Source organism: Clostridium sp. MCC353 (genome assembly GCF_018785315.1).
GTDB lineage: Bacteria > Bacillota > Clostridia > Lachnospirales > Lachnospiraceae > CHH4-2.
Genome location: NZ_WQPN01000031.1, coordinates 1 through 57,671 on the forward strand (window position 1 = coordinate 1; position 57,671 = coordinate 57,671).

At 47.7% G+C, this 57,671-nt stretch carries 50 protein-coding genes (1 of these 50 running past the window's edge); 40 read left to right on the plus strand and 10 right to left on the minus strand.

Translation table 11 applies throughout. The features are described from left to right. Positions 1–131: 131 nt before the first annotated feature. On the minus strand, positions 132–1,262 hold the full coding sequence (locus GPL15_RS07590) for an ROK family transcriptional regulator (protein ID WP_215697617.1): 1,131 nt from the start codon (positions 1,260–1,262) through the stop codon (positions 132–134). Positions 1,263–1,494: 232 nt separating this feature from the next. Here GPL15_RS07590 and GPL15_RS07595 point away from each other — a divergent pair, with 232 nt between their 5' ends. The 7 genes from GPL15_RS07595 (at position 1,495) to GPL15_RS07625 (ending at position 11,380) form a co-directional block, all read left to right on the plus strand. Next, positions 1,495–2,520: a zinc-dependent alcohol dehydrogenase family protein gene (locus tag GPL15_RS07595; protein WP_215697618.1), complete on the plus strand. Its 1,026-nt coding sequence runs from the start codon at positions 1,495–1,497 to the stop codon at positions 2,518–2,520. Between the two features lie 370 nt (positions 2,521–2,890). Beyond that, entirely contained in the window at positions 2,891–3,943 is a 1,053-nt protein-coding gene (locus tag GPL15_RS07600) for a winged helix-turn-helix domain-containing protein (RefSeq protein WP_215697619.1), read from the plus strand. A 96-nt stretch (positions 3,944–4,039) separates the two neighbouring features. Continuing rightward, a complete protein-coding gene (locus GPL15_RS07605; protein ID WP_215697620.1) occupies positions 4,040–5,347 on the plus strand; it encodes a C4-dicarboxylate ABC transporter in 1,308 nt (435 codons plus the stop codon). A gap of 149 nt (positions 5,348–5,496) precedes the next feature. Further along, entirely contained in the window at positions 5,497–7,644 is a 2,148-nt protein-coding gene (locus tag GPL15_RS07610; RefSeq protein ID WP_215697621.1) for a hydantoinase/oxoprolinase family protein, read from the plus strand. A gap of 108 nt (positions 7,645–7,752) precedes the next feature. Continuing rightward, positions 7,753–8,307: a hypothetical protein gene (locus GPL15_RS07615; RefSeq protein ID WP_215697623.1), complete on the plus strand. Its 555-nt coding sequence runs from the start codon at positions 7,753–7,755 to the stop codon at positions 8,305–8,307. A 165-nt stretch (positions 8,308–8,472) separates the two neighbouring features. Continuing rightward, a complete protein-coding gene (locus GPL15_RS07620) occupies positions 8,473–9,843 on the plus strand; it encodes an FAD-dependent oxidoreductase (protein WP_215697625.1) in 1,371 nt (456 codons plus the stop codon). 673 nt (positions 9,844–10,516) lie between these two features. Next, a complete protein-coding gene (locus tag GPL15_RS07625) occupies positions 10,517–11,380 on the plus strand; it encodes a 3-isopropylmalate dehydrogenase (RefSeq protein ID WP_215697627.1) in 864 nt (287 codons plus the stop codon). Between the two features lie 146 nt (positions 11,381–11,526). Here GPL15_RS07625 and GPL15_RS07630 read toward each other — a convergent pair whose 3' ends face one another. The 4 genes from GPL15_RS07630 to GPL15_RS07645 form a co-directional block, all read right to left on the minus strand. After that, the gene (locus GPL15_RS07630; protein ID WP_215697629.1) at positions 11,527–12,249 is read right to left on the minus strand and encodes a DUF5131 family protein; all 723 of its coding nucleotides are present in this window, start codon (positions 12,247–12,249) and stop codon (positions 11,527–11,529) included. Positions 12,250–12,302: 53 nt separating this feature from the next. Then, positions 12,303–12,938 carry a CatA-like O-acetyltransferase gene (locus GPL15_RS07635; RefSeq protein WP_215697631.1) on the minus strand — a complete coding sequence of 212 codons (636 nt, stop codon included), beginning with the start codon at positions 12,936–12,938 and terminating at the stop codon, positions 12,303–12,305. Between the two features lie 65 nt (positions 12,939–13,003). Continuing rightward, positions 13,004–13,534, minus strand: a complete 531-nt coding sequence (locus GPL15_RS07640) for a GNAT family N-acetyltransferase (RefSeq protein WP_215697633.1) — start codon at positions 13,532–13,534, stop codon at positions 13,004–13,006. 185 nt (positions 13,535–13,719) lie between these two features. Next, entirely contained in the window at positions 13,720–13,926 is a 207-nt protein-coding gene (locus tag GPL15_RS07645) for a DUF6199 family natural product biosynthesis protein (protein WP_215697635.1), read from the minus strand. A gap of 241 nt (positions 13,927–14,167) precedes the next feature. On the opposite strand from GPL15_RS07645, the gene GPL15_RS07650 reads away from it, so the two are divergent. The 6 genes from GPL15_RS07650 (at position 14,168) to GPL15_RS07675 (ending at position 20,732) form a co-directional block, all read left to right on the plus strand. Beyond that, positions 14,168–15,577 carry a hypothetical protein gene (locus GPL15_RS07650; protein WP_215697637.1) on the plus strand — a complete coding sequence of 470 codons (1,410 nt, stop codon included), beginning with the start codon at positions 14,168–14,170 and terminating at the stop codon, positions 15,575–15,577. Between the two features lie 38 nt (positions 15,578–15,615). Beyond that, complete coding sequence (gene rfbF / locus GPL15_RS07655) at positions 15,616–16,392, plus strand: glucose-1-phosphate cytidylyltransferase (RefSeq protein ID WP_215697639.1); 777 nt, start codon at positions 15,616–15,618, stop codon at positions 16,390–16,392. Next, positions 16,393–17,445, plus strand: coding sequence for a CDP-glucose 4,6-dehydratase (gene rfbG / locus GPL15_RS07660; protein WP_215697641.1), 1,053 nt, complete (start codon positions 16,393–16,395; stop codon positions 17,443–17,445). A gap of 143 nt (positions 17,446–17,588) precedes the next feature. After that, the gene (rfbH, locus tag GPL15_RS07665) at positions 17,589–18,926 is read left to right on the plus strand and encodes a lipopolysaccharide biosynthesis protein RfbH (RefSeq protein WP_215697643.1); all 1,338 of its coding nucleotides are present in this window, start codon (positions 17,589–17,591) and stop codon (positions 18,924–18,926) included. A gap of 29 nt (positions 18,927–18,955) precedes the next feature. Next, positions 18,956–19,807, plus strand: a complete 852-nt coding sequence (locus GPL15_RS07670) for a LicD family protein (RefSeq protein ID WP_215697645.1) — start codon at positions 18,956–18,958, stop codon at positions 19,805–19,807. After that, positions 19,800–20,732, plus strand: a complete 933-nt coding sequence (locus GPL15_RS07675) for a glycosyltransferase family 2 protein (protein ID WP_215697648.1) — start codon at positions 19,800–19,802, stop codon at positions 20,730–20,732. Before GPL15_RS07670 ends, GPL15_RS07675 begins: the two co-directional genes overlap by 8 nt. 48 nt (positions 20,733–20,780) lie before the next feature. Here GPL15_RS07675 and GPL15_RS07680 read toward each other — a convergent pair whose 3' ends face one another. Next, positions 20,781–21,140 carry a helix-turn-helix transcriptional regulator gene (locus GPL15_RS07680; protein ID WP_215697650.1) on the minus strand — a complete coding sequence of 120 codons (360 nt, stop codon included), beginning with the start codon at positions 21,138–21,140 and terminating at the stop codon, positions 20,781–20,783. Between the two features lie 220 nt (positions 21,141–21,360). Between GPL15_RS07680 and GPL15_RS07685 the strand changes: the two genes are divergently transcribed. From GPL15_RS07685 to clpX, 3 genes are all read left to right on the plus strand, one after another. After that, positions 21,361–21,594, plus strand: a complete 234-nt coding sequence (locus GPL15_RS07685) for a helix-turn-helix transcriptional regulator (protein WP_215697652.1) — start codon at positions 21,361–21,363, stop codon at positions 21,592–21,594. A gap of 134 nt (positions 21,595–21,728) precedes the next feature. Then, positions 21,729–23,639 (plus strand): trypsin-like peptidase domain-containing protein, encoded by a 1,911-nt coding sequence (locus tag GPL15_RS27935; RefSeq protein WP_215697653.1) that lies wholly within the window; start codon positions 21,729–21,731, stop codon positions 23,637–23,639. 222 nt (positions 23,640–23,861) lie between these two features. Further along, positions 23,862–25,262: an ATP-dependent Clp protease ATP-binding subunit ClpX gene (gene clpX, locus GPL15_RS07695; RefSeq protein ID WP_215697655.1), complete on the plus strand. Its 1,401-nt coding sequence runs from the start codon at positions 23,862–23,864 to the stop codon at positions 25,260–25,262. A gap of 2 nt (positions 25,263–25,264) precedes the next feature. Here clpX and GPL15_RS07700 read toward each other — a convergent pair whose 3' ends face one another. Next, positions 25,265–27,007 (minus strand): S8 family peptidase, encoded by a 1,743-nt coding sequence (locus GPL15_RS07700; RefSeq protein WP_215697657.1) that lies wholly within the window; start codon positions 27,005–27,007, stop codon positions 25,265–25,267. A 93-nt stretch (positions 27,008–27,100) separates the two neighbouring features. On the opposite strand from GPL15_RS07700, the gene lspA reads away from it, so the two are divergent. The 3 genes from lspA (at position 27,101) to GPL15_RS07715 (ending at position 29,674) form a co-directional block, all read left to right on the plus strand. After that, positions 27,101–27,580 carry a signal peptidase II gene (lspA, locus tag GPL15_RS07705; protein WP_215697659.1) on the plus strand — a complete coding sequence of 160 codons (480 nt, stop codon included), beginning with the start codon at positions 27,101–27,103 and terminating at the stop codon, positions 27,578–27,580. A 47-nt stretch (positions 27,581–27,627) separates the two neighbouring features. Then, positions 27,628–27,828, plus strand: coding sequence for a hypothetical protein (locus tag GPL15_RS07710; protein WP_215697660.1), 201 nt, complete (start codon positions 27,628–27,630; stop codon positions 27,826–27,828). A gap of 562 nt (positions 27,829–28,390) precedes the next feature. Next, entirely contained in the window at positions 28,391–29,674 is a 1,284-nt protein-coding gene (locus GPL15_RS07715; RefSeq protein WP_215697661.1) for a hemolysin family protein, read from the plus strand. Between the two features lie 101 nt (positions 29,675–29,775). Here GPL15_RS07715 and GPL15_RS07720 read toward each other — a convergent pair whose 3' ends face one another. Next, complete coding sequence (locus tag GPL15_RS07720) at positions 29,776–30,135, minus strand: TIGR04086 family membrane protein (RefSeq protein ID WP_215697662.1); 360 nt, start codon at positions 30,133–30,135, stop codon at positions 29,776–29,778. Positions 30,136–30,301: 166 nt separating this feature from the next. Here GPL15_RS07720 and scfA point away from each other — a divergent pair, with 166 nt between their 5' ends. From scfA to yajC, 5 genes are all read left to right on the plus strand, one after another. After that, positions 30,302–30,448, plus strand: a complete 147-nt coding sequence (scfA, locus tag GPL15_RS07725; protein WP_103229930.1) for a six-cysteine ranthipeptide SCIFF — start codon at positions 30,302–30,304, stop codon at positions 30,446–30,448. A gap of 163 nt (positions 30,449–30,611) precedes the next feature. Further along, positions 30,612–32,006, plus strand: coding sequence for a thioether cross-link-forming SCIFF peptide maturase (gene scfB, locus GPL15_RS07730; RefSeq protein WP_215697664.1), 1,395 nt, complete (start codon positions 30,612–30,614; stop codon positions 32,004–32,006). An 18-nt stretch (positions 32,007–32,024) separates the two neighbouring features. After that, positions 32,025–34,151, plus strand: a complete 2,127-nt coding sequence (secD, locus tag GPL15_RS07735) for a protein translocase subunit SecD (protein ID WP_215697666.1) — start codon at positions 32,025–32,027, stop codon at positions 34,149–34,151. Positions 34,152–34,166: 15 nt separating this feature from the next. Next, positions 34,167–35,309, plus strand: coding sequence for a tRNA guanosine(34) transglycosylase Tgt (tgt, locus tag GPL15_RS07740; RefSeq protein WP_215697669.1), 1,143 nt, complete (start codon positions 34,167–34,169; stop codon positions 35,307–35,309). 69 nt (positions 35,310–35,378) lie between these two features. Beyond that, positions 35,379–35,675 (plus strand): preprotein translocase subunit YajC, encoded by a 297-nt coding sequence (gene yajC / locus GPL15_RS07745; RefSeq protein WP_215697672.1) that lies wholly within the window; start codon positions 35,379–35,381, stop codon positions 35,673–35,675. Positions 35,676–35,728: 53 nt separating this feature from the next. Here yajC and GPL15_RS07750 read toward each other — a convergent pair whose 3' ends face one another. After that, complete coding sequence (locus tag GPL15_RS07750; protein WP_215697673.1) at positions 35,729–36,592, minus strand: AraC family transcriptional regulator; 864 nt, start codon at positions 36,590–36,592, stop codon at positions 35,729–35,731. Positions 36,593–36,736: 144 nt separating this feature from the next. Between GPL15_RS07750 and GPL15_RS07755 the strand changes: the two genes are divergently transcribed. The 16 genes from GPL15_RS07755 (at position 36,737) to tuf (ending at position 57,325) form a co-directional block, all read left to right on the plus strand. After that, positions 36,737–37,867, plus strand: a complete 1,131-nt coding sequence (locus GPL15_RS07755; protein ID WP_215697676.1) for a uroporphyrinogen decarboxylase family protein — start codon at positions 36,737–36,739, stop codon at positions 37,865–37,867. Positions 37,868–37,914: 47 nt separating this feature from the next. Continuing rightward, positions 37,915–38,520, plus strand: a complete 606-nt coding sequence (locus GPL15_RS07760) for an HAD family phosphatase (RefSeq protein WP_215697678.1) — start codon at positions 37,915–37,917, stop codon at positions 38,518–38,520. Then, positions 38,510–40,750, plus strand: coding sequence for a DMSO/selenate family reductase complex A subunit (locus GPL15_RS07765; RefSeq protein ID WP_215697680.1), 2,241 nt, complete (start codon positions 38,510–38,512; stop codon positions 40,748–40,750). Before GPL15_RS07760 ends, GPL15_RS07765 begins: the two co-directional genes overlap by 11 nt. 72 nt (positions 40,751–40,822) lie before the next feature. Beyond that, the gene (locus GPL15_RS07770; RefSeq protein ID WP_346344916.1) at positions 40,823–42,178 is read left to right on the plus strand and encodes an MATE family efflux transporter; all 1,356 of its coding nucleotides are present in this window, start codon (positions 40,823–40,825) and stop codon (positions 42,176–42,178) included. A gap of 211 nt (positions 42,179–42,389) precedes the next feature. Next, the gene (gene leuB / locus GPL15_RS07775; protein ID WP_215697683.1) at positions 42,390–43,475 is read left to right on the plus strand and encodes a 3-isopropylmalate dehydrogenase; all 1,086 of its coding nucleotides are present in this window, start codon (positions 42,390–42,392) and stop codon (positions 43,473–43,475) included. 153 nt (positions 43,476–43,628) lie between these two features. Continuing rightward, entirely contained in the window at positions 43,629–45,290 is a 1,662-nt protein-coding gene (ilvD, locus tag GPL15_RS07780; protein ID WP_215697746.1) for a dihydroxy-acid dehydratase, read from the plus strand. A 39-nt stretch (positions 45,291–45,329) separates the two neighbouring features. Next, positions 45,330–47,012 carry a biosynthetic-type acetolactate synthase large subunit gene (gene ilvB, locus GPL15_RS07785; RefSeq protein ID WP_215697685.1) on the plus strand — a complete coding sequence of 561 codons (1,683 nt, stop codon included), beginning with the start codon at positions 45,330–45,332 and terminating at the stop codon, positions 47,010–47,012. Between the two features lie 72 nt (positions 47,013–47,084). Then, positions 47,085–48,170 carry a 3-phosphoserine/phosphohydroxythreonine transaminase gene (gene serC, locus GPL15_RS07790; RefSeq protein ID WP_215697687.1) on the plus strand — a complete coding sequence of 362 codons (1,086 nt, stop codon included), beginning with the start codon at positions 47,085–47,087 and terminating at the stop codon, positions 48,168–48,170. A gap of 41 nt (positions 48,171–48,211) precedes the next feature. Then, a complete protein-coding gene (locus GPL15_RS07795; RefSeq protein WP_215697689.1) occupies positions 48,212–49,375 on the plus strand; it encodes a phosphoglycerate dehydrogenase in 1,164 nt (387 codons plus the stop codon). After that, the gene (locus GPL15_RS07800) at positions 49,375–50,610 is read left to right on the plus strand and encodes a DUF1015 family protein (protein ID WP_215697690.1); all 1,236 of its coding nucleotides are present in this window, start codon (positions 49,375–49,377) and stop codon (positions 50,608–50,610) included. Before GPL15_RS07795 ends, GPL15_RS07800 begins: the two co-directional genes overlap by 1 nt. A 326-nt stretch (positions 50,611–50,936) precedes the next feature. Further along, the gene (locus GPL15_RS07805) at positions 50,937–51,662 is read left to right on the plus strand and encodes an NlpC/P60 family protein (protein ID WP_215697692.1); all 726 of its coding nucleotides are present in this window, start codon (positions 50,937–50,939) and stop codon (positions 51,660–51,662) included. Positions 51,663–51,792: 130 nt separating this feature from the next. Next, positions 51,793–52,332: an acyl-CoA thioesterase gene (locus tag GPL15_RS07810; protein WP_346344917.1), complete on the plus strand. Its 540-nt coding sequence runs from the start codon at positions 51,793–51,795 to the stop codon at positions 52,330–52,332. A 280-nt stretch (positions 52,333–52,612) separates the two neighbouring features. Further along, complete coding sequence (gene rpsL / locus GPL15_RS07815; protein ID WP_103229948.1) at positions 52,613–53,032, plus strand: 30S ribosomal protein S12; 420 nt, start codon at positions 52,613–52,615, stop codon at positions 53,030–53,032. Positions 53,033–53,277: 245 nt separating this feature from the next. Further along, on the plus strand, positions 53,278–53,748 hold the full coding sequence (rpsG, locus tag GPL15_RS07820) for a 30S ribosomal protein S7 (protein WP_215697695.1): 471 nt from the start codon (positions 53,278–53,280) through the stop codon (positions 53,746–53,748). A gap of 15 nt (positions 53,749–53,763) precedes the next feature. Then, complete coding sequence (gene fusA / locus GPL15_RS07825) at positions 53,764–55,884, plus strand: elongation factor G (protein ID WP_215697697.1); 2,121 nt, start codon at positions 53,764–53,766, stop codon at positions 55,882–55,884. Positions 55,885–56,131: 247 nt separating this feature from the next. Then, complete coding sequence (gene tuf / locus GPL15_RS07830) at positions 56,132–57,325, plus strand: elongation factor Tu (RefSeq protein WP_215697699.1); 1,194 nt, start codon at positions 56,132–56,134, stop codon at positions 57,323–57,325. Between the two features lie 254 nt (positions 57,326–57,579). On the opposite strand, the gene GPL15_RS07835 is transcribed toward tuf, so the two are convergent. Then, positions 57,580–57,671, minus strand: partial view of a helix-turn-helix transcriptional regulator gene (locus tag GPL15_RS07835; protein ID WP_215697701.1) — the final stretch only. 202 nt of this gene lie beyond the right edge of the window; 92 of the gene's 294 nt are visible here — the last part of the coding sequence; the start codon falls outside the window, past its right edge; the stop codon is at positions 57,580–57,582.

Consider the following 57,671-nt stretch of genomic DNA (forward strand, 5'->3'; position numbering starts at 1 on the left):
AGCCTTAGTTCCACTTAACGGTTGGAATCAGACCCCTGTATCGTTGGTTTCCCCGGTACCGCTCCCCGGTCTTCCGTCCCGCCCTCCGCCCTCCCCGCTTTCCTGCGTATCTTTCTCACTTAAATCCCAATTTAAACCAACTTCAGCCACTCCTCTACAAAGAACAGCCCGCTCCCAATTGCCGGAGCCAGCGCCCCATGCTGCCCGGGCAGCAGAAAATTCTCAGGTGCGGGAAATGGGGAACGCTTTATTATCATATCCTCCAGCCGGTCAAAATCTTCCTGATTCATATAGCCGGCCAGAAGGCCGCTGACAATGACCTGGGAATCCAGTACCACCATTTGGTTGCGGATGGCAAAAGCCAGAGTATCCAGGTAGCGGGACCAGAAGGCTTTACAGGTATCGTCTCCTTGGCGCAGATGTTCGAAAAAGATATCCAGGGAAACGCCGGCCGCTTTTTTCAGGCTGTCGGCGCTGCAAAAGGTTTCCAGGCAGCCTTTTTGGCCGCAGTAACATTCCGGGCCGTTGGGATCAATGCATATATGTTCGATCAGTCCGCCATGCATGTCCAGGCCATCATAAATCTGCCTGTCCAGAATTAAAGCTCCGCCCATGTTTTGGTTAAGCAAAAGGACGAGAGCATTTTTTAACGATTTCCGTCCCCATAATTCTGCCTGGGCTGCGGCTTTAGAATCGTGGAAAAGGCGGGTTTTACAGGGGATATACCTGGCCAGATCCGAAAGCTTCAGGCCTGTGTGGTTTAGAATCTTTCCATAGCTGACGGCGCCGCCGTCTGAAGTGATAATACCCTGGATCGCGATGCCGGTTCCGAGAAGCTGGTTTTTATTAAAGTTTCCCTGCCGGATAAAATCAGCGGCCAGCCGTCCCAGGTTTTGGTAATAGTCGTCATCAGCCGAAAATGGCAGTTCACGGCGGGTTTTGGAAATGACGTTTCCATAAAGATCCATGGCGGCCATATGGACGGTATCCTTCAGTATGCCCATACCCAGGGCGATGCGGGCCTGTCTGACAATTTCAATGGTCTGGGCCTTGCGTCCGCCGGTGGATTCATAATAACCGGCCCTGCATATCAGCCCTTCTTCTTCCAATAGTTTCAGGTTATGGGTGACAGTAGAAAGGCTCAGATGCAGGGCGTCCACGATGTTCTGTTTGGACGTTGTTTTCTGTTCATAGATATAAGTATATATATTATGCCTGTTGATTTTTTTGACCTCCATGGTGGTCATGCCGGTTGCAGCCATAGTTTCCTCCATTTTGAAGCAGATTGACTGAATAAGTCTTATTGTTAAAGAGTTTACCATTATACATATAAAATGGCAACGGGAAACCATGAGGGGCCGGGCATTAGTGAGGTTTTGACAAATTAAAAGGTGTAGATTTAGTAATTCTGTCCATTGTATTTTGAGGCAGAATTCTTTATGATAGACTTATGAGTAATAGTTAATCAAAAGTATTAACTGAAAGAGGTGCTGTATGAAAAGTGCTGTATTTTATGGCAAACACGATTTAAGGGTTGAAGAGAGCCCCTTGCCTGAAGTCGGGGAAAAGGATGTGCTGATCGAAGTAAAAGCCTGCGGTGTCTGCGGTACGGACGTACATATTTATGAAGGCGATAAAGGAGCGGCCGATGTGACGCCCCCTACGATTCTCGGACATGAGTTTTCCGGTGTGATCGCAGAGGTGGGAAGCCAGGTTACCAAGTTTAAAGCCGGGGACCGGGTGTGCATTGATCCCAATTGCTACTGTGGTTCCTGCGATTTCTGCAGAAATGGGCTGGCACATTATTGTACGGATATGATTGGTTACGGAACCACGGTAAACGGCGGGTTTGCCCAGTTCTGCAGCGTTAACGAGCGCCAGGTTTATCTGCTTGGAGAAAATACCAGTTTTGAACAGGGGGCCATGGCAGAACCAGCCGCCTGCTGTCTCCATGGGATTGATATGTGTGAGATCCGCCCGGGCAGCAGCGTAGTTGTGATCGGCGGAGGCATGATCGGCCTTTTGATGCTTCAGCTTGCCAGACTTGCGGGCGCGTCCAGAATCGCTCTGGTAGAGCCTGTGGAGAGCAAACGTCAGGTGGCTCTCAAATTGGGAGCGGATCTGGTCATCGATCCTCTTAATGAAGATATAAAAAATAAGCTGAAAGAAAATGGTATGACTTGGGTGAATGCGGTGATCGAATGCGTTGGAAAGCCAGCCACTATCAGCCAGGCAATCGATATCGTTGGAAATACAGGCGTTGTAATGATGTTCGGCCTCACCAAACCGGATGAAACCATTTCCGTAAAGCCTTTTGAGATATTCCAGAAGGAAATTGTGCTGAAAGCTTCCTATATCAACCCATACACCCAGAAACGCGCATTGGAACTGATTGATTCCGGACGTTTGGATGTGAGCAGCATGATCTGTGAAGTATGCGGATTAGACGGGCTGGAAGGCATTTTAAGTGATCCGGCAGTCAGGGCAAGAGGTAAATTTATTATTTCACCGGATCGGTAAAGGGATTGAGGACGGTAAGAAATGCCGCTGTGATAAAGATCTTGGCTGATGGCTGGGAAGGCTTCTGCAGCAGAAGAACATGGCTAAGAACTGTAAATGCTTCCGCAGCAGAAAAACATGGCTAAAAGCTGTAAATGCTTCTGCGGCAGAAGCGCACGGCGGAATGCCGGCAAATGCATCTGCATTTGCCCAATATTTCCTGAACCCGGCAGGAACGTTTATAAACTTAATTTGATATTAGAAATAAGTGCTGTACAGCAATAGGGGATGTATAAAAAAGATTTTTTGTGAAAGTCAGCTGCCGTCTTGAAAATAATGGAAATAAAACGTATACTTATTTCGAAATAAAAAAATAGTAGGTGACGATCAAATGGCAAAAAAATCTTTAAAAGATGTAAAAGTAAATAACACGGCCCAGGTTTTGGAATATATCATGAAAAATGAACAGATATCCAGGATTGAGATTGCGGAAAGGACCAATCTTTCCCCCAGCACAGTGAGCCAGGCCGTATCCCTTTTAGTTGAAGAAGGCGTTGTGGAAGAACTTTGTGCCGGTGAATCTACCGGCGGAAGAAAACCCATCCTTCTGCGGGTTAAGCCGGGCTACGGCTGCATGATTACAGTGGAAGTGAAAAGAAATGGCGTGGAAGCCCATATGTTTGATCTGGCGGGAAATCTGCTCTGCACCCATTCACTGGCCAAGCGGAAACTGTCAGGCAACGGGCTTTTAGATTCAATAGCGGAATTTGTGGAGCAGGTGAAGCGGGGAGAAAAAGAAGCTCCGGCCAATGTGATTGGGATCGGACTGCTCTGTCAGGATGATATACCCGAATATGACCTGATGACAGAGTTTACAACTTCCCTTTCCAGCGATGTGATCCGTCTGGAAACAGCCCTGGCCACAAGATGCGGCGTTCCGGTAAAAAAAGAACTGATTAACCGCTACAGCCTGGATTATTATTTAAAGACCGTGGATGCAAGATGCACGGATTACGCTTACATAAACATCGGTGAGAGGGTGACCGCCAGTTTTGTTTTGAATAAGAAACTGGTGCACAGCTCCAGCGATTCCGTTTTCGATATCAGTTCCGCTGTTTTATGTGGCAGCTATGCCGGAGGGGGGCAGCAGCCGGGAATGGGAATCGCGTTGGCGCAAAAGGCCGTACAAAAGAAATATACCGTGGAACAGCTGGCAGACCAGCTTTCCCAGGTTTTAAAAAGCGCTCTTTTATTTTTCCCCATCGATGATGTGTTCATCGGAGGACAGATAGAGGGGCTGGATCAGATCGTTGAAATGGTTTCAGAGAAATTTTTATTTCATCCGGTTATAAGGAAAGCCGGAGAACCGGGCGGTTCCGTAAATTCCGTATTCGCCCGGCAGATTCTTGCGGAGAATTACAGAATGCTTGTTGAATACAGGTAAAAGAAGAATTCTCCGATAGAAAATCATAAAAAATGGCTGATAGTACTGCGCAGGTATGAGCCATTTTTATAAAAAATTTTAAAGGAGAAAAAGCTTATGGTACAAGGTATCCTGATTCTTTTATTTATGCTCATTATTATGGGACTTATGGTAACACGCAAGATGCCGACGGTTTTAGCATTATTTGTATTGGTGGTGGGGATCTGCCTGATCGGAGGCGTTCCGGCGGTAGGCAAGGATGCGGACGGCAATGCGATAGGATTTTTGCAGGTAGTGATTCAGGCCGGCGCGGTGAAATTGGGCGACGCCATTATGGTGGCGATTTTTGCCGGATGGCTGGGCATGGTCATGGAAAAGACGCGGATCAGCGAGACGATGATAAAAAAGGGAGCAGAGCTGGGCGGAGACAAGACCCTTGTTGTCACATTGGTTCTCTTTGTAGTGGCATCCCTGCTTTTCACAACTGTTAACGGGCTGGGGACCGTTATCATGGTGGGTACGATTGTGGTGCCGATTCTGGTATCCGTCGGCGCGGATAAGTTTACAGCCACTGCGGCTATGCTGTTCGCCTATTGTGTGGGAAATAACGTGAATCTGTCCAATGTGAACTCCATCGCGGCAGTGATCGGAGCCGAATTTGACGATGTATTCAGGATTCTGTTTATTTGCGCGGTCTGTGCATTTATATCCGGTATCATTTTCTTCTGCTGGCGTTATCGGAAAATGGGCAGAAAATACGCCTTTTCGGCTGTAGTAGGAGAAGAAGACAGCATTTACCAGATTAAAGGCGTGACAGGAGGCCTGGCTATGCTGACACCTCTCATTCCGCTGGTGCTGGTTATCGGCTTTAAATTCCCGTTAATCGCGTCATTTTTAGTTTCAATCGTGTGGGCATGTCTGTTTACCAGCGTAAAAGCGGGCTGGAAACGCACTATGAATATGCTGACAAAGGCATTGTTTGACGGCTTTTCTGCGGCGGCTCCATCTGCAACCCTGATGATCGGCATTGGTATGCTGCTTCAGGCCATCGGACAGCCCACTGTAAAAGAAGCTCTGACACCGATTATGATGGTGGTTACGCCCAGCGGCGTTGTTGGATTCATGATATTCTTTATCGTGCTGGCGCCTCTCTGCCTTTACCGCGGCCCGCTGAATCTCTGGGGACTGGGCGCAGGAATCGCTGCTCTCATGGTAGGCCTTAATGTACTGCCGTTAAATGCGGTGATGGGAGGATTCTGCGCGGTTTCCACCATGCAGCTTCTGTGCTGCCCGACGAATACCCATAATGTATGGGTGACAAGTTATACCGGTGAAGAAGTGACCTCTGTTACAAAACGCCTCCTTCCCTGGGTATGGCCTGTGGTAATTATCGGCGTAGTTGCGACCGTAGTCCTTTATATGTAGTTTTTTCGATATCCGAATAAACTGGAGAGTAATTGAACAGAGCTGCGGCCGGGGCTGCCCTGCCGCAGCAGAGGATGCCGGGGAGGAATGGGCAAAAATGGGCCGGATCCTGACGGACAGACATTATCTATGGAAAGGATTTATCAGATATGAAAGTTAGAATTGGTATTGATGTAGGAGGGACTTTCACGGATGCGGCGCTGATCAATAACGATACCTTTGAACTGATCAGTACGGCCAAAGTGCCCACCAGCCACAACGCCCCGGCAGGTGTGGCGGAAGGCATTGTGCAGGTGCTGAAGGCGATCATGGAACAAAATCAGGTGAAGCCGGAGGATGTCATGTTCATATCCCATGGAACAACCCAGGCCACCAACGCCCTGCTGGAAGGGGATGTGGTGAAAGTAGGCATTGTGACCATAGGAAAAGGGATAGAAGGGGCGAAATCCAAAAGCGATACGAACATGGGAGCCATTCCTCTGACCGCTTCCAAATACCTGAATACGGAAAATGAATACGTAGAAGGGGATACCGGTCATTTTGTCCAGGACATTGCCCAGGCAGTGGTGAATTTAAAGGGAAAGGGCTGTCTGGCAATCGTAGCGTCGGAGGCATTCAGCGTGGACCATCCGGAAAATGAAGGGAAAGTGCTGGAGATCTGCGAAAAAGAGCGGATAGCCGCTACTGCGACCAACGAAATCTCAAAACTTTACGGTTTGAAGGTGAGAACCCGGACCGCGGTGGTCAATGCCAGCATCATGCCAAAGATGCTGGACGCCGCCAACATGACGGAGGGCAGCATTAAAAATGCGGGCATCAAAACGCCTCTCATGGTCATGCGCTGTGACGGCGGGGTTATGACGGTGGAAGAGGTTCGGAAAAGGCCGATTCTCACCATTTTATCCGGCCCAGCGGCTGGTGTGGCGGGAGCCCTGATGTATGAGAAGCTGACCAATGGAATCTTTTTGGAAGTGGGCGGCACCAGTACCGACATTTCCTGTGTCAAAGACGGCAAGGTAATGGTGAAATATGCAGAAGTGGGCGGCCATAAGACCTATCTGACCTCTCTGGATGTGAGGACCGTGGGCATTGGCGGCGGCAGCATGATCCAGATTGAGGATGGGAAAATCAAGGATGTGGGCCCAAGAAGCGTCCATATCGCCGGTCTGGCTTATGAAGTGTATTCAAACCGGGATGAAATCATTAATCCCGTTCTGTGCGCGGTTAAACCAAAAGAATCAGACCCGGATTACGCCTGTATCCAGTGTGAAAATGGAAAGAGATACGCTTTGTCCCTGGCAGGAGCGGCAAATCTGGCCGGTTATGTGGCGGAAGGGGATTACGCCTTCGGAGATTTGGAAGCAGCTAAAAGGGCATGGAAACCTTTGGCGGATAATATGGGACTGACCGTGGAAGAGGCGGCAAAAGAAGCGCTCCGCCTGTCGGCCGTTAAAAACAGCCGGGTGGTGGAAGCCCTTCTGAACGATTATAATATGGACCGCAGGACCACTTTGCTGGTAGGCGGGGGCGGCGGAGCTTCCGCAGTTGTGCCTCATTTGGCTGAAACCATGTCTTTAAAGCATAAAAATGCCAAAAACGCGCCTGTCATTTCCACCATCGGAGTGGCTTTAGCCATGATCCGGGACATGGTTGAACGGACCATTTCCAACCCTACGGAACAGGATATCCTGTCAGTGCGCCGGGAAGCGGAGGAGCGTGCCATCCAATCAGGCGCCTCCCCTGAAACGGTGGAAGTGTCCGTGGAAGTGGATACCACCCAGAACCTGGTGCGGGCCATTGCCATAGGCACGACGGAAATGCGTTCGAAAGATTTGACAAAACGCCGCCTCTCAGAAGAGGAAATCCGTAAAAAGGTGGCGGAGAACATGGATGTGCCGGAAACACAAATTTTCACGGCCGCATCCAATGGGATGATCTATGCCATGCAGTATAAGATCGAGAAGAAGAAACTGTTCGGACTGTTCCGTGAGGTGACAAAACCCACATCCATCGTGGATGAAGAAGGCGTGATCCGCCTGCAGAAACGGGACGGCAAAATCCATGTCTGCAGCGGGGCCAATTGGGAAAGCGTGCTCATGAGATCCATGGAAGAACTTACGGAATACAATGACGGCGGCAAGACCCTGCCCAATGTCTACATGATTTTCGGCAAGCGGATTATCGATTTGTCGGGGCTGGCGGATGAAGAGCATGTAAAATCTTTAGCTGGAATCGAGCTGGCGTCTGTCCGGGAGGACGATAACATGATAATTCTCTGTTCGGCCAGAACGGACTGAGTTTCTAACCTGAAATGGGTCTGTTTGGACGGGATGGACTGAGTTTCTAACCTGAAAGGTGCCTGTCCGGTCGTAACGGACTGAGTTTAAACAAAAAAGGAGTTGGCGATGAAGGAATTTCCCTTCCCTGATAAAGAAAACAGCATGAATGATCTCAGGCAGGACTATGTTTTCCCCAAAATAGAGGAAGAACGGGTGGACGGGATATTTGCGGATGCCTGGAATGTGGGGGAAACGCAGGCCAGATTATTCCTGGAAACACACCATAATGACGGAAAACTGGATATGCTGGACATTTTACAAAAAAGCGGCGTTAAGGTGGTTTATAAGGAAATGGATTACGTGCTGGGAAAGCGCAGATATTTCTGCGAGTATCTGTCGGGAAAGGACCTTTTGAAGATTTATACGAAGTCAGTGGCCCTTTGGTGTGAAAATAATGGCTTTTCGTATGAGGAAGGGCTGAATGTAATTCTTTGCCATGAGTATTTTCATTATCTGGAATGTCATAAAATCGGCATGACTTCCCGCAGATATCAGGTGCCGATCCTGAAAATAGGCCCGATAAAGCTTGGTAAAACCGGGGTTCCGTCCTTGAGTGAAATCGGCGCCAACGCATTTGCGGGAGTATGTTACAAATATCTGGTGGAAGAGGAAAGGCGTTAGTGTGAAAAATAATCCTGATGGCTTATTTTTCACACCCAAATTTGTGCCGGAGCCACAAATTTGAATCGCAGCTGGGAATCTGAAATTTTCAGCGCGCGCCTGCGCAACGCAAGATTTGCGTTAGCAATATTTGCGCATAAACTGCTCCGGCAAGGAGGAATTAGAATGCAGTATACAAAACAAATCAACCGGGAAATTAAAACAGATGTGCTGGTAATTGGGGGAGGTTCGGCCGGTTTCGGAGCGGCTGTGGCATCGGCCAGAAACGGAGCGGAAACCCTTCTCATTGAACGGGCGCAGATGATGGGCGGTATGGCTACCGCCGGATTGGTAGGGCCGTTTATGACCTGTTATGATGACGGGCCTACGGAACAGATTGTCAAAGGCATTTTTGATGAACTGTGCGTAAGAACGGAAGAGCGGGGCGGGGCAGTCCATCCGTCCAAGGTAGGGGGAATGACCCCTTACAGCTCCTATTATGTGAGAAGCCATTGCCATGTGACGCCATTTTTATCGGAAACCCTGGAAATCGTGATGGAAGAGATGGTAATAGAGGCGGGAGCGAAGATTCTGTACAATGTCCAGATGTGCGATGTTCTGACTGACAACGGGACAATAACCGGCATTTTAGTTTCCATGAAAGAGGGCCTGACCCTGATCACTGCGAAAACGTATATCGACTGTACGGGAGATGCTGACGCGGCATATTATGCCGGCGCCGAGTGTGTGGCCGGAGATGAAAAAGACGGTGTGATGCAGCCTGTGACCCTGTTTTTCGAGGTGGGAAATATCGACCGGGATAAGTTCATAGGGGCGTTGGAAGAGAGAAAGGCCAATGGAGAACTGGGTATTCCGGGTGAAAACTGCTGGTCCTGGTACATAAAAGAAGCCAGGGCCAATGGGGACTGGGATATTGAGCGCAATGAAATCGGAAATTATGAACAGCCGGTAAAAGGGCGTTTTAAGATCAATACCACCAGAATTGCCCACATCGACGCCACCAATACGGAGCAGATCACGGCGGCCGTGATGGAAGGCCGGAAGCAGGTTCAGAAGGTGATGAAGTTTTTACAGAAGTACGTGCCGGGCTGCGAGGAAATCCAGCTTTTGCAGGTGGCTTCCACGTTGGGCGTCCGGGAAACGAGACATATCAAAGGACGTTATAAACTGACGGCTCAGGATATTATGGAAAGAAAGCATTTTGACGACGCTATATGCACGTTCGCCTATGCCATTGACATTCACAATTCAGAAGGCGGAGGCGCAACCTTCCAGCAGGTAAACGGATATTATACGATCCCGTTTGGCTGTCTGGTGCCGGAAAATGTGGGCAATCTGCTGGTGGCGGGACGCTGTATCAGCGGCACATCGGAAGCGGCTGCCAGTTACCGGGTCATTCCATGCTGTATCGCCACCGGGCAGGCCGCGGGAACGGCTGCCGCGCTGGCTTTGAAAGCGGGAAAACTACCGGGGGATGTGGATATCTCAGAACTGCGGAAGGTTTTAGTGGAGCAGGGCGCTGTGATAAAAGACTAAGATATTATGAAATCTCATTGTTATTGTTCACAGCCCACGCTGGCGGACCCGGCCTGGCGGCCGTGCCGCTTTGCGGGGCACCGTCTTCCGCCGTTTGAACTCATGGTTTCGGCCAGGACAACTCTAAGACCGGAAGGGGATAGAAATAAGGGGACCGATGACATTTATCGAGAAGTCCTGAAGGCCTTCTCGATTCAGGTCCTCTGAAAATCTGACTTTGAATGTCAGATTTTCCCCCTTATTTCTATCCCCTTCCAGTCTAAGAGTTGTGGATGGCCTGCAAAAATCGTTCAAACGGCGGAAGGCGGAGCCCCGCAAAGCGGCACGGCCGCCAGGCCTGGCCCGCAAGCGTGGGCTGTAAACAGTAGCGTCTCATTACATGACCTTAATCAGTTATCCAAATAATGGTTCACAGACCTTAATCAGTTATCCAAATAATGGTTGAGAAGTTCCCGTATTGATGATATACTAAAAAATAAGCTGTCTTTATTCTAAATTTGCGGAAGCGAACCGCAGTCATTTGGCCGTTTCGGCCCAATTATCCAAGTTAAGTAACAATTAGTTTTTGTAGTAGTTCAGAACTGTTACAGTTTTTTGATCTGTAAGTTTTTGGGATGATATTTCACGATTGAAGTCATCTCTGTTTTTGATTATAATAAAAGGAGAATACCAGATGGAAGAAAAACCATTACAATGGCACGCGGCATTTCAGGCGGCTTTGCAGTTTGAATTGATGGAAGACCGGGAGTTTTTGCAGTTTTTAAAGGAGTATAACCTGAGCGAGAAACCGCTTCAGATTGACACTCTGATCATTAAACTGGAGCCGGGAAGGAAGGTCAAAAAGAGCCTTGGGCGGATATTCAGACAGTATAATGTGGTGGAGTATAAAAGTCCCAGTGACTATTTAAGCGTTAATGATTTCTATAAAGTGATGGGATATGCCTGCCTGTATCAGTCGGATACAGAAAAGGTAATGGAGATACGGCCTGAGGATTTAACTGTAACACTGATAAGCAGCCACTATCCCAGAGAAATGATCCGCTATCTGGGCGGGCAGTATGGAATCACGGTAACCAGTGCCTATCCGGGCATCTATTATGTGGAAGGTCTTCTATTTCCCATACAGATACTCGTTACGAAGAATCTGTCAAAGGAAGAACATGTCTGGTTAAGCCGTTTGAGATGTGATTTAGAGATAAAGAAAGATATTGAGCCATTGGCAAGAGCGTATGAAGGAAAACAAAAAAATCCATTGTATGCAGCTGTGATGGATTTGATCATCCGGGCCAATCGAAAACAGTATGAGGAGGGAAAGAAAATGTGTGAAGCATTGAGGGAATTGTTTGCAGATGAACTGGAACAGGGAGTAAGGCATGGCGTTGAATTGGGGATGGAAAAAGGGATACAGGCAATGATTTTAGACAATATGGAAGAGGGCGTGACGGCAGAGCGGATATGTGAAAAACTTCAAAGAAGATTTGAGCTGACTCCGGAAAAGGCGAGAGAATATATTGATAAATATGGGACTGAAAAATGACGTTCCGTTTTATCTGCTTTAGTTACATCTGCAATTGGATTTCTGAAACCAGCGCATTTTTGGCGCCACCGCAAACGCTTGTTTTTACTGTCATACTACAAAAAGAATAAGCGGGTTTTCAGAATCATATTGCCCGCTTATCTTTGTCAAAACAGCCTTTTTCCGTCGGAAATGTCGATTCCTAAGGATTTTGCCAAGCTGGATTGCTTATATGGATTGATTTTTTCCACAATGCCGTTTCGTTTGAAGAAGGAGCCCGTATTTTTAAACCAAAAAGTCACATCCGCCTTCATGCACTGTTCCCGGATATCCAGAACCCAGTCATAATCGCATTCCCGGGCGTCCCGGCCTGTCTCACCGCCAACGGTAACATGGTCCACGCCGTGGAGATAGGCTGTCAAATCGATGGGCTCTAAAAGCGGCGCACAGCCAATAAAACGCCGTTTGAGCGGATAGGACAAGAATAGAGGAAGCCTGTAGTCGGCTGATTTCTGATTTTCAACCGTACATCCAAGGTTTACATTGTCATACCCTTCACCCCAGTCAGAAGGAAGCGATATGGGAAAACGGTCGATCCGCTTTGTCAGGATCAGAAAATCAATGTCTTTTCGTTCCCGGATCATAGCCCATGCATCCTTTCGCCATTCATCCGCTTCGGGGAGAAAAAAGTCGGTTGCAAAGCAGGTGGCAAGAATTTTGTTTCCCTTAATGTTGTATTCGCCTTTTGAATTTTTCCTGACAGGCCAATCAAATTTATCTGTTTTCACTATGGTGTTTTGACCATACCGCTTGGCATTAGGCCCGTAAAAATAACAATTTGTACAGCCTTCGCTGATTTTATAACATCCAGTCCATGGTTCCCAATTCATACAAACCTCCTTGTATTCTGCTGCAGTTACATCATGATAATCAAACATTTGGCTCAGTTTACATTCAGTTCTTTCTGCAGTTTCTCAAAAAGCAGCGATACATGATAACCGTCCGCAATCGCATGTGAGACCTGCACTGTAAAAGGGCACATATATTTTCCGTTGATATCCTCATATTTTCCCAGCGTAATCATCTTTATAATCTGCGTTTCCCCCAATTTAGAATTGGAGGAAAAATGTTCAAAATGCAGCCATGGAATACATGAAACATTGAAAATGTTGGGCGGCAGATCTCCCTGGGGAACGATTGTGTTGGAATCTGCATAATTTGCTACAGTTTTTTTATATTCCCTATCAAATTCAGAGTAACTTTCTTTCATATCTGCATAAAGTGTAAAAAATAATTTTGTCTTTTGGCTGAAGGAGGAGAAGGTGGGGACTATTTTTTCCCATGCAGCCAGCCGTCCTTCAACAATATCGTATTTGAAATTTTCAATGGTATTCACCACCTGATAGAGTTTAAACAATAGATAGGATTGAAAATTAACAGATTCGCCTTTACATTTTCTAACCGCAGATGTAACATCAATTTTTGCTGTAAACTCAATTGTAGTGCCTTTGCTCATAAAATAATGAAAATAGCCGGCCCTGTCAAATGTTTCTGTATCTATAAACCTATATGTTTCCATAATAAACCTCCATGCCGGAGCACTTTTTCAGACTCCTGTATTTTGACGTCCCATTAAACAGGTCTTTATTTTACTGTAAATCTGTAATATCTCCCCGTTGTGACAATTTCCCCGCCATTGCATTCATAAGGGACATCTTTCTCATAAGAAAACCCGAGTTTTTGAATGACATTTCCAGAAGCAGGATTTTCTATTGCATGGACAGCGATGCACTCCCGGATGTTCAAAATTTCCCGGGCATACTGCATCACCCGGCCCATCGCTTCTGAGGCATATCCCCTTCCCCAGAACTTTTTCCCCAGATTGTATGAAATATCCCAATTATCCTCTTCTTCATTAAAGTAAATCAGACAAGTTCCTATGACTTCCCATGTGTTTTTCAAAAGAATGATCCATCTGTACCACTTGCTGTTTTCTATATTGCCCAGTTCAAAGTCCACAAATTCTCTTGCATCTTCCAGATCCTCGCTGGCCTTCCAAAACATGTATCTTGAAACATCTTCATCCTGCATCCAGCAATTGAAGATATCATCCACATCGTCTGCATGAACATTTCTTAATATTAAACGTTCCGTTTCCAATTCAGGTGTAGGCATATTTTTTCCTCCATGCCGAAGCATTTTTGTCAATCCATTTTGTTAAATACGGCTGTCCGTTCCTTCATGGAAATTTTGCCAACCTGGTAGCCGTATTCAGTAAGCTCTTTTTTATACTTTAAGAAAGAGTGGTCAATTGGGATTCCTCTGCACCTTTCAATTGTCCCGGTTCATATAAACGCCGTTTAAATTACAAAATAAGTGATGATACCTGCGATTCCCACCATTAAAAATACAATACCTCCAATGCGCAGATTCAGCTTATATAAATCGGAAGGTTCGGCAGAAGAATCATTTTTCCAGCTTTCCGTGATCTGATAAAAGAGATCAGGAGCCGCAAGCATGAGGATTCCAAGGGCCAAAAGTACCAATCCGCCAATCAGCAGTTTCATTTAAATTCCTCCCCTCCATCAGGTCTGATCAGCAGGCTCTGTCTGTCAAAACTGACAGATTCTGCTTTAGTACCAGTCTAAAGTATCCGGCCTGACTTGTCAAATTACTTTCTGGCGGCATTCAGTTACTGGTCACAGCCCCTCAGGCGGACCCGGCTGCCCCTCCTTCCTGGCGTAACTTATTGAAATATCCCTGATAATAGGGTATACTGTAAAAGAATTTCGTGAAAGTGAGGAAACAATGAAGCAGACTTATAGAAAAGCCCTCTATTTCAGCATACCTGTTTTAGGTGTTCTTTTTTGTTTATGGTATATAAAGACAGCCACCTTTGACATTGTATACACAGATTATATCCGTTTGGTGAACAGCTATCTGCCGGATGTGTGGAACCCGGACAAGTTCTTTGTGCCGGATATTCTGACCCGGATTCCGGTCAACTATCTGGCCAGAATCATCAATGTGACGTTTTTTGGTTACCGGACTACCTTTGATATGGGGCTTGGGGCCCTGGGGCTGGGGCTGGCAGCCGTGGTATTTGCCTGCTACAGTTTACGGCGTTCGGTATCTGCCCCATGGTTTCTGATCATGATGGCGGTGATGTTCAGTCTGAATAAATGGGAGATGCTGACCAATGGCTCCGGCTGGGCGCATTTTCTGGCAATCGGATGCTTTTATTACCATTACATGGTCATTGACCGGGTATGGAGCGGGGAAGAAAAGAAGGCCGACCGGGCGCTGCTCATAATTCTGCCGTGGATCATTACCCTGGGAACCGCGGGCCCTTACTGCGCCATTTATTCCGTAACCCTCCTGCTCACCTATCTATGCCTGTATATTCTGGAATGGAAAGGGCGGAGAAAGAAAAAGGACAACCGGTATATTCTCTATTCCATCAGCGCACTGATACCGCTCCTTCTCTATATGTGGAGCAATTCCTATGCGGTGGAGGATCATGCGGATGCCGTTAACCTATCAATCGGAGAAGCTTTTGGTATGGATCCTGTGTTTCCGGTCCGTTTTTTGATTAAATCCTGTTCCTCCATGGTTTTCGGAGAGGAAGTTCTCAACAGCTGGATCAGACCGGAGCCGCCCAAGGCGCCTGTGCTGCCGGAGTGGACGGTTTATGCCCTGGGGATTGCAGTGATTGTCTGTTATTTATTTGCCCTTTGGCTGAATTTCCGTTACCGTATGTATGAGAAGACGGTTCTGCCCTGTATGCTTATAGCTGCGGGCGGCATGAACCATCTGCTGATCATGGTTTCCAGATGGATCTTTTTAAAGGATGAGTACGGCATGAGTTCCCGCTATGCCCTTCAATATCAGGTGGGGATTTTGGGCATTATACTGACCATAGCCCTATTATGGAAGAAGATAAACGGCAGCGCAGTGAAGGCGGCAGCAGCCCTTTGCTGTTTCATATTTTTGGCGGGAAATATATGTACCACATATAAAGAGATGAAAAAAGCGCCATACCGGGAAGAATACGGTGAGAGGATCGCAGCGGCGGCTTTGCAGTTTGAAACCCTCAGTGATGATGAACTGAAGAATGCTTTTGATTACAGAAAAAGCCGGGAAGACAGCGGGCAGAAGGTGAGAAGCGCTTTGGAGATTTTAAAAGAACAGAAATGGAATGTATTCAGGGAACAATAGATGAAGGAAAAGCCGTTCTGACGGAAGGAGAAAAACATATGAAAGTTGTTATTTTAGCCGGTGGCCTTGGTACCAGAATCAGTGAAGAGAGCCATTTAAAGCCCAAACCTATGATTGAAATCGGCGGTAAGCCCATTCTCTGGCATATTATGAAATATTATTCCCAGTTTGGTTTTCATGAATTTGTGATCTGCCTGGGATATAAACAATATGTGGTAAAAGAGTTTTTTGCGGATTATTTCCTTCACACCTCGGATGTGACCTTTGATCTGGCTAATAATAAGATGGAAGTCCACAATAACTATTCCGAACCGTGGAAAGTGACGCTGGTGGATACAGGGCTTCATACCATGACTGGCGGCAGAATCAAACGGATTAAAGAATATATTGGAAATGAACCATTTATGCTCACCTATGGGGACGGGGTTTCTACTGTTGATTTAAAGGCTCTGGAAGCATTTCACAGAAGCCATGGCAGGATCGCTACCATCACAACCGTAAATCTGGGGCAGATGAAGGGCGTGCTGGACATTGACGACGGCAATGTGATCCGGTCGTTCCGCGAAAAGGATGACAATGACGGCGCGCTGATCAACGGCGGATTTATGGTGATGAACCCGGAAGTGTTCGATTATCTGAAGGACGACGCCACCGTATTTGAACAGGAACCCATGCAGCGTCTGGCGGCGGAAGGCCAGTTGATGTCCTTCTACCACGAAGGCTTCTGGCAGTGTATGGACACCCAGAGAGAAATGATGAAATTAGAGAGCCTGTGGCAGACAGGAGAGGCTCCATGGAAGGTTTGGGAGAATTAAATGAAAGATTTTTATCAGGGAAAAAGAGTATTGGTAACGGGCCATACGGGATTTAAAGGTTCCTGGCTCATAAGAATGCTGACGCTGGCCGGAGCGGATGTGACCGGTTACGCGCTTGAGCCGCCCACCAGCCCATCGCTGTTTGCGGCGGCCGGGCTTGAGGACACGGTCCGTTCCGTGATCGGAGATATCAGGGACAGGGAACATTTAGCACGGGTATTTGAGGAAGTTCAGCCTGAAATCGTATTTCACCTGGCTGCCCAGCCCATTGTGAGGGATTCTTACAAAGATCCGGTTTACACCTATGAAACCAATGTGATGGGTACGGTCAATGTGCTGGAATGTGTGAGACAGAATCCCTGCGTCCGTTCATTTCTCAATGTGACCACAGATAAAGTTTATGAAAATAAGGAGTGGGAATACGGATACCGGGAATGCGACCCATTGGACGGTTATGACCCTTATTCCAACAGCAAGTCCTGTTCCGAACTGGTGACACACAGCTATAAGAAATCCTTTTTCGGGGACGGCCGATGCGCGATTTCCACTTCCCGGGCGGGAAATGTGATCGGAGGCGGCGATTTTGCCAATGACAGGATCATCCCGGACTGTATCAGGGCAGCAGCGGCAGGGCGGCAGATCGAAGTCAGGAATCCCCATTCCACAAGGCCGTACCAACTGGTGCTGGAACCGCTGTATGTATATATGATGATCGCGAAGTCCCAGTATGAGGATGGAAAATATCAGGGATACTATAATGTAGGGCCGGATGACTGCGACTGTGTGAACACAGGACGTTTGGTGGACATGTTCTGCGGGGCCTGGGGAGAAGGAACCGGCTGGACAGACCGTTTTGACGGCGGCCCTCATGAGGCCAATTTTCTGAAACTGGACTGCTCGAAACTTAAAACCGTATTTGGCTGGCATCCCCGTTATCATGTGGAAGAGGCTGTGGGGAAGACGGTGGAATGGTCAAAAGCCTATCTGGCCGGAGAGGACATGCTGGCGGTGATGGACCGGCAGATCAGCGAGTTTTGGAATGTGGACGAATAGAGAGATAAAGGACGGTGATTTTTGAAACCGCCGGAACTCGTATTAGAAATTAATAATCGAAATCAACAGTAAAACCGCAATAGAAATCAGCAATAGAAATCAGCAATAAACCGCCGCTTCTGCGGCAGACTGAGAGGACATCTATGTTTGAAAACAAAACAGAACAGCAGGCCAGAGAAGAGATTTTAGAGTTAGTTGAGGCCTACTGCGAACAATTTCATAATAAGAAGAAACCCTTTGAGCCGGGCGACCGCATATCTTATGCGTCCAGAGTATATGATAAAGAAGAAATGACCAATTTAGTGGACAGCGCCCTGGAATTCTGGCTGACTTCAGGCAGATATACGGATCAGTTCGAAGCTGATCTGGCAGAATACCTGGGAGTGCGTTTCTGTTCCCTGGTAAATTCAGGATCGTCCGCCAACTTAAACGCGTTCATGGCCCTGACTTCCAATCTGCTCGGGGAACGTCAGGTAAAACGGGGGGATGAAGTGATCACCGTGGCGGCCGGATTTCCGACTACCGTGACCCCGCTCATCCAGTACGGCGCGGTTCCGGTATTTGTGGATGTGACAATCCCTCAATATAATATCGATGTAACAAAGCTGGAAGACGCGTATTCGGAGAAAACAAAGGCGGTGATGATCGCCCATACCCTGGGCAACCCCTTTGATCTTTCGGCTGTGAAGGCGTTCTGTGACAGGCATAACCTGTGGCTCATTGAAGATAACTGCGATGCCCTGGGCAGCCGTTATATGATTGACGGGGAGATGAAGTTTACAGGCACCATAGGAGACATCGGAACCTCCAGCTTTTACCCGCCTCACCATATGACCATGGGAGAAGGGGGAGCTGTGTATACCAACAATCCCCTGCTCCATAAAATTATCCGCTCTTTCCGTGACTGGGGACGCGACTGTGTCTGCCCGTCAGGCCGCGATAATATGTGCGGCCACCGGTTTGACCGCCAGTACGGCCAATTGCCGCTGGGATATGACCACAAGTACGTATATTCCCATTTTGGATATAATTTAAAGGCCACAGACCTTCAGGCGGCCATCGGCTGTGCGCAGATTAAGAAATTCCCATCCTTTGTGGAGCGGAGAAAAGCCAATTTTGCAAGGCTGAAAGAGGGCTTAAAAGGTACGGAAGATAAGCTGGTTCTGCCGGAAGCTTGTAAGAACTCAGATCCAAGCTGGTTCGGTTTCTTAATCACCTGCCGGGAAGGTGTTGATCGGGCGAAAGTGGTGAGTTATGTGGAAGGCCATGGAATACAGACCAGAATGCTGTTTGCCGGAAACCTGACCAAACATCCTTGTTTTGACCAGATGAGAGAGACCGGAAGCGGATACAGAATAGCCGGAAGCCTGGAAAATACGGACCGCATTATGGAAGATACCTTCTGGGTAGGAGTTTATCCGGGAATGAGCGATGAGATGATCGATTATATGGCAAAGACCATCAGGGAAGCAATCCGTTAAAAACGGAGGACATCAAGGAGCCTGAACACATGAGCGATAAAAAAAATGCCTGTAACCTCACCCAGGTTCATGAGGCAAATTTAAAAATATTAAAAGAAATCGACAGAATCTGCCGGAAATATAAAATCAAATATCTGATGGACGCCGGAACCCTGCTGGGGGCGGTGCGCCATCAGGGGTTTATTCCCTGGGACGACGATGCGGATGTGGCATTTACCAGGAATAATTATGACGCGTTCTGTAAGGTGGTGAAACGGGAACTGCCGGAAGGCATGACGTTTTTTGACTGCACCACACTGAAAGGCGGGAAAGCTTTTTATGATTTTACATCCAGAATCATGTATGACAAGAGCAGAACCCACGAGGACACCCCGGAAATGCAGTATTACGAAGGCACACTGAACCATCTGTGGGTGGATCTTTTCATCATCGATGAGCTGCCGGAAAATAAGATTTCATCGGCCCTGACCCTGTTCCTTCATAAAGCGGTATACGGGCTGGCCATGGGACACCGCTATAAGCTGGACTTTTGCAAATACGGCCCGATGTATAAAGTGTTTGTGGGAGGACTGGCCGCAGTGGGGAAACTGATTCCCATGAAGTTCATTTTTAAACTTCAGCACATGCTGGCGGTGAAGGATAAAAAGGGAAAAAGCAGGCTGCGGTATTACAGCAATTACCAGCCCGACTACCTGTATGTGACCCTGCAGAAAGAATGGTGTGAGGAAACCGTGGATCTGGAATTTGAAGATACCAAACTGATGGCGCCGAAAGAATGGCACCAGGTCCTGACCTGGATATACGGCGACTATACGAAACTGCCGCCGGTGGATCAGCGGGTTCCGTCCCATTCCAGCATGGAGATTGAAATCTATGGATAAGAAAATATCAGTAGTAGTATCGGTATATAATGAAGAACTGGCTTTAAATCAGTTTTATGAAGAGACTGTAAAAATTTTAGAACGCCTCACCTGGGATTATGAACTGATCTTTGTCAATGACGGAAGCCAGGATGACAGTTACCGGATCATGTGCGGACTGGCCGGGAGAAACCATAAGGTGAAGACCGTGGATTTCTCCAGGAATTTCGGCCATGAAGCGGCCATGATCGCGGGGATCGATTACAGCACCGGGGATGGGATTGTCTGTATGGACGCGGATCTTCAGCACCCGCCGGAATGCATTCCCCGGATCATTGAAAAGATGGACCAGGGATACCAGGTGATCAACATGGTGAGGACGAAAAACCAGTCCGCCGGATGGTTCAAGAACCTGGCGTCAGGCGCGTTCTATGATCTGATCAACATGGTTTCGGATGTGAAATTCGAAAAAAATGCATCTGACTTCTTTGCCGTCAGCAGAAATGTGGCAGATGTCCTGAAAAAGAATTACCGGGAAAAGGTTCGTTTCCTGCGGGGATATGTACAGAACCTGGGGTTTAAGAAGACCACGCTGGAGTATGAGGCACGGGTGAGGGTGGCGGGAGAGAGCAAGTACAGCATCCGCAAATTAATGCGTTTTTCCGTTAATACCATCATGTGTTTTTCCAATCTGCCGCTGAAACTGGGCATCTATGCCGGAGTGTTCGCCGCGGTTTTAGGTCTGGCTGTGCTGGTTTATACGGTTTATTCCTGGGCGTCAGTGGGCACACCGCCGGGATATGCCACCATGATCGTGCTGATCTGCTTTATGTTTGCCATATTATTTATTATAGTGGGAATCATAGGGGAATATATATCCATTTTATTTTCAGAATTGAAGGACAGGCCGATCTACATTGTGGAAGAAACTAAAAATATGGAATAGAAAAGGCAGGATGAACAAATCATTTATGATTGTGGTTCATCTTGCCTTTTAATTATCTTCTTTTTTATTGATTGAATACAGATAGTTGGCGTATGAGATCAAATGTTTACGGTTTTCTTTGTTAAGAGACAACGACAGGGATAGGAAATCTCCAATCGTCGTATGATTTACAAATGGCTTATTTAAATCAGGGATGTACTGCCGGTATTCAGTCTTACCCAGCAGATAATCCGTTGTCACTCCGTAATACTCAGCAAGCCTTACCAGATGGCGTGAAGGAAATTCGTGGGAGCCGGTTTCATAATTGGAATATGACTGCTGTGTAATTCCCAGTATATGTGCAACCTGCTTTTGTTTCAGTTCGCGCTCTTCTCTCAATTCACGTATAATATCAGTGCTGTTCTTCATAAGCATCACCTTTCATTTCGTATAAATAATTTACCATAGAATTATAATCAGCGAAAAATATACAAGTATTATATGGAGAAAAATAACGAAATACACTTAAATATTGTACGTAAAAAGACGTAAAACCCAAAAACAATGTATTAAAAAGATGCGGGATGCCATATCGCCCGAAAAAGATTCCGTATTCGAATAAACTATACGAAAAAAAGGAGAGAGTAAAATGCAGGTATACGAAGCGACAAAACTACGGATCAAAGAATTGTGCAGACAGAATCGTATGTCAGAATATAGGCTGATATACAGGGCCGGGATGCCGCCTTCGACCGTAAAAAGTATTATGAATGGGAAAAGCAAAAATCCGGGGATTACGAATATTAAGAAGATTGCGGAGGGATTCGGCATCAGCATCCGGGAATTTTATGATTCAGATTTATTTGATAATCTGGAAACATAGAATTGACAGCCAAAGGGGGATTCATTTCACAATTTCATTATAGTTTTATCACAATTTCATCACAAATAACTGGTAGGATATAAACATAAAAAGAGTAAAACAATTCAGTTATCAAGATGAAGGGGGATCATATTATGTACGATGAGAATAATAAGAATGAATTCAATCATATGAATCCTGATGAACATAAAGAAGTCCCGGAGAGGGAAGGAATCTTTGACGGGCAGGCAGCATATCAGGATGTGCAGCGGGAAAACAAAAAAGAAGAGCCGGAGACGGTCAATTTTGTACTTCAGGAACCGGATGGAGCGGAAACGGTAAATCTGGAAAAGAAGAGTGAACCGGCAGCGCGGTATGAGGACCCGCAGGCCGGAGTTCAGCGGACAGAATATCATCAGGAAGAGGTACAGCCGGCGGGAGGGCAGCAGTTTGGCCAGAATATGGGGGCAGGCCAGAGCAGCCGGACAGACCAAAGTTTTCAGCCAGGCCAGAGCAGTCAGTATAGCCAAAGCACGCAGCCAGGCCAGAGCAGTCAGTATAGCCAAAGCACGCAGCCAGGCCAGAGCGGTCAGTTTAGCCAAAGCACGCAGTCAGGCCAGAGCAGTCAGTATAGCCAAAGCACGCAGTCAGGCCAGGCCGGCCAGTATAACCAAAGTACGCAGACAGGCCAGAGCGGCCAGTATAGCGCAGGACGCCGTCCGGATCAGCAGGCGGATTATTACCGCCAGTCCCAGCAGAACCCCAATGGATATTACCAGAATCCATATGCATCCGGCCCGGTATACAGCCAGGTTCCGCCGCAGCCTAAAAAAACTAAGAAAAAACATTCGATGGCAGGCAGGATTGCAGGAATTACTGCGGCAGCTCTGCTATTTGGCACGGTATCAGGCGCTGCGATGGTTGGAATCAATGTGGTTTCAGACCGGTTTTTCCAGGAATCCGTTCCGGCGGAGACAGAGCCGGTTACAATAGGAAGGGCGGAAACAGAAGCGGAAGAGCCCAAGAAAGAAACCATTGCCCAGGCATCCCAGGCCATTGTCACTGACGTATCTGCTATCGTTGAACGGGCCATGCCTTCTGTTGTGGCAATCAACAATACCATGCTCTACCAGGCCAATACCTGGTTCGGTCCTACTCAGACTTACGAAGTTCCCAGCAGCGGTTCCGGCATCATTGTAGGCCAGAACGATGAAGAACTTTTAATTGTAACCAATAACCATGTGGTGGCGGATTCCAACAATCTGAGCGTGGTGCTTATCGATGACCAGAGTGTTGAAGCAACCATTAAAGGCACTGATGCGGATTCCGATTTGGCTGTGGTGGCAGTTCCGTTATCCTCCATTTCTGCGGAAACATTATCCCAGATTTCAGTGGCTAAGATCGGCGATTCCGACAGCCTGAAAGTGGGCCAGGGCGTAATCGCTATCGGTAATGCCCTCGGATACGGACAGTCGGTAACCGTGGGATATGTCAGCGCATTGAACCGGGAAGTCAAGACGGAAGAATCTTCCACAAGAACTCTTCTTCAGACGGATGCGGCCATCAATCCGGGCAACAGCGGCGGCGCGCTCCTCAACATGCAGGGTGAACTGATCGGCATCAACGCAGCCAAATATTCCTCAACAGAGGTGGAAGGCATGGGATATGCCATTCCCATTTCCCAGGCCACGGATATCATCAATGAACTGATGAACAGGAAAACCAGGAATGCGGTAGAAGAGAGCAAACAGGGATATCTGGGCATTCAGGGGAAGAATATAGACGAAACGGCTGCCAGAGAATTCGGAATGCCGAGAGGCGTTTATGTATATAAGATTTTAGACGACGGAGCCGCGGCCCAGTCCACCCTCCGTGAAAAAGATATCATCACCAAATTTGACGGCCAGAGCATCCGCTCCATGACGGATCTCCAGGATCTTCTGACTTATTACGAAGGCGGAGAAACCGTAACATTGACCGTTCAGTCCCTGGCTGACGGGCAGTATGCGGAACGCAGCGTGGACGTGACCCTTGGTTTCCGTCCCCAGGTTGGAACTTCCAAATAATGAGAAGCCGGACTTCTTGTACCGGAGAGAAAAATGTATTATAATGAACCCATGGCTTTTTAGCCGTGGGTTCTTTCTTTCATGCCCAGAGTGTGAAGCAAAGATGGCGGGAAACCATTTTCACAGCGGATGGACATCCGATAGTTCCTGACTGTTTTTGGACCGGGAAAATGAGCCGTCTGAATTGTTACTTAATTTACTTCAGGAAAAGGAGAAAAAAGTTTGGAAAATAAGGACAAAGATTTAGAAGAGAATAAAACTACAGCAGACGAAGACGATAATAACGATTATGAAAATATATGTTATGTATGCCGCCGCCCGGAGAGCAAGGCCGGAAAGATGATCACCATGCCGGGAGGCATGTGCCTGTGCAATGACTGCATGCAGAAGGCATTTGATTCGGTTACTAAGGGGAATTTCGACTTTTCGCAGATTCAGAACATGCCGTACATGAACATGAATCTGAACGATTTTACCAATGTCCCTGAGATGGCCATTCCCAATAAGCAGAAGATCAAGAAAAAAGCGGTTAAAGAAGCGCCTAAACTGACCATCAAGGATATTCCTGCCCCCCACGTGATCAAAAGGCGTCTGGACGAGTATGTGATTGGCCAGGAAAAGGCAAAAAAAGTGGTATCCGTGGCTGTTTATAACCATTATAAGCGTGTAATGCTGGAACGCCCGTCGGACCAGGGAAATGATGAGGACGTTGCCATTGAAAAATCCAATATCCTCATGATCGGGCCCACAGGGAGCGGAAAAACTTATCTGGTAAAAACCCTTGCCCGTCTGCTGGACGTGCCGTTAGCCATAGCGGACGCCACTTCATTGACTGAGGCGGGTTATATCGGTGATGACATCGAAAGCGTGGTCTCAAAACTTCTGGCCGCCGCTGATAACGACGTGGAACGGGCGGAACACGGAATCATTTTCATTGATGAAATCGATAAAATCGCCAAAAAGAAGAATACCAATACCCGTGATGTGAGCGGGGAATCAGTGCAGCAGGAACTCTTAAAACTTCTGGAAGGAAGCAAGGTAGAAGTGCCGGTAGGTTCCAATCAGAAGAATGCCCTGACTCCTATGACCACTGTGAACACGGATCACATTTTATTCATATGCGGAGGGGCATTCCCGGATTTGGAAGATATCATAAAAGAGCGTCTGACAAAAAAATCATCCATCGGTTTTGAGGCGGACTTAAAAGACCGGTTTGACAATGATCCGGATCTGCTGGGCCAGGTGACCAATGCGGATTTGAGGGCATTTGGAATGATTCCGGAATTTCTCGGCCGTCTGCCGATCACCGTGACCCTGAAAGGGCTGACCGTGCCCATGATGATGGAGATTCTGCGCAAGCCTAAAAATGCCATCTTAAAGCAGTACATAAAGCTGCTGTCCCTCGATGAGGTGAAGCTCATTTTTGAAGATGACGCACTGGAATGGATTGCCCAGGAAGCGATTAAACGGGAGACGGGTGCCAGAGCCCTCCGCGCCATCATTGAAGAGTTTATGCTGGATATCATGTATGAGATCCCCAAGGATCCCAATATAGGATCTGTGGTAATCACCAGATCCTACCTTGAGAAAAGCGGCGGCCCTATGATCGAAATGAGAGGCTGAGCCTATTCACGGAAACGCAGCAATGTATTGAACAGATCCAGCGTGCCATAGCCGAATTCTTTATTGGGATATGTGTACGCCGGATTTCTGGATGCCCCCCGCACCAGGTAGCTTTTGACTCCGGCCTGATACATGGACAGGGTCATGGAATTTTTCAGCCCCCATCCGAAAAGGACGGCTGCGGCCCCTGCCACATGGGCTGCGGCCACGGAGGTGCCGGTTCTCCGGGTCATAGGGAAGACCCTGCCGTCTTCGGTGTCTCTGCCCAGGCCAGGACCATAGACATCCACGCCAGGTGCAGCAAGTTCCGGTTTAATTCCTTCGTCTCGTGTAAAACCACGGCTGGAATGGATGTAGATGCTGCCGTTCTGGTGATTATATGCGGCAACGGTGATCGGGCTGGGGGAGTTGCCCGGGCCGGTAATTGTGGTGTCTGGATTGGAACGCAGGAATATGGTATCATCACTTATAAATCCATGGACTGGGAGCCACATATGGTATTGCCCTGTAATAAAAAGCGAGTTGTAAACACGGATTCTCCACAGGCCTGCGGCAGGCGTCTCGAACCGGATGAATACAAGCTGGCTGCCGGAACCCGCCTCTGACGTGACATAATTGACCGTGATCACAGTCTGTTCCAGAAGGAGATTGATCCGGGTTTCATTTCCGCGTATCACCGGTATGCGTTCGATTTGTTCACCGGTGGGAGAGATAAAGCCCACGGTGTAAAGTTCGGCCTCTCTTGCCCACAATTCAACGGTAAGTCCCCGTTCCCCTTCTGCAACCCGCAGTTCCACCTCTTCATAATTCTCATCTTCCATGATATTTCCCAGAAAATGATGACGGAATCCGGTTTCATTTCCGGCTGCAATGACGCTGGCAACCCCTCCGGTCACGCTGATTCTTCGAAAGAACAGCCCCAGCGGCGATGTCCCTGAGTGGCTTCCTGAATTGGTTCCAAGGCCGATCAGCAGAACCAATGGAGCGTTATTCAAGTAAGACAGGTTCAGCAGATAACGGATGCCGGTTAAGATGTCATTTTCCTGGTAAGCGACTGCATCTTCCCTGATTCCGAAAAAATCCCGTAAATATTTTTTTGCAGGTTTTAATTTGACGATTCCAAAACTGCAGGCAGGCGCGGCTCCTATAAAGCTTCCGTCTTCCGTCTCTCCACCGCCTGCGATTCCTGCCATAAAAGTCCCGTGGCCGTCGGTGTCCATGGATGGAACGATATCGAGGGGAGAAGTGGAGGAAAGCGCTTCATTGATCTGGGTTTCCGTAAACTCCTGACCGTAAAGCAGGGAAAAGTCAAACCCGAAAGACACTCCGCCGGGACCATTTTCAGGCAGCGTCTGATCCCATATTCCAAGGATTCTGGTCGTTCCGTCAGGATTCCTGAATATCGGGTTGGTATAATCAATCCCGGTATCGATGATTCCTATGATAACTCCTTCACCCAGAGAACCAAAATTCGGCTGCGCCTGGCTGGCCGTAATGCCGGACGCGTCCATGCTGGAGGTGTCTAAAAGAGAATATAGTTTTGGAATTGTATCATAAGAATATTTTTCTAAAGACAAGGGAAGAACATCCTGTAGGGGACGGTAAAGAACAAGCAGTTCACGGCTGATAAAATCAATGCATGGTGAATCGTATAAACGGTACAGTTCTTCCAATGGAAGGCTTGTGTGCTGATAGATAAAATCGGCATAATCTTCAGAGGTAATATCTGTACTACAGGGATCCATAGCGTCTCCGCAATTATAAATTTTCTCTAGTATTATATGCAGGTTTATAGTAAAATGTTAACAATAAGTGCAAGAAGAGCAGGAGGTATCAGAATGGTTTTTATCTATGTGGCGGGAATAATTTTTGTAATAGATCTTCTGTTAAAGGAATCGATCGAGAAACAGGATCCGGAGACATTTCCAAGGGAACTGGAGAAAAGCCAGGGCAAAATACTTCTTTACCGCAACCACAATGCAGGTTTTCCTTTTGGCTTTTTAGAAGAAAAACCTCAATTGGTGAAGAACATCCCCTTAATCATGACGTCGGCCCTGGCCGGAATCCTTCTCTGGCTCCTTCCTAAAAAGGGGCAGCTGCTGGAAAAGACAGCGCTGACCTTCGCAATCGGCGGAGCGCTCAGCAACCTGTACGACAGAATGGTGCGGGGCTACGTGATCGATTATTTCAGCATCCAGTGGAAAAATCTGAAAAAGGTGGTGTTCAACCTGGGAGATCTCTTCATCTTTGCGGGGGCGGCGCTTCTGCTGATCAGCGAGGTGATTCAGGCGGTGAAGGAAAAATCTTTATTTAGGTGAGGAAGTAACGCAGGAAAGCGGGACGAGGGGACGGACTGGATGTTTGGATGCGGACGGACCAAGGGGAATCCTTCGGGGATGAAAACCAGCTTCCAACCGTAAGTGAAACTAAGGCTTCAGGAATAGAAAAAGACGGTCCGATGCCCATTCACGGTAAACTCTTTATGGGACTTTACCGTTCAGTGGGCATCTCAGAAACTGATTCGGTTTTCAGTTTCTGCCCGTCTTTTTCTATTCCTGGAGCCTAACTTTCACTAACGGTTTCCAGATGGCTTTCATCCCCGAAGGATTCCCCTTGGTCCGTCCGCATCCAAACATCCAGTCCGCCCCCTCGTCCCGCTTTCCTGCTGGTGTTCTCTGGCTCAAGTAATTAAAAACAATTTTACGAATTGTAAGGAAATTTGACATCAACCCTCAAGGCATTTTCGAAAATGCCTTGAGGGTTAATGTTTACCGTTCAGTGGAACTTAGGTTTTCAGCATCACAGAAGGCGGGCAGAAACTGAAAACCGAATCAGTTTCTGAGATGCCCCTGAACGGTGAAGTCATGAGGAGTTCGCCGTGAATGGGCATCGGACCGCCTTCTGTGATGCTGAAAGCCTTAGTTCCACTTAACGGTTGGAATCAGATCCCTGGATCGGTTGTTTCCCCGGTTCCACTCCCGGCCTGGTTCTCCGCCATCCGCCCGCCCCGCTTTTCTGCGTAACTTCCGCGAATCAAATCCCGCCCGCCCCATTTACTTATGGTTGACAGAACGCCGTATATCATGTACAATCAGAAGCAAAATATTAAAAAACAGGAGTTGATTTTTTTGGATTCGAGTGACGTCAAACAGTTGCTTGCGATTATTATTTTACTATGTCTTTCCGCATTTTTTTCATCAGCAGAGACAGCGCTTACCACGGTGAACAGGATCCGTATCCGTACATTGGCAGAGGCCGGAGATAAAGCTGCGATTACCCTGACAAAGGTGATCGAGGACCAGGGTAAGATGCTGAGCGCAATTCTCATCGGTAACAATATTGTAAACCTGTCCGCATCTTCATTGGCGACAACCTTTACGATTCATGTTTTTGATAACAGGGCAGTTGGTATTGCAACCGGTATCTTAACATTAGTGATCCTTGTTTTTGGGGAGATCACGCCTAAAACATTATCCACCATTTATTCGGAAAAGATTGCATTGAAGTATGCGGGCGTTGTGTATGCATTGATGTATTTGTTAACGCCCGTTATTTTTGTTGTAAATAAATTATCTCTCGGTTTTTTGCTGCTTTTACGGATTAATCCCAATAAGAAACAGGATGCGATTACCGAAGATGAACTGAGAACTATAGTAGAAGTGAGCCATGAAGAAGGTGTCATTGAAACAGAAGAGAAGAAGATGATCACCAATGTGTTTGATTTTGGGGATTCTCTGGCCAAGGATATTATGGTGCCGAGAATTGATATGGTGTTCGTGGATGTAAAGATGACATACGACCAGCTTCTGGAACTGTATAAGGAAGAGCGTTTTACCCGTATGCCGGTTTATGAGGAAACGACGGACAATGTTATCGGCATTATTAATATGAAAGACCTGCTTCTTTTGGAAGACAAGGAGAACTTTTCTGTCCGGGACTACCTGCGCCAGCCTCTCTATACCTATGAATTTAAGAAGACGGCAGAGCTTATGGTGGAGATGCGCCAGACATTTAATAATATCGTGATCGTGCTGGATGAATACGGGGCCACGGCAGGTCTTATCACGCTGGAAGATATGCTGGAAGAGATCGTGGGCGAAATCCGTGACGAATACGACGAAGACGAAGAAGAGAGCCTGATCCAACTGTCTCCGGGAGAATACCTGGTGGAAGGTTCCATGAAGCTGGACGATTTGAATGATCTTCTGGAATTGGAACTGGAATCGGATGACTATGATTCCATCGGAGGTTTGGTGATAGGGCTTTTAGACCATCTGCCTGACGAGGGCGAAGAAGTAACCCATGAAGGGGTGCGTCTGGTTGTAGAAAAGGTGGAGAAAAACAGGATCGATACCATACACATGTATATACTGGAGCCGGAAGAACAGGCGGAAGACAACAAAAGCGCCTGACAGCACAGAATTCCGTTTTCCTGTCATCCATGAGGACAGCAGAAAAACGGAGTACAGGCCGTGGGACGTGCGGATGGCAGGAATGGACTTTTAAACATGCCTCAGCTCATCATGCCGCCGACTGTGCCGCTCAATGCGCAGATGGCCAGTGTGGTCCCGATCTGTGTGATGTTTCCGTTCAAACCTTTTCCCATTACCATGGACACCAGAAACAGAACCAGAAAATACAGGGCGCCCAGTATAAACCCCCAGAAAAAGCGGCGCTGCCGGATACCTTTTCCCATCAGAAATCCGCCGAACAGACAGGTGATGATATAGATGGCGTTGACGGCGATAACCACCTGGCTTTCCTTTAGACGCAGCTTGTATAGGGCGAATGCGGAGACAACGAGAAGGATGCCTGTCAGCAGATAGGAAAAAAGAAGGGATCTGAGTACCACTTTCATTTTTGAGTTTGCCATTTGTGAACTCCTTTATCAGATTTCTATGCTTCAATATATTCTTTCGGGCATTGAGATATGTCCCAAGTTACCTAAAAAACTTGCGCTTGGGAAGAACATGTGATATAATTTTCAGGACTTCAAACAATTCGCGGGGCGAATTGAATAAATCAGGAGGGTGATAGATATGAAACATGTAAAAACATTAAGCAAAAACACATTGAAAGATACAATGAAAAAGGGCGGATGCGGTGAATGCCAGACTTCCTGCCAGTCAGCCTGCAAAACATCTTGCACAGTAGGAAACCAGAGCTGCGAGAACGCCGACAGATAATTGCTGTCTGGGATTTTGCAGTTTACATAAGGTGACCGGGAAGTAATAAGATAAGGCAGATAAGATATGACCCCTATGGTCGGCCAGATCGTAGGGGTCTTTCGCTTGTTTTTCTATGTATAAATTCCAATCAGAGATTGGGCACTAGACAAGGAGAATATTTGTGATCCATCAGTATAAAAATAACGGCTACAACATCGTGCTGGATGTGAACAGCGGTTCCGTCCATGTTGTAGATGACGCGGTATATGATGCCATAGAAGCGGCATCGTCCATTATGCCGGAGCTGGATAAAGCCCAGGAACTGCCGGGAAACGTGATTTCAGCGGTCAAAGAAGCTCTTGGCGGACGGTATGAGGAAACATTAATTCAGGAGAGCCTGGATGATATTCAGGAATTAATTGATGCAGAGGAACTGTTTACAAAAGATGTATATCAGACCTATGTGACTGATTTTAAGAAAAGGGAGACTGTGGTCAAGGCTTTATGCCTGCACATTGCCCATGACTGTAATCTGGCCTGCAGGTACTGCTTCGCGGAAGAAGGCGAGTACCATGGACGCAGGGCGCTTATGAGTTTTGAGGTGGGAAGGAAGGCTTTGGACTTCCTGATTGCCAATTCCGGCAGCCGCAGAAACTTGGAAGTGGACTTTTTTGGTGGCGAACCGCTGATGAACTGGGAAGTTGTTAAGCAGTTGGTGGAATACGGACGCTCAAAAGAGGAAGAATATAATAAGAGGTTCCGTTTTACCCTGACAACCAATGGCATTTTGCTGGATGACGAGGTGATGGAATTCTGCAACAGGGAGATGAGCAATGTGGTGCTCAGCCTGGATGGCAGAAGGGAGATCAATGACCTGATGCGTCCGTCCAGAAATGGCAAGGGCAGTTATGATATCATCGTCCCTAAATTCCAGAAGTTTGCGGAGAGCCGCAAACAGATGAATTATTATGTGAGGGGGACATTTACCCGCAATAACCTGGATTTCTCTCAGGACGTGATTCATTTCGCAGACCTGGGATTTAAACAGATGTCCATTGAACCGGTTGTTTCCCTGCCGGAAGAGCCGTATTCCATCCGGGAAGAAGATCTGCCTAAGATCATGGAAGAATACGATAAGCTTGCGGTGGAGTACATTAAGAGGAAAAAAGAAGGAAGAGGGTTTAATTTCTTCCATTTCATGATAGACCTGCAGCAGGGGCCGTGTGTGGCCAAGCGGCTGGCAGGATGCGGATCGGGTACGGAATACCTGGCCGTAACGCCGTGGGGAGATTTGTATCCCTGCCATCAGTTTGTTGGCGAGGAAGGATATCTCCTGGGCAATGTGGATACCGGAATTACCAATACTGCGGTCAGGGATGAATTTAAGCTCTGCAACGTGTATGCAAAGGATAAATGCAGGGACTGTTTTGCCAGATTTTACTGCAGCGGAGGCTGCGCGGCCAATTCCTTTAAATTCCACGGTTCCATTACCGATGCGTATGAGATCGGATGCGAGATGCAGAAGAAGCGGATTGAGTGCGCGATTATGATTAAAGCGGCATTAGCCGACGAATAGAAAGAGGAGAACAAAATCATGAAGAACAACAAAGGAAAAGGCCTGATTGGCCTGCTGATTCTGTTGATTGCCATTGGCGTGTTCGGATTTTTTGGTTATGATACCATGGACGATATCAAACTTGGTCTGGACCTGGCCGGCGGCGTCAGCATCACGTATCAGGCTGTTGATCCGGACCCGAGCGCGGAGAGTATGTCGGATACGATTTACAAGCTGCAGCAGAGGGTACAGAACTACAGTACAGAGGCTGAAGTTTATCAGGAAGGCAGTAACCGTATTAACATCGATATTCCGGGAGTATCGGATGCCAATGCTATTTTGGAGGAACTGGGTAAACCGGGCTCCCTCATTTTCACGGATGAAAATGGGCAGCAGTTATTGACCGGAGACCAGGTGGCCTCTGCAAAAGCAGTAGTCGGAGAGCAGAACGGCGTTAGGAAATATATGGTCAGCCTGACCTTTACACCGGAAGGCACCAAGGCATTTGCGGATGCGACCACTGCCAATGTGGGCAAGAGAATTGCCATTATATATGATGGAAAAGTTTATTCCAATCCGGTGGTGCGTGAGGCAATTACCGGAGGCGAATGCCAGATTGACGGTATGGTTGATTATGAAGAAGCCGAGAACCTGGCAGCGACCATCCGTATCGGTTCCCTGTCTCTGGAACTGGAAGAACTGCGTTCCAACGTAGTTGGCGCAAAATTAGGACAGGAAGCCATTTCCACCAGCTTGAAAGCAGGCGCTATCGGATTCGCGATTGTTGCGGTGTTTATGATTATTGTGTACCTGGTTCCAGGTCTTGCGGCCGTATTGGCGCTTTGCCTGTATGTTGGCGTTATTTTGATTACGCTGGCGGCATTTGAAATAACCCTCACCCTTCCGGGTATTGCAGGTATTGTGCTTTCGATCGGTATGGCGGTGGATGCCAACGTCATCATTTTCACCCGTATTAAAGAAGAGATCGGGCTTGGAAAAACGGTTCATTCAGCGATTAAGACAGGTTTCAATAAAGCTCTTTCCGCGATCATCGACGGCAATGTTACCACTTTAATTGCTGCGGTGGTGCTGTTCTGGAGAGGTTCAGGAAGTGTGAAAGGATTTGCGGCAACGCTGGCAATGGGTATTGTACTGTCCATGATCACCGCGTTGTTCATTACTAAATTTGCTTTATACGGCTTATATGAAATTGGATTCCAGAATCCTAAGTTCTACGGAATCAAAAAGGATACCAAGATAATCGATTTCCTTGGCAAGAAAAAACTCTGTTTTGCGATTTCGCTCATCATGGTGCTGGCAGGATTTGTATTCATGGGAGTGAATATGGGTTCGGTCGGAGCGCCGTTTAACTACAGCATGGAATTTAAGGGCGGAACTTCAACAAACGTAACATTTAATGAAGATTTGTCCCTGAATGATATCTCTACAAAGGTAGTTCCGCTGGTTTCTGAGGTGACAGGCGATCCGGAAGTCCAGACCCAGAAGGTTGCGGGAACCAATGAAGTGATTATTAAAACAAAGACGTTATCTGTAGAACAGCGTCAGGCCCTCAGCGAATCCATGGTTAAGAATTTCGGCGTGGAAGCTGAGAAGATTACAGCGGAAAGCATTTCCGGCGCGGTCAGCAATGAGATGAAGAGAGATGCTGCTGTTGCGGTTGTTATCGCTACGATCTGCATGCTGATCTATATCTGGTTCCGGTTTAAAGACATCAAGTTTGCGGCCAGCGCGGTTTTAGCCCTTCTCCATGATGTGCTGGTGGTTATCACCTTCTATGCGGCGGCAAAATGGTCGGTTGGCTCCACATTTATCGCTTGTATGCTGACCATCGTGGGTTATTCCATCAACGCTACGATCGTTATTTTCGACCGTATCCGAGAGAATATGGCTGCCAAGACCAATAAGCAGACCTTGGCTGAAGTAGTGAATCTGAGTATTACACAGACATTTACAAGAAGTATCAATACTTCTTTAACCACCTTTATCATGGTATTTGTATTGTTCCTGTTAGGAGTTTCTTCGATCCGTGAATTTGCACTTCCGCTGATGGTGGGTATTGTCTGCGGTACTTACTCATCCGTTTGCGTAACCGGTGCTCTGTGGTATGTCATGACAATGGCAAAGCAGAAGAAAAAAGAAATCTAATAGACGGGATGAACGATGGAATATAAAATCATAGCGAGAGATGGACGTGCCAAAAGCGCGGAGATGAAAACCGTGCATGGTACGGTCCAGACTCCTGTGTTCATGAATGTGGGTACCGTTGCCGCCATAAAGGGAGCGGTATCTACTGATGATTTAAAAGGGATTCATACTCAGATTGAGCTGTCCAATACCTATCATCTGCATGTGCGCACAGGAGATCAATTAATTAAAAAGTTCGGCGGCCTTCATAAGTTCATGAACTGGGACAGGCCGATTCTTACGGATTCAGGCGGATTTCAGGTATTTTCTCTGGCCGGATTGAGAAAGATAAAAGAAGAAGGGGTTCATTTCAACTCCCATATTGATGGAAGGAAAATCTTCATGGGGCCGGAAGAGAGCATGCAGATCCAATCGAATTTGGGATCTACCATAGCTATGGCTTTCGATGAGTGCCCGCCCAGCCATGCGGACTATGAATATATCAAAAAGTCTGTAGACCGGACTACCCGGTGGCTGAAACGGTGCAGGGCGGAGATGGACCGTTTGAATTCCCTTCCGGATACCATCAACAGGCAGCAGCTCTTGTTTGGAATCAACCAGGGCGGCGTTGTGGATGAAATCCGTATCGAACATGCCAAAACCATTGCGGCCATGGATCTGGACGGCTATGCGGTAGGCGGTCTGGCTGTCGGCGAAAGCCATGAGGAAATGTATCATATTCTGGATGTGACGGTTCCCCATCTGCCTTCGGATAAGCCCACCTATCTGATGGGGGTTGGAACACCGGCCAACATACTGGAAGGGGTGGACAGAGGGGTTGATTTCTTCGACTGTGTATATCCCAGCAGGAACGGGCGCCATGGACATGTTTATACCAATCATGGAAAGCTGAACCTGTTTAACCAGCAGTATGAATTGGATCCGCGTCCGATTGAAGAAGGCTGTCAGTGTCCGGCGTGCCGGTCTTACAGCAGAGCTTACATCAGGCATCTGTTTAAAGCGAAGGAGATGCTGGGAATGCGATTATGCGTCTTGCATAATTTGTATTTTTATAATACAATGATGGAAGAGATTCGCGACGCGATCAGAGAACAGCGCTATGCGGAATACAAAGCCAAAAAACTGGCAGGCATGGCGGCAGGGCAAAGCGAAAAGTAATACCGGTTTTGCCATGAGAAGAGAGGAATACGCCGCCAGGCGGTTCTTATATTGAAGGAGGAAGTTTTTATGTTAACAGCATCAAACCTTATGAGCGGTCCTGGATTCTGGATTATGTATGCTATCTTAATTTTCGGACTCATGTATTTTATGGCGATCAGGCCACAGAAGAAAGAAAAGAAGAGAATGCAGGAACTTATGGCGAGTATTGCGGTGGGAGACAGCATTTTAACTACCAGCGGTTTCTACGGTGTGGTAATTGACATGACTGATGATACTGTGATCGTTGAATTCGGCAACAACAAGAACTGCCGTATTCCTATGCAGAAGCAGGCCATTGTACAGGTTGAAAAACCGGAACTTTAATGAATGAGAGCATTGCCAGGAATGGCAGTGCTTTTTTTTGCACATATGATCTGCTACAGGCGGTGAAGTTTCTGATACTGTTTAGGCGTCAAGCCTGTCCTCTGTTTAAAAATTCTGCTGAAATGGGCCTGGTTGGAATAGCCGGACAGGAATGCGGCTTCTTCCACCGTATGATTTTGATGAAGGAATTCTTTGGATTTTTCCAGACGGTAGCGTATGATATATTCACCAGGGGATTCCCGGCAGGTCTCATGGAATAGATGGTATAATGCCGTTTTGCTCAAAAGAAATCTGCGGCACAGGCTGTCAACGGTCAGCTCCTTCGCATAATTGCTGCTGATATAGGAGATGATGCGGTAAAAGGTTTTATGGTTTTCAGAGCCGGCCAGCAGAATCCCATGATATTCCCGGTATCTCCGGTTAATAAAAAGCAGGAGCTGGGCCAGCAGCAGTTTTTTTGACAATTCGCATCCATAAACCGTTCCGGGATCGGCGGTTTGGTAATGAAGCAGCTCTTCCAGATAGGCAGCCGCTTCTTTTTTTTGTTCGTCCGAGGCCAGGGGCAGGAGGTGAGGGGTATTGACGCCCCGGTAAATAAAGCATTCCTGCAAATCGGCATCAGAAGAGAAGCCGGAGAGGTATTCCGGTGAGAAAAAAAGCACATAACGGAAGCAGGGCTGGTTTTCGCTGGTCCGGAGACAGTGGAGATCCATGTGGTTCAGCAGCAGAAAACAGCCGGGAGGAACCACAAGCGTCTGGTTTTCCAGTTCGCAGATCAATTCATCGGTCAGTGAAAAAACGATTTCGAACTGGCTGTGGATATGGAATGGCTTTTTTGACGAAATGATATCGGACTTATATTTTATTGAAAAATCATCTTCGAGTATGGCGCTGTATTTTAATAATTCTTTTTTCATAGTTTCCTTTAAAACGGAGTGTTTACCTGGCCGTCAGTGTATTTGGATAAAAAACGCAAAAAAATTGATAGGAAATGCAAAGCAATTCATTTGCCCTTAGTATAACATGAGAGTATTGAAAATGAAAGGTAGTGAAAGATTCCTATGAATTACAGTGAAAAAGTGTACGAGTTATTGGAATTATTGGAAAATGGCCTGGTTGGGGAAATAGAAGAGGAGAAGGCGGAAAGGATTAAAAAGGCGCTGGATTATGAGCCGGTTGAAAAAATACCCCTGCGTGTGATCTACCCCAGCCGGCCGGGTTATGAACCGGCCGCGATGGAATGCATTCATCAGGATATGGACGCCATGATGTATAATGAACTGATCAAATGCCTTCCGGTCATCGAACTGCGGGACGACACGGTCCCTATGATCCGGGCCAATTACGGAACCGGAACGCTGCCTTCTCTGTTTGGAGCAAAATACAGGATCATGGGGAACAATATGCCCTGGGTGTCGCATCTGACCCAGGATGAAATAGACGGTTTTATCCGCAGCGGAATGCCGGATTTAAACGGGGGCCTGAGCAGGAGGGTGACCGCGACCCACGAACATTATCACAAACGCCTGGCGGAATTTCCAAAGTGCCAAAAATACATAAGGGTTTACCATGCGGATCTGCAGGGGCCCTTTGACGTCGCCCATCTTCTGTGGGGAAGTGATATCTATATGGAAATGTACGATGATCCGGACCGGGTAAAGGCATTTTTAAATGTGGTTACGGATACCTATATCGCCTATATGAAGCAGATTCTGAGTGAGACAAATGCCGAGACAGACGACGGGTTCCATTATCACTGGTCCAGCATCTATAAAGGCAGAATCACCCTCAGGGAGGACAGCAGCGTGAACCTGTCCCGTGAATTTTATGAGGAGTTTATAAAACCATGCAATGAAAGAATTGCGGATGCATTTGCTCCTATTACCATGCATTTTTGCGGAAGGGCGGATCAGTGGATACACAGTCTCATCGCAACCCGCAATATACAGGGGCTTAATTTTGGGTATATGCCGGGGAAATTTGATAATGAGTTTTTACGGTTTATCCATAAAGAATGCCGGGAAAAGGGAGTTGCCATTCAGGATTATAAATGCAATGAAGAGGAGTACCGGAAACTGGACAGGAGTATTTTTCAATCAGGCATTACATACGGTGTCAATGTGAAAAGTTATGAAGCAGCGTGCGGGATTGAAAAATCATACCACAGCGCCGGGATATGTGGTACAATTTAGGCTGAATGAATTTTAATAGAATGATTTTGCCTGATGGAGGTACCTGAATGATAAAAAATATTGTGTTTGATATGGGAAAAGTGCTGGTAGGATATGATTCGATGCGGGTGTGCAGACAGTTCATTGAGGAGGAAGAGGACCGTGAAACCGTATGTACGGCCGTATTCGTGTCGCCGGAATGGATTTTTCTGGATATGGGGGTGATATCTGAAAACGAGGCTTTGGATAGGATTTATAAGAGGCTGCCTAAAAGGCTTCATGAAAAGGCAAAGCTCTGCATGGATCACTGGCCGGATTACTGCATGTGGCCGGTGGAAGGCATGGAAGAACTGGTGAAAAGCCTGAAGGAGAGAGGATTTGGGATTTATCTCTGTTCAAACGCGTCCATGAGGCTTCCGCAGATATATAAAAAGGTGATTCCCGGAATCGGGTATTTTGACGGCGTCATTTTTTCGGCGGCGGAAAAGTGCATCAAGCCACAGCGGCAGATTTATGAGGCATTGTTTTCCAGGTTTGGCCTCAATCCCGCTGAATGCTTTTTTGTGGACGATTTGCAGCTCAATATCGATGGGGCCAGAGAATGCGGAATGGATGGATATTGTTTTGAGGACGGAGATGTTGAAAAACTGAGAGGTGTGTTATATGGACTGTAAGGATGGGACCAGGATCATTCCCACCACCGGGCGGAATAACTGCGGGGGACGGTGCGTCATCCTGGCCCATGTCAGGGATGGAAAAATCGTAAAACTGACTACGGATACGAAAGAGGCCGCAGGCTGCGGCGTGCCGCTCACCGCCTGTGCCCGGGGGCTGAATTATCATAAGACATTTTTGGGTGAAGACCGGCTCCGCTATCCCATGAAGCGGATTGGAGAAAGAGGGGAAGGGCGGTTTGAACGGATAACCTGGGACGAGGCGGTGGACATCATTTCCAAAGAATGGGTCCGCATACGGGATACCTATGGGCCCGGCTCCAGGTATGTGAATTACGCCACCGGGGTCAGCGCCCTGATGCGTGGAAATAAGCTGGCGAAAAGGCTTTTGAGCCTGGACGGCGGCTTTTTGGACTATTATAACTCTTACAGCACGGCGTGCATCAGGCAGGCTACGAACTTAATGTACGGGACCGGGGAGACGGGAAACAGCCTGGAGGATCTGCTGAACACGAATCTGATTATCCTGTGGGGGCATAATCCGGCTGAGACGAAGTTTGACAGCGGAACCATGCATTATCTGAAGAAAGCTGTAAAAAAGGGGATTCCGGTTGTGGGAGTGGACCCCAGGAAAAATGATACCATACGCCAATTGGGGGCCAAATGGATTCCGATCCGGCCTGCCACAGACAGCGCCATGATGGACGCCATGGCCTATGTGATTATGGAAGATGGCCTTCAGGATCAGGAGTTTCTGGACCGGTGCTGTCTGGGATTTGACCGCCTGCACATGCCGGAGGGAACCGATCCGTCGGAATGTTATCTTTCTTATCTGTACGGAGAAAAGGACGGCGTCAGGAAAACCCCGGAATGGGCGGAAGGGATAACGGGCGTTCCTGCGGATGTTATCCGCTCTCTGGCGGTCAGATATGCTTTGGCGAAACCGGCCGCGCTGCTCCAGGGGTATGGGGCCCAGCGCCATGCTTACGGGGAACAGAGCGCAAGAGGCGGGATTTTATTGGCGTGTATGACGGGAAATGTGGGGATTTCCGGTGGATGGGCCAGCGGAACCGCAGACTGTACCCGCCATAAAAACCCTGATTTCCCATCCCCGCCCAATCCCTATCAAAAGAAGATTCCGGTGTTTCTATGGACCGAGGCGGTGGAACGGGGCCGGGAGATGACAAAACTGGACGGTGTGACCGGAGGGGATAAGCTGGATTCGGATATTAAGATGATCATCAACCTGGCCGGAAACTGTCTGGTGAACCAGCACAGCGACATCAACAGGACCATAAAACTTTTAAAGGACAGGGAAAAATGTGAATTCATCCTATGCAGCGACCTCTTTATGACCTCCAGCGCCAAATTTGCGGATATCCTTCTGCCCGGCACCTCCATGTTTGAGGGGGAAAATATAACCATGCCCTGGCTGTACGGAGATTTCCTGGGGTTCAATAACCAGGTGATCCAGCCGCTGTATGAGAGCCGGTTTGAATACGACTGGCTGGCTGAGGTGGCAGGGAAAATAGGTCTGGGAGAGGCGTTCACAGAAGGGCGGACAGCCGGAGAATGGCTGGAGTATTTATATAATGACCTGCGTAAAACAGAAACGGAACTGCCGGATTACAAAACATTTAAAGAGGCGGGAATCTGCCGTTATAAAGACAATCCCAGGATCATCGCGTTTGAAGAGGAATGCAGGGATCCGGTAACATGCCCATTTCCTACGGAGAGCGGCAGAATCGAGATATTTTCTCCCAAAATATACAGGACAGAATACAAAGAGTTTGTCCCGGCAATACCCGGATATGTGGAGCCGCCGGAAGGACCGGCGGACCCTCTGGCTGAGAAGTATCCCATCCAATTGATCGGGTGGCACACGAAGAGGCGGTGCCACAGCATCCATGATAACAACAAAGACCTGCACAGGCTGGATCCCCAGACCCTGAGAATGCATCCGGCGGACGCGCTAAAACGGCAGATCGATGACGGGGACATGGTGCTGGTATGGAATGACCGGGGGAAAATACGGATTCCGGTAAAACTGACGGAAGATATCATGGAAGGGACTGCCGCCCTCTCTCAGGGAGCCTGGTACCAGCCGGATCAGGACGGTACCGATTTAGGCGGTTCCATCAATGTTCTGACATCCCAAAGGCCCACGGCTTATGCGAAAGGGAATCCGCAGCACACCAATCTGGTGGAGATCCGCAAGTTGACGTATTAAAATTAGGTGCTATAATGTATTTATGTATGTACAATGATTAGGGGATAAAGGGACAGAGACGTGGAAAATATAGTGAGAAAAGCATTAAATGAGAACTCGGAATACATAAAAACGGCCGCTAACATGGCCTGGCCTGCGGTGCTGGAATCATTTTTCGTGGCATTTGCAGGCATGGTGGATTCCCTGATGGTCAGCTCCATCGGGGCTTATGCGGTGGCTGCGGTAGGGCTGACTACCCAGCCTAAATTTATCGGCCTGGCATTTTTTATTGCCAACAATGTGGCGGTTTCAGCCATTGTGGCCCGGAGAAAGGGGCAGCAGGACAGGAAGAGCGCCAACCAGACCATGATGATTTCTCTCATGTATGTAGTCATTTTGGGAACGTTCATCAGCGCGGCCTGCGTGTATTTTGCGGACCCTATCATCAATTTGTGCGGGGCGGGACCGGATACTCATGAGAGCGCGGTGATCTACTTCCAGATTATCATGGGCGGCATGATGTTTAATATCATATCCTTAGCGATCAATGCGGCACAGCGGGGGTCAGGCAAGACGAAGATTGCCATGAAGACCAATGTGACGGCCAATGTGGTCAATATGATCGGCAATTACCTGCTGATCGGCGGCAATTTCGGATTTCCGGCGCTGGGAATCCGGGGCGCGGCCCTGGCCACTGTTTTCGGAACTTTCGTGGCCTGCTGTATGAGCATCGCTTCCATTTTGTCTAAAGACAGTTTTGTCAGCATTCCTTATATTATAAAAGAGAAAGTGAAGCCTACCATTGCGCCGCTGCGTAGCATGGTCAGAATCGGCTCCAATATTTTCATCGAACAGATTCTCATGAGGGTGGGCTTTATGTCGGTGGCCGTCATGACGGCAAAACTGGGAACCGACGCATTTGCAGCCCATCAGGTGGGCATGAACGTGATGAGCCTGTCCTTCTCCTTTGGGGATGGTATGCAGGTTGCGGCGGTGGCGCTGATCGGACAGAGCCTGGGGGAACAGAATCCGGAGATGGCTAAGTTATATGGAAAGATCTGCCAGAGGATGGGCAATGTGATTTCAGTGGTTTTATCCGTCTTTTACCTGCTCTGCGGGCATTTTCTGTTCAGCCTCTATTTTGAAGAGGAGCATATCATAGCCATGGGGGTTATGATCATGAAAGTTGTTATGGTCATCGTGCTGCTTCAGATCGCCCAGGTGATCTATATGGGATGCCTGAGGGGAGCCGGGGATGTGTTTTTTACCACCGTGGCCTCCACGATCAGCGTCACTTTGGTGCGGCCGCTGTTCTCCTACCTGTTCTGCTATGCCATGGGGATGGGGCTCATCGGAATCTGGCTGGGGATCGTATCGGACCAGTTCTGCCGTTTCCTGCTCACCACATGGAGATTTAAGTCGGGTGTGTGGACAAAGGTGAGAATTTGACGGGGCAGGGGAATCCGGCTTGGAATCATAAAACCCCGATATATATTTACCGCTTATCATAACGACAGGTTATGATGCTGATTCCAATCTTGTATATCATAATCGGCAAAAATCATATGGTAACAGTTGAAATCTCCTGGTAAATGCGATATTATGTAAAGAAACAATTGCGGCATAACCGCGAGAAATGAAGAATAAGGGAGACATTTGTATGGATTATAATGTTGTTACCATTCCAGGCGATGGGATCGGACCGGAAATTGTCCGGGAAGCCTGTAAGGTTTTAGACAAAGTGGGCCAGGTGTACGGCCATACATTTCATTATACCAAAGTGCTGATGGGAGGATGTTCCATTGACGCTTATGGAGTGCCTCTTACGGATGAGGCGTTGGAAACAGCGAAAAAGAGTGACGCGGTTTTGCTCGGCGCCGTGGGCGGCAATGTGGGCAATTCCAAGTGGTACGACGTGGCGCCAAACCTGAGACCTGAAGCAGGATTGTTAGCCATCCGCAAAGGTCTTAATTTATTTGCCAATATCCGTCCGGCCTATCTCTATAAAGAACTGGCCGAGGCGTGCCCGCTGAAGAAAGAGATCATCGGCGACGGTTTTGATATGGTGATCATGAGGGAGCTGACAGGGGGCATTTACTTCGGGGAACGTCATACGGAGGAAGTGGACGGTGTTTTGAAGGCCACAGATACCCTTACATATGATGAGAATGAGATCAGAAGAATTGCCGTTAAGGCTTTTGACATTGCCATGAAGCGCAGAAAACAGGTGATAAGCGTGGATAAGGCCAATGTGCTGGATTCTTCCAGGCTTTGGAGAAACGTGGTGGAAGAGGTGGCGAAGGATTATCCGGAAGTCACATTGAGCCATATGCTGGTGGACAACTGCGCCATGCAGCTTGTGATGAATCCGGGACAGTTTGACGTGGTGCTGACGGAAAATATGTTCGGGGACATTTTGTCGGATGAGGCCAGCATGATTACCGGCTCCATCGGTATGCTGTCGTCAGCCAGTTTAAATGAAAGCAAATTCGGTATGTACGAGCCGAGCCATGGTTCTGCTCCTGACATAGCGGGTAAAGATATAGCCAATCCCATTGCAACCATCCTTTCAGCGGCCATGATGCTCCGTTATTCCTTCGACCTTGACAAGGAGGCGGATGCCATCGAAGCGGCGGTGCAGAAGGTGCTGACAGAGGGTTACCGCACGGTGGATATCATGTCGGAAGGATGTGTTCAGACCGGCACCGTGAAGATGGGCGATCTGATTGCAGAGCGGATCGGATAGAGAAAATAGGAATGGAGGAAGCGTGGAAAATAAACCCGATGGATGATTTTCCACACCCAAATTTGTGCCGGAGCCACAAATTTGAATCGCAGCTGAGAATCTGAAATTCTCAGCGCGTGCCTCCGCAAAAACGCTCCGGCATGGAGGAATATGATGAAAAGTGATAATGTAAAATGTGGGATGCAGCAGGCGCCGCACCGTTCCTTATTTAATGCGTTAGGTATGACAAAGGAGGAGTTGGAAAAGCCTTTAGTGGGCATTGTCAGCTCCCATAATGAGATAGTTCCGGGACATATGAACCTGGATAAGATTGTGGAAGCGGTGAAGCTGGGGGTTGCCATGGCAGGCGGAACTCCGGTGGTATTTCCGGCAATCGCGGTATGCGACGGTATCGCCATGGGCCATATCGGAATGAAGTATTCCCTGGTGACCAGGGACCTGATCGCGGATTCCACGGAATGTATGGCTCTGGCCCATCAGTTTGACGCCCTGGTCATGGTTCCCAACTGCGATAAGAATGTTCCCGGACTTTTGATGGCTGCGGCCCGCGTTAATATACCCACAGTGTTCGTCAGCGGCGGCCCAATGTTAGCAGGCCATGTACACGGACAGAAAACCAGCCTTTCCAGCATGTTTGAGGCGGTGGGCTCCTACACGGCGGGCACTATGAGCGCGGAAGATGTGGAAGAATTTGAGAATAAGGCCTGTCCTACCTGCGGTTCCTGTTCGGGCATGTATACAGCCAACAGCATGAACTGCCTGACAGAGGTCCTGGGCATGGGATTACAGGGCAACGGAACCATTCCGGCTGTTTATTCCGAGCGGATCAAGCTGGCGAAACATGCGGGCATGGCGGTTATGGAGATGTACAGAAAGAATATCCGCCCCCGTGACATCATGACCAAAGAAGCGTTTATGAATGCCCTGACTATGGATATGGCGTTGGGATGCAGCACCAACAGCATGCTCCACCTTCCGGCGATTGCCCATGAAGCGGGCGTGGAGATCAATGTGGACATTGCCAATGAGATCAGTTCCAAGACGCCGAACCTGTGCCATCTGGCTCCGGCAGGCCATACATATATTGAAGAATTGAATGAAGCCGGCGGCATTTACGCCGTCATGAATGAGATCAGCAAACTGGGGCTTCTGAACCTGGACTGCATGACGGTGACAGGAAAGACCGTAGGGGAAAACATTAAAAACTGTGTGAATAAGAATCCGGACGTCATCCGCCCGGCAGATCACCCATATTCGGCAACGGGAGGAATCGCCGTCCTCCGGGGCAACTTAGCGCCTGATTCCTGTGTTGTGAAGCGTTCAGCAGTGGCGCCTGAGATGTTAAAGCATGAAGGGCCTGCCAGAGTGTTCGACTGTGAAGAGGACGCCATTGACGCCATTAAAGGCGGTAAGATTGTGGCGGGAGATGTGGTTGTGATCCGTTACGAGGGGCCAAAAGGCGGCCCGGGCATGAGGGAGATGCTGAATCCGACCTCAGCCATTGCGGGCATGGGTCTGGGCTCAACGGTAGCCCTGATTACCGACGGCCGTTTCAGCGGCGCTTCCAGAGGAGCTTCCATCGGCCATGTATCGCCGGAAGCTGCGGTGGGAGGCCCAATCGCCCTGGTGGAAGAGGGAGATATCATAGAGATCGATATCAATGCCAACACCATCAACATGAGAGTTTCCGAAGAAGAACTGGCTGCAAGAAAGGCCAAATGGCAGCCAAGAACCCCGCAGGTGACCACCGGCTATCTGAAACGCTATGCGAAACTGGTAACTTCGGCTGACCGGGGAGCTGTTTTAGAAGCGTAGGTTGTTTTAACAGGAGAAAGAACAAGGAGTAGGGAATATATGGCAAAATTGACAGGAGCAGATATAGTTATTGAGTGTTTAAAGGAACAAGGGGTGGACACCGTCTTCGGATATCCGGGCGGCACCATTCTGAACATATACGACGCCCTTTATAAGCACCAGGATGAGATCACGCATATATTGACTTCTCATGAACAGGGAGCGGCCCATGCGGCCGACGGTTATGCGAGAGCCACGGGAAAAGTCGGCGTATGTATGGCAACTTCAGGGCCTGGGGCAACGAATCTGGTAACCGGCATTGCGACGGCTTATATGGATTCCGTTCCGGTTGTGGCGATAACCTGCAATGTGGCGGTAAGCCTTCTGGGGCGCGACAGCTTTCAGGAAATCGATATTGCCGGCGTTACCATGCCGATTACAAAATACAATTTCATCGTAAAAGACATCACAAAACTGGCGGATACCGTGCGCCGCGCGTTTAAAATCGCCCAGTCCGGAAGGCCGGGCCCGGTGCTCATCGACATCACAAAAGATGTGACGGCCGGACTTTGTGAATATGAGTATAAAAAGCCGGAAGAGATCGTCCGCCAGACCGATTCCATTACGGAAGAGGATATGGAACGGGCTCTCGGCATGATCCGCAATTCCCAGAAGCCGTTTATCTTCGTCGGCGGAGGAGCTGTTCTTGCGGACGCATCCGACGAATTGAAGACATTTGCCCATAAGATCCAGGCGCCTGTCGCAGACAGCCTGATGGGAAAAGGGGCTTTTGACGGGACGGATGAATTATACACCGGCATGGTGGGAATGCACGGAACCAAAACTTCCAATTTCGGATTTACCGAGTGTGATCTTTTAATCGTGCTGGGGGCGCGTTTCAGTGACCGCGTTACGGGAAATGCTTCCAAGTTCGCCAAGAACGCCAAGATCCTGCAGATCGATGTGGATCCGGCGGAGATCAATAAAAATATCAGAACCCATGCCAGCATAGTAGGCGATTTGAAATCGGTTCTCAGAAAGCTGAACGCCCGCCTCGATCCGGTCAACCATGACGAATGGATCGGCCACATCGAACGGATGAAGGATATGTATCCGCTCCGTTACAATAAAGACGGTCTGACAGGGCCGGGAATTATTGAAACCATTTACGAGCTGACACAGGGCGACGCCATCATTACAACGGAAGTAGGCCAGCACCAGATGTGGGCGGCCCAGTACTATAAGTATAAAAAGCCCAGGACATTTTTGACGTCCGGCGGACTTGGCACCATGGGCTACGGCCTGGGAGCGTCTTTAGGCGCTAAGATGGGCTGCAGGGATAAAACCGTATTTAATATTGCTGGAGACGGCTGTTTCCGCATGAACATGAACGAAATTGCCACGGCGACCAGATACAATATTCCGATCATCCAGGTGGTAATCAACAACCATGTTCTCGGCATGGTGCGCCAGTGGCAGACCTTGTTCTATGGCAAGCGCTATTCACATACAGTATTAAATGACCAGGTGGATTTCGTGAAGCTGGCAGAGGCCATGGGAGCCAAAGCATATCTGGTGACGAAGAAGGAAGAGTTAAAACCGGCTCTCAAAGAGGCCATGGAGCTCAACATCCCGGTGGTGATCGAATGCCAGATCAACTGCGACGACAAAGTGTTCCCGATGGTATCCCCGGGAGCGCCGATCCAGGATGCATTTGATGAAACAGACCTGAAGATAAATTAATAGATATCCAGTGCGCGAAAGCGTGCTGGATTATGTTAATATAAAAACAATCTTATTTAGGAGGGAACGAAGATGAGTAGAGTGTACAACTTTTCAGCAGGGCCAGCGGTTCTGCCGGAGGAAGTTCTGAAAGAAGCAGCGGATGAAATGCTGGATTACCAGGGCACCGGAATGTCGGTTATGGAGATGAGCCACAGGTCAAAAGCCTTCGAAACCATTATTAATGAGGCGGAAGCCGACCTGAGAGAACTGATGAACATACCGGACAATTATAAGGTATTGTTTTTACAGGGCGGCGCCCATCTGCAGTTTTCCATGATTCCCATGAATTTAATGAAGAACAAAGTCGCTGATTATGTGATCACCGGACAGTGGGCAAAAAAAGCTTATCAGGAAGCTCAGAAATATGGTGAAGTCCATGCAGTGGCATCCAGCGCCGACAAGACATTCAGCTATATTCCGGACTGTTCCGATCTGCCGATTTCAGACAATGCGGATTATGTATACATCTGCGAAAACAACACGATCTATGGTACAAAGTTTAAAACCCTGCCCGACACAAAAGGCAAAACACTGGTAGCAGACGTTTCCTCCTGTTTCTTATCTGAGCCGGTTGACGTGACAAAATACGGACTTATTTACGGCGGCGTACAAAAGAATATCGGACCTGCAGGCGTTGTCATCGTGATCATCCGTGAAGACCTGATCACAGAAGACGTCCTTCCCGGAACGCCTACCATGATGCAGTACAAGACACATGCCGATGCGAAATCACTCTATAACACACCTCCGGCTTACGGCATCTACATCTGCGGAAAAGTGTTCAAGTGGTTAAAGAAGCGGGGCGGCCTTCAGGCTATGAAGGAATATAATGAAAAGAAAGCTAAAATCCTGTACGATTTCCTGGATACAAGCAAACTGTTTAAAGGGACTGTTGCTAAAGAAGACCGTTCTCTTATGAACGTGCCGTTTGTAACCGGCGACGATGAACTGGATGCCAAATTCATCAAAGAATCCAAAGCGGCCGGTTTTGAGAACTTAAAGGGCCACAGATCGGTAGGCGGAATGAGAGCCAGCATTTACAATGCGATGCCCATAGAAGGCGTGGAAGCGCTGGTTGCATTTATGAAGAAGTTTGAGGCGGAAAACGCGAAATAGAGAATGGCTGCCGGATATACGGCGGAATATGGAGGAAAGATATGAAAAAAATTCATTGCTTAAATGCCATTTCCAAATATGGCACAGATCTGCTGACCGGTGATTATGCTTTAACGGATAAGATGGAAGAGGCTGAGGGCGTATTGGTCCGCAGCGCGGCCATGCATGAGATGGAATTTTCCGATAACCTGCTGGCCATCGCCCGCGCCGGAGCCGGTGTAAACAACATCCCCCTCGCATCCTGTGCGGATCAGGGCATCGTTGTATTCAACACGCCGGGCGCCAACGCCAACGGCGTTAAGGAACTCGTAATCGCAGGCATGCTTTTAGCGTCCCGCGATGTGGTGGGCGGAATCGAATGGTGCCGTGGAATCAAAGAAGATCCGGATATCGCAAAAGCGGTTGAGAAGGGCAAAAAGGCATTCGCAGGCTCTGAGATCAAGGGCAAAAAGCTGGGGGTGATCGGCCTGGGAGCCATCGGCGCGGAAGTGGCCAATGCGGGAGCTTCCTTAGGTATGGAAGTATACGGATATGACCCGTTTATCTCCGTAAATGCCGCATGGATGCTGTCCAGGTCCGTAAAACACATCACATCCGTGGACACGATCTACAAAGAGTGTGACTACATAACCGTTCATGTACCGCTTTTGGACAATACGAGAGAAATGATCTGTAAATCCGTTCTGGACGAGATGAAAGACGGAGTGGTCATCCTCAACTTTGCCAGGGACCTTCTGGTAAATGACGACGATATGGCAGCGGCACTGGCTTCCGGCAAGGTGAAAAAATATGTAACCGATTTCCCGAATCCAAAATCAGCCAATATGGAAGGCGCCATTGTGATCCCTCATCTGGGAGCTTCTACGGAAGAATCCGAAGACAACTGTGCGGTTATGGCTGTAAAAGAGATGATGGATTACCTGGAGAACGGCAATATCCGGAATTCTGTCAACTATCCCAGCTGTGATATGGGCGTATGCAAATCCGCCGGCAGAATCGCGGTGCTTCATATGAATATTCCAAATATGATCGGACAGGTAACAGGAACTCTGGCAGCCGGAAACATCAACATTTCCGATATGACCAACAAGAGCCGTGACAAATATGCCTATACCCTTTTAGACCTGGAAAATGAGCCTGATCCCATCACCATCCAGAAACTGAACGCCATTAAAGGGGTATTAAGAGTGCGGGTGATCTGCTGATGGCTGTCGTTAAACCTTTTAAATGTATCAGGCCGGCAGCGGATAAAGCGGCGCAGGTGGCAGCCCTTCCTTACGATGTATACAATCGTAAGGAAGCCTGCCAGGCAGTGGCCGGAAATCCGCTGTCTTTTTTAAATATTGACCGGGCGGAGACCCAGTTTCCCGATGATGTGGATACTTATGACGAGCGGGTGTATGCAAAGGCCAGGGAGCTTCTGGAGGCCCGGATCGGGGACGGCACATTTATAGAAGAGGAAGAAAGCGCTTATTATATCTATGCTTTGACCATGGACGGGCGCTGTCAGGCGGGAATTGTGGCCTGTTCTTCCATTGATGACTACCAGAACGGAATCATCGAAAAACATGAAAACACCAGGGAGAGCAAAGAACTGGACCGTATCCGCCATATTGACGAGACCAATGCCCATACCGGACCGGTGTTTTTAGCATACCGGGCGGTTCCGGAGCTGGACCGGATTGTGGAACAGGTGATGTCCGGACCGGAACTCTATGATTTCACATCCTCAGACGGCGTCCGCCATCAGGTATGGAAGATCAGCCCCGGTGAAATGACCGTACAGACAGAGGAACTATTCGGACGCGTTCCCCGTACCTATATAGCAGACGGCCATCACCGGGCGGCATCTGCCGTAAAAGTGGGCCTAAAGCGGCGGGAAGAACATCCGGGTTATACGGGTGAGGAACCATTTAATTATTTCCTGACCGTGCTGTTTCCGGACGACCATTTGAACATCCTGCCGTATAACCGGGTGGTCCGCGACCTGAACGGTTTGACAAAAGAAGAGTTTTTCGATAAGATATCTCTTTCTTTCCGGGTGGAAAAAAAGGGCCCGAACGCCTATGAACCGGATGAAAAGAGAAAATACGGCATGTATCTGGATGGTGAATGGTACTGCCTGACAGCGAAAGAGGAGATCTTATCTGATGATCCGGTGGACGGGCTGGCCCCTTCCATCCTGCAGGATTATCTTTTGGCCCCTGTTCTCGGAATCGGTGATCCGAAAACGGACAGACGGATCAACTTTATCGGCGGAATCCGCGGAACCGCTGAATTGGAACGCCGCGTTTCGGAGGACATGGAGATTGCATTTGCCGTATATCCCGTGACAATCGGGGAACTGCTTCATGTGGCGGATGCAGGGCTTTTAATGCCCCCCAAATCCACCTGGTTTGAACCAAAACTGAGAAGCGGCCTGTTTATCCACAGATTATAAGAAACGGCTTCAAAGACAGAGAGGAATCAATCCCCGTTTGGCAGATATTTTAAGGTATCCGCCGGACGGGGAATTCTATTTTATAGGAAGATATATTCTCAGCGGGGAAGAATCCGCTGTAAATAATTATGTAAATCTTTAGATTCTTAATATTTTATAAATATTTGTGCAAAATTTAATTAAGGACCACAGGAAAATATTTCCATTTAGAAGTTTTGTACAAAAAACTTGACTATTAGTTAAAATATGGTATAATACAAACGTAATAAATGTAACAATTACGTAATAACTTGATACATAAACTTAATTAATAGGAGAGTTTTGTAATGAAAAAGAAAGCTTTATGCGCATTTGCAGCGCTGCTTATCTGTGGAACGATTGCATTTATATCCCCTGATACCGCCATGGCGGCTCAAACTGCGGAAGGAACCGCGTCAAGCGGCGGAGAATACATAGCAACGATTGATAAACTTGTTAATATTAACAAAGAGCATGGAAGCGAAGAAGTTTTATTACAGGCTCAGGTCGGTGAAAAGTATCAAGTTTTAGAAGATATGGGAGACGGCTGGCTGAAAGTTCAGGTAGGCGACCGGTATGGTTTTCTTCCCATAGATGACAATGCCACTGTTTCTTCCATGAGCGAAGAGGACAGGCAGGCTGCGGAGGCTTTGGCAGAGAGCCAGAGCAGCAAGCGTCAGCAGGTCGTTGACTTTGCGCTTCAGTTTTTAGGCGGCCGTTACTCTTATGGAGGAACCGATCCCCACACGGGAGTGGACTGTTCCGGATTTACCCGCTACGTGATGCAGCATGGCGCAGGAGTATCTCTTCCCCATTCATCAGGCGGACAAGCCGGTGCAGGAATCGGAATCAGCGCAGATCAGATGCGTCCCGGGGATTTGATCTGTTATGCCAGCGGCAGCAGAATCAACCATGTGGCGATGTACATTGGCAACGGCCAGATTGTACACGCTTCTACATATGAAACCGGCATCAAGATTTCCAATTGGAATTACCGCCAGCCGGCAAAGATTGTCAATGTTTTAGGTGATTAGGAATTTTTTTGGGATAAATAGGATAGGATAAAAAGGAAGTGCCCCTGGTTACAGGAAGGCACTTCCTTTTTGCATGAAAATATCGTATATTAAGTAAGGATGCCAAAAAGTTATGGCCGGATGTATGGAAATGAGGACGGTCAAAGAATGGGAGGCAGCCATTTTTAAAATGAAAGAGCAGCAGAATGGAGGCAGTATGGAGGAGCGTTTTAAGAGGGTGTCTGATTCCCAGACGGAACAGGCCTATATTGTGAGAGCCAGATATTTGAATTCATCAGGCCGTTTGTTCGGCGGAAGCCTGATGGCCTGGATCGATGAAACCGGGGCGATGGCGGCAAGGCGTCACTGCAATATGTCGGTTACAACAGTGGCGGTGGACAATCTGCAGTTTGTGGAGCCGGTGCTGCTGAGCCAGATCGTAGTGCTGGTAGCAAAGGTGACCCATGTGGGCAATAGTTCTATTGAGGTACGGGTGGATACTTATGTGGAAAATCTGGAAGGAATCCGCAGCAGGGTGAACCGGGCATATCTGGTCTATGTGGCGTTGAAAGATAATGTCCCGTCCCGCGTACCGAGGCTGATTGTGGAATCGGAATCGGAAAAAGCGGAGTGGGAGGCCGGTGAGCGGCGGGCGGTACTGCGCAAGTCCCGCAGACAAGAAGGGTATTAATCCCGTCTGCGTCATGGTTTCCGGTCCCCGTCTCCCCGCGGCCCAGGCCGGCTGACCGGCTCCGCGGGGAGACGGGGACCGGAAACCGTGACGCAGACGGAGTAACCGCATCTGAACTGTTCCTAAATAAAAAACAAAATTTACCTTGACACAATTTAGCAATGTGTATATAATAATTAGGCGTGCATAAACACGCGATGTTTTGGTGTGCAATTTTGGCATCATCAAAAAAGCTGAAACTTACAGCAACCAACAGACAATATCACAGGAGGTGAAAAGAATGCCAACATTTAACCAGTTAGTGAGAAAAGGAAGACAGACATCAGTTAAGAAGTCTACAGCACCGGCTCTGCAGAAGGGATACAACTCTTTACAGAAACGTGCCACAGATAGTTCTTCTCCTCAGAAGAGAGGTGTTTGTACCGCAGTTAAGACTGCTACACCTAAAAAACCTAACTCAGCTCTTAGAAAGATCGCCAGAGTTCGTCTTTCCAATGGTATCGAAGTAACAAGCTACATTCCAGGAGAGGGTCACAACCTTCAGGAGCATAGTGTTGTTCTGATCCGTGGTGGTAGGGTTAAAGACTTACCAGGTACCAGATACCACATTGTTAGAGGTACACTTGATACAGCAGGTGTTGCTAACAGAAAACAAGCTCGTTCCAAATACGGTGCTAAGAGACCTAAAGACAAAAAATAATTGAAAACCCACAGGGGAGACCGCTGTGAATTGTTCGGAAGAACGATGTTTTCAAATCTAGTATCACACATTTTGAATTAAATTCTAGTGCCGGATTGTTGATATTGGCCTGTGGTTGCAGGAAATAGATTAAGATAACCGAGCGCGAAACACGTAGTGAAATGTCGTGAGTACCTGAGATCTAATTCAAAGCTGAAAGGACTGGAAACAGAAACCGGACAGCCAATATTAAGGAGGGAAGTAACGTGCCACGTAAAGGACATACTCAGAAAAGAGACGTATTAGCAGATCCGCTTTACAATAACAAAGTTGTTACAAAGCTTGTTAACAACATCATGTTAGATGGTAAAAAGGGTGTTGCTCAGAAGATCGTATACGGAGCATTCGACCGTGTTGCAGAAAAGACCGGTAAAGAAGCGATTGAAGTATTCGAGGAAGCAATGAATAACATTATGCCGGTTCTTGAAGTTAAGGCAAAACGTATCGGCGGCGCAACCTATCAGGTGCCGATCGAAGTTAAGCCGGAGAGAAGACAGGCATTGGCTCTTCGCTGGATCACACTTTATTCTCGCAAGAGAGGTGAGAAAACCCAGGAAGAAAGATTAGCAAACGAAATTATGGACGCAGCTAACAACACTGGTGCTTCTGTAAAGAAGAAAGAAGACATGCATAAGATGGCAGAGGCTAATAAGGCATTTGCTCATTACAGATTCTAATAGGAGGAAAAAGCTTTGGCTGGAAGAGAATATCCGTTAGAGAGAACCAGAAATATTGGTATCATGGCTCATATCGATGCTGGTAAAACAACATTAACAGAGCGTATCCTTTATTACACTGGTGTTAACTATAAAATTGGTGATACTCATGAAGGTACTGCTACCATGGACTGGATGGAGCAGGAGCAGGAAAGAGGTATCACAATTACTTCAGCTGCTACTACCTGTCATTGGACACTGCAGGAAAACTGCAAGCCCAAAAAAGGTGCTCTGGAACACCGTATCAATATCATTGATACTCCAGGACACGTTGACTTTACAGTAGAAGTTGAGCGTTCTCTGCGTGTGCTTGACGGTGCTGTCGGCGTATTCTGTGCTAAGGGCGGTGTTGAACCACAGTCCGAAAACGTATGGCGTCAGGCTGACACCTACAATGTACCCCGTATGGCATTCATCAACAAGATGGATATCTTAGGTGCAAACTTCTACGGCGCAGTAGACCAGATTAAAACAAGATTAGGCAAGAACGCAATTTGTCTTCAGCTCCCGATCGGTGCAGAAGATGAATTCAAAGGCATCATCGATCTGTTCGAGATGCAGGCTTATATCTACAATGATGACAAGGGTGAAGATATCACCATCACGGAAATCCCTGAGGATATGAAGGATGATGCAGAGCTTTACCGTACAGAATTAGTAGAGAAGATCTGCGAACTGGACGACGATCTGATGATGGAATATCTGGAAGGTGAAGAACCTTCCGTTGAAAAGCTGAAAGCAGCTCTCAGAAAAGGAACCTGTGAATGTACAGCCATTCCTGTATGCTGCGGTACTGCTTACAGAAACAAAGGCGTTCAGAAACTTCTGGATGCGATTCTTGAATTCATGCCTGCTCCAACAGACATTCCTTCTATTAAGGGTGTTGACCTGGAAGGCAATGAAATCGAGAGACATTCATCTGATGATGAGCCTTTCTCAGCATTGGCATTTAAGATCATGACCGACCCGTTCGTTGGTAAACTGGCATTCTTCCGTGTATATTCCGGTTCTATGAACTCCGGTTCTTATGTACTGAATGCAACCAAGAACAAAAAAGAGCGTGTTGGACGTATTCTTCAGATGCATGCGAACAAGAGACAGGAATTAGATAGAGTATATGCCGGTGATATCGCGGCAGCCGTTGGATTTAAGACTACAACTACTGGTGATACCATCTGTGATGACCAGCATCCAGTAATTCTGGAATCCATGGAATTCCCAGAGCCGGTTATCGATATCGCAATCGAGCCTAAGACCAAAGCAGGTCAGGGCAAGATGGGTGAAGCTTTGGCAAAACTTGCTGAAGAAGATCCTACCTTCAGAGCAAAAACTGATCCTGAAACAGGACAGACCATCATTTCCGGTATGGGTGAGCTTCATCTGGAAATCATCGTTGACCGTCTTCTTCGTGAATTCAACGTAGAAGCTAACGTTGGTGCTCCTCAGGTTGCTTACAAAGAGACATTTACCAAAGCGGTTGATGTTGACAGCAAGTACGCAAAACAGTCCGGTGGACGTGGACAGTACGGTCATTGTAAAGTTCACTTCGAACCTATGGATGCAAACGCGGAAGAAACCTTTAAATTCGAATCCACCGTTGTCGGAGGAGCTATTCCTAAAGAATATATCCCGGCAGTCGGAGCAGGTATCGAAGAGGCTTCTAAAGCTGGTATCTTAGGCGGATTCCCGGTACTTGGTATCAAAGCTACCGTATTTGACGGTTCTTATCATGAAGTCGACTCCAACGAAATGGCATTTAAGATTGCCGGTTCTTTAGCGTTTAAGGATGCTATGAACAAGGCAGGCGCTATTTTGCTTGAACCGATCATGAAAGTAGAAGTTACTATGCCTGAGGAATATATGGGCGACGTTATCGGTGATATCAACTCCCGTCGTGGCCGTATCGAAGGTATGGATGATATCGGCGGCGGAAAGATGGTTAGAGCTTTCGTTCCGTTGTCTGAGATGTTCGGATATTCAACAGACCTGCGTTCTAAAACACAGGGACGTGGTAACTACTCCATGTTCTTTGATAAATATGAACCAGTTCCTAAGTCCGTACAGGAAAAAGTTATCGCTGAACGCAAAGGTAAGTAATTTACCAGGGTGTATGAATCAACTGTCAGGCGGGGAAAACTGTTATCAGACGGTTAAACCTGCCGCCAGTTGAAAATTGCCGCCGGGCAGTAAAAAAACTGCTCGTTCAGCTGTAATAATAGGCTTGAAAATTGTGCATAAATAGCATATAATGAGAGATAGCCATAGTTTGACAGGCATAGTCTGCAAACACAATACTAAAACAATAGGAAGCCCCAAGAGGCCCAATTAAGGAGGACGTTATAAAATGGCAAAAGCAAAGTTTGAAAGAAACAAACCGCATTGTAACATTGGTACCATCGGACACGTAGACCATGGTAAAACCACTTTAACAGCTGCTATCACAAAAACTCTTCATGAGAGATTAGGAACTGGTGAAGCTGTTGCATTCGAAAACATCGATAAAGCTCCAGAAGAAAGAGAGCGTGGAATCACTATTTCTACAGCTCACGTTGAATATGAAACAGAAAAAAGACATTACGCACACGTTGACTGTCCAGGACATGCTGACTATGTAAAGAACATGATCACAGGTGCTGCTCAGATGGACGGCGCTATCCTTGTAGTTGCTGCTACTGATGGTGTTATGGCTCAGACAAGAGAGCACATCCTGCTTTCCCGTCAGGTAGGCGTTCCTTATATCGTAGTATTCATGAACAAATGCGATATGGTTGACGACGAAGAACTTCTTGAATTAGTAGACATGGAAATCAGAGAATTATTAAACGAGTATGAATTCCCAGGCGATGATACACCTATCATCCAGGGTTCTGCTTTAAAAGCTCTTGAAGATCCTACAAGCGAATGGGGCGACAAGATCCTTGAATTAATGAAAGCTGTTGACGAGTGGGTTCCAGATCCTGTACGTGCTACAGATCAGCCATTCTTAATGCCAGTTGAGGACGTATTCTCCATCACAGGCCGTGGTACTGTTGCTACAGGTAGAGTAGAGCGTGGTACATTACACGTATCTGATGAAGTTGAAATCGTTGGTATCAGCGAAGAGACACGTAAAGTAGTTGTAACCGGTATCGAAATGTTCCGTAAATTACTTGACGAAGCTCAGGCTGGTGATAACATCGGTGCTCTTCTTCGTGGTGTTCAGAGAACTGAAATCGAAAGAGGACAGTGTTTATGTAAACCAGGTTCTGTAAAATGCCATAAGAAATTTACAGCTCAGGTTTACGTTTTAACAAAAGATGAAGGTGGACGTCATACTCCTTTCTTCAACAACTACAGACCTCAGTTCTACTTCAGAACAACTGACGTTACAGGCGTTTGCGAATTACCAGCAGGCACAGAGATGTGTATGCCTGGCGATAACGTAGAGATGACTATCGAACTGATTCATCCAGTAGCTATGGAGCAGGGTCTTCGTTTCGCTATCCGTGAAGGTGGACGTACTGTAGGTTCAGGTAGAGTTGCTACTATCGTTGAATAATTATAATTAAAGCAAACGGCGCGTCAGCGCCGGGAATGAATATAGTTTTTTGTGTCCAAGCGTAAAGGGAACCCTTGAAAAGCATAGCTTTTCAAGGGTTTTTTTGTGGTGTATCCAGTGATAACGGACTTTCTGGCAGAAAATCATGGAACCTATAGACTATAAAAGAAGACTATGAAAAAACAGAGGCGGTATGAAAGGATAGGATTTTTATACTTTCATACCGCCTCTGTTTTTTGTAATGATCCCTTTAATCAGCTATAGGGGGATTTTAATGATTTAAAATATTCTACCATTGAATATACCAGCATAGTTTCTTTTTCATTCAGATAAGAAATATCCAGTG

Coding starts and splice junctions, on each gene's coding strand:
- tgt (WP_215697669.1), top strand. CDS start 34,167: ATGGAATATAAAATCATAGCGAGAGATGGACGTGCCAAAAGCGCGGAG.
- GPL15_RS07625 (WP_215697627.1), top strand. CDS start 10,517: ATGGAAGAAAAACCATTACAATGGCACGCGGCATTTCAGGCGGCTTTG.
- GPL15_RS07615 (WP_215697623.1), top strand. CDS start 7,753: ATGAAGGAATTTCCCTTCCCTGATAAAGAAAACAGCATGAATGATCTC.
- GPL15_RS07750 (WP_215697673.1), bottom strand. CDS start 36,592: ATGAAAAAAGAATTATTAAAATACAGCGCCATACTCGAAGATGATTTT.
- GPL15_RS07670 (WP_215697645.1), top strand. CDS start 18,956: ATGAGCGATAAAAAAAATGCCTGTAACCTCACCCAGGTTCATGAGGCA.
- ilvB (WP_215697685.1), top strand. CDS start 45,330: ATGGCAAAATTGACAGGAGCAGATATAGTTATTGAGTGTTTAAAGGAA.
- GPL15_RS07760 (WP_215697678.1), top strand. CDS start 37,915: ATGATAAAAAATATTGTGTTTGATATGGGAAAAGTGCTGGTAGGATAT.
- GPL15_RS07710 (WP_215697660.1), top strand. CDS start 27,628: ATGCGGACGGACCAAGGGGAATCCTTCGGGGATGAAAACCAGCTTCCA.
- GPL15_RS07610 (WP_215697621.1), top strand. CDS start 5,497: ATGAAAGTTAGAATTGGTATTGATGTAGGAGGGACTTTCACGGATGCG.
- GPL15_RS07810 (WP_346344917.1), top strand. CDS start 51,793: ATGAGGACGGTCAAAGAATGGGAGGCAGCCATTTTTAAAATGAAAGAG.
- GPL15_RS27935 (WP_215697653.1), top strand. CDS start 21,729: ATGTACGATGAGAATAATAAGAATGAATTCAATCATATGAATCCTGAT.
- GPL15_RS07620 (WP_215697625.1), top strand. CDS start 8,473: ATGCAGTATACAAAACAAATCAACCGGGAAATTAAAACAGATGTGCTG.
- leuB (WP_215697683.1), top strand. CDS start 42,390: ATGGATTATAATGTTGTTACCATTCCAGGCGATGGGATCGGACCGGAA.
- rfbG (WP_215697641.1), top strand. CDS start 16,393: ATGAAAGATTTTTATCAGGGAAAAAGAGTATTGGTAACGGGCCATACG.
- GPL15_RS07685 (WP_215697652.1), top strand. CDS start 21,361: ATGCAGGTATACGAAGCGACAAAACTACGGATCAAAGAATTGTGCAGA.
- GPL15_RS07680 (WP_215697650.1), bottom strand. CDS start 21,140: ATGAAGAACAGCACTGATATTATACGTGAATTGAGAGAAGAGCGCGAA.
- GPL15_RS07605 (WP_215697620.1), top strand. CDS start 4,040: ATGGTACAAGGTATCCTGATTCTTTTATTTATGCTCATTATTATGGGA.
- scfA (WP_103229930.1), top strand. CDS start 30,302: ATGAAACATGTAAAAACATTAAGCAAAAACACATTGAAAGATACAATG.
- lspA (WP_215697659.1), top strand. CDS start 27,101: ATGGTTTTTATCTATGTGGCGGGAATAATTTTTGTAATAGATCTTCTG.
- GPL15_RS07635 (WP_215697631.1), bottom strand. CDS start 12,938: ATGGAAACATATAGGTTTATAGATACAGAAACATTTGACAGGGCCGGC.
- GPL15_RS07595 (WP_215697618.1), top strand. CDS start 1,495: ATGAAAAGTGCTGTATTTTATGGCAAACACGATTTAAGGGTTGAAGAG.
- GPL15_RS07600 (WP_215697619.1), top strand. CDS start 2,891: ATGGCAAAAAAATCTTTAAAAGATGTAAAAGTAAATAACACGGCCCAG.
- GPL15_RS07765 (WP_215697680.1), top strand. CDS start 38,510: ATGGACTGTAAGGATGGGACCAGGATCATTCCCACCACCGGGCGGAAT.
- GPL15_RS07630 (WP_215697629.1), bottom strand. CDS start 12,249: ATGAATTGGGAACCATGGACTGGATGTTATAAAATCAGCGAAGGCTGT.
- GPL15_RS07645 (WP_215697635.1), bottom strand. CDS start 13,926: ATGAAACTGCTGATTGGCGGATTGGTACTTTTGGCCCTTGGAATCCTC.
- serC (WP_215697687.1), top strand. CDS start 47,085: ATGAGTAGAGTGTACAACTTTTCAGCAGGGCCAGCGGTTCTGCCGGAG.
- GPL15_RS07650 (WP_215697637.1), top strand. CDS start 14,168: ATGAAGCAGACTTATAGAAAAGCCCTCTATTTCAGCATACCTGTTTTA.
- secD (WP_215697666.1), top strand. CDS start 32,025: ATGAAGAACAACAAAGGAAAAGGCCTGATTGGCCTGCTGATTCTGTTG.
- GPL15_RS07800 (WP_215697690.1), top strand. CDS start 49,375: ATGGCTGTCGTTAAACCTTTTAAATGTATCAGGCCGGCAGCGGATAAA.
- GPL15_RS07795 (WP_215697689.1), top strand. CDS start 48,212: ATGAAAAAAATTCATTGCTTAAATGCCATTTCCAAATATGGCACAGAT.
- GPL15_RS07755 (WP_215697676.1), top strand. CDS start 36,737: ATGAATTACAGTGAAAAAGTGTACGAGTTATTGGAATTATTGGAAAAT.
- rfbF (WP_215697639.1), top strand. CDS start 15,616: ATGAAAGTTGTTATTTTAGCCGGTGGCCTTGGTACCAGAATCAGTGAA.
- ilvD (WP_215697746.1), top strand. CDS start 43,629: ATGAAAAGTGATAATGTAAAATGTGGGATGCAGCAGGCGCCGCACCGT.
- GPL15_RS07720 (WP_215697662.1), bottom strand. CDS start 30,135: ATGGCAAACTCAAAAATGAAAGTGGTACTCAGATCCCTTCTTTTTTCC.
- GPL15_RS07590 (WP_215697617.1), bottom strand. CDS start 1,262: ATGGCTGCAACCGGCATGACCACCATGGAGGTCAAAAAAATCAACAGG.
- GPL15_RS07700 (WP_215697657.1), bottom strand. CDS start 27,007: ATGGATCCCTGTAGTACAGATATTACCTCTGAAGATTATGCCGATTTT.
- tuf (WP_215697699.1), top strand. CDS start 56,132: ATGGCAAAAGCAAAGTTTGAAAGAAACAAACCGCATTGTAACATTGGT.
- GPL15_RS07805 (WP_215697692.1), top strand. CDS start 50,937: ATGAAAAAGAAAGCTTTATGCGCATTTGCAGCGCTGCTTATCTGTGGA.
- GPL15_RS07640 (WP_215697633.1), bottom strand. CDS start 13,534: ATGCCTACACCTGAATTGGAAACGGAACGTTTAATATTAAGAAATGTT.
- GPL15_RS07675 (WP_215697648.1), top strand. CDS start 19,800: ATGGATAAGAAAATATCAGTAGTAGTATCGGTATATAATGAAGAACTG.
- rfbH (WP_215697643.1), top strand. CDS start 17,589: ATGTTTGAAAACAAAACAGAACAGCAGGCCAGAGAAGAGATTTTAGAG.
- rpsL (WP_103229948.1), top strand. CDS start 52,613: ATGCCAACATTTAACCAGTTAGTGAGAAAAGGAAGACAGACATCAGTT.
- yajC (WP_215697672.1), top strand. CDS start 35,379: ATGTTAACAGCATCAAACCTTATGAGCGGTCCTGGATTCTGGATTATG.